We start from the raw sequence: 57671 nt of genomic DNA, 5'->3' as shown, positions 1-57671 counted from the left end.
GCGCAGGGCACCGTCAACTTCCTGACCGCGCTCGCCTGCATCCAGCTCAAGGGCGGCCTCGCACCGAGCCAGGTCGGCCTGGGCGTGCCCGCCTCCACCAGCGCGGCCGGCGGCGGCTACGTCAGCCCGGCGACCGTCAACGCCGCCCTCGACTGCCTCGCCAACGGCACCAACTGCGGCACCTTCAAGCCCGACACCAAGTGGCCCGGCATCGGCGGAGCGATGACCTGGTCCACCAACTGGGACGCGAAGGCCGGCAACGGCATCGCCAACACCGTCGGCTCCCACCTGCACGCCATGCCGTAACACCCGGTCGGGGCACGCCCGGTCACACGCCGTACTCCGGCGGCCGGGCGTGCCCCTGGCGCCGTCCCTGGCGGGCCTCGGGCACCTGGATCAGGCGGCCGTGGTGGCGGCGCCGGAGCTCCGCCGCGATCTCCTCCGCCTCGCCGTCCGGGAGGAGCGGCAGCATCATCGCCACCGCCTGCAGCAGCCCGCCCAGCAGGTACGTGGTGTCGGGCGTCGCCGCCACCAGGTTCCGCACGCCGTCGACGTCCCCCGCCCCGACCGCCTCCAGCAGTCGCGCGGCCCCGGCCATCTCCTCGTCCACCGCGACCGACGCCGTCTCGGCCGGCGCGCGCCGGGCGAGCGCCCGCAGCACCCGGTCGGCGGCCTCCGGGGCGTACGCCTTGCGGACGGCCTCGGCGGCGATCCACACCAGGAGCGTCGTCACCTCGCGTTCCGCGTGCTCGGAGAGGAGCCGATCGAGCTCCTCGTCGAAGGCGAGCTGGTTGCCGTGCCGGAATGCCAGCAGCAGCGTCGCCGCCCGGGCCTTGGCCTCGTGAACCGCCTCGGCCGGCAGTTCCTCGGCCAACTCCCTGGTCACCGCCATGCCGTGCCTCCCGTCAAGTCGTGCCGCTCGAATGGGAACTTCCGCCCACCGTACACAGCAGAACTGCGAACCCGGTGTTGCGCGCGCACGCCGCCGTGGAAATGAATTCGATAAACCGGTGATCCGCACCGCGCTATTGGCCTGCCCGCCCGCCCCACCTCCCCACATGCCGTCCTTTGTACACGTCTACGGGTACCGGGAATGCGCCGAACGAGGGACGCCGGAATTTCCCCGCGCAATTCTTTCCGTCCGGGAACGGCGAAGGGCCGCCGCCCCGTTGCACGGGACGGCGGCCCTGGCGAACCGCTGTCGGATCAGCCCTGCGGCAGCGCCGCGAGCTGGGCGGTGATCCGGACGATGTCGGCCTCGGCGGCCTCCTGGCGGGTGCGGATCTTGGCGACCACGTCGTCCGGCGCCTTGGCGAGGAACGCCTCGTTGCCGAGCTTCGCGGTGGTCTGCGCCTTCTCCTTCTCCGCCGCGGCGAGGTCCTTGGCGAGGCGCTTGCGCTCCGCCGCGACGTCGATCGTGCCGGACAGGTCCAGCGACACCGTCGCGCCGGCGACCGGCAGCGAGGCGGTGGCGGCGAACCCGGCCTCCGGGACGGTCAGGCGCAGCAGCGAGCGGATCGCGTCCTCGTGGACACCGAGCACGGTGCCGGCCAGGTCGAGCTGCGCGGGGACGCGCTGCGCGGGCTGCAGGCCCTGGTCCGAGCGGAAGCGGCGGACCTCGGTGACCACCTGCTGCAGGGTGGCGATCTCGGCCTCGGCCTCGGCGTCGCGGAAGCCGGAGTCCTTCGGCCACTCGGTGACCACCAGCGACTCGGCGCCGGTGAGGGTGGTCCACAGGGTGTCGGTGACGAACGGGACCACCGGGTGCAGCAGGCGCAGGGTGAGGTCCAGGACCTCGCCGAGCACCCGGCGGGCCGCGTCGGCCTGCGCCCCGCCCTTGGCGAGGGTGGTCTTGGAGAGCTCGACGTACCAGTCGAAGACCTCGTCCCACGCGAAGTGGTAGAGCGCGTCCGAGACCTTGGCGAACTCGTAGTCGTCGTACAGCGCGTCGACCTCGGCCACGGTCGCGTTGAGGCGCGAGAGGATCCAGCGGTCGACCGAGGTCAGTTCCTCGGCGGCTGGCAGCGGGCCCTCGACGGTGGCGCCGTTCATCAGCGCGAAGCGGGTGGCGTTCCAGATCTTGTTGCAGAAGTTCCGGGAGCCCTTGACCCAGTCCTCGCCGATCGGCACGTCGGCGCCGGGGTTGGCGCCGCGGGCCAGGGTGAAGCGGACCGCGTCGGCGCCGTAGGCGTCCATCCAGTCCAGCGGGTCGACGGCGGTGCCGGACGACTTCGACATCTTCTTGCCGAACTCGTCGCGGACCAGACCGGTCAGGGCGACCGTCTTGAACGGCGCCTGGCCGTCCATCGCGTACAGGCCGAACATCATCATCCGGGCGACCCAGAAGAAGATGATGTCGTGGCCGGTCAGCAGGACGTCGGTCGGGTAGAACTTCTCCAGGTCGGCGGTCTTCTCCGGCCAGCCCAGCGTGGAGAACGGCCACAGGCCGGAGGAGAACCAGGTGTCCAGGACGTCCGGGTCCTGGTGCCAGCCCTCGCCGGTCGGCGGCTGCTCGTCCGGTCCGACGCAGACGACCTCGCCCTCGGGGCCGTACCAGACCGGGATCCGGTGGCCCCACCAGAGCTGGCGCGAGATGCACCAGTCGTACATGTTGTCGACCCAGTCGAAGTAGCGGCGCTCCAGCTCCTTCGGGTGGATCTCGACCCGGCCGTCGCGGACCGCGTCGCCGGCGGCCTGCGCCAGCGGCTCGACCTTGACCCACCACTGCAGCGAGAGCCGCGGCTCGACGATGGTGTGGCAGCGCGAGCAGTGGCCGACCGAGTGGACGTACGGCCGCTTCTCGGCGACGATCCGGCCCTGCTCGCGCAGCGCCCCGACCACGGCGGAGCGGGCCTCCAGCCGGTCCAGGCCGAGGAACGGGCCGTGCACGGTGATGACACCGCGCTCGTCCATCACGGTCAGGTTGGGCAGGCCGTGGCGCTGGCCGATGGCGAAGTCGTTGGGGTCGTGCGCCGGGGTCACCTTGACGGCGCCGGTGCCGAACTCCGGGTCGACGTGCTCGTCGGCGACGACCGGGATCTCCCGGTCCGTCAGCGGCAGCTTGATGCTGCGGCCGACCAGGTGCTTGTAGCGCTCGTCGTCCGGGTGGACGGCGACCGCGGTGTCGCCCAGCATGGTCTCGGCCCGGGTGGTGGCGACCACGATCGAGTCGTCGCCCTCGCCGTAGCGGATCGAGACCAGCTCGCCGTCGCGGTCCTTGTGCTCGACCTCGATGTCGGAGAGCGCGGTGAGGCAGCGCGGGCACCAGTTGATGATGCGCTCGGCCCGGTAGATCAGGCCGTCGTCGAAGAGCTTCTTGAAGATGGTCTGGACGGCCTGGGACAGGCCCTCGTCCATGGTGAAGCGCTCGCGCGACCAGTCGACGCCGTCGCCGAGGCGGCGCATCTGGCCGAGGATCCGGCCGCCGTAGTTCTCCTTCCACTCCCAGACCTTCTCGACGAAGGCCTCGCGGCCCAGGTCGTGGCGGGAGAGGCCGGACTCGGCGAGCTGCTGCTCCACCTTGTTCTGGGTGGCGATGCCGGCGTGGTCCATGCCGGGCAGCCACAGCGTCTCGAAGCCCTGCATCCGCTTGCGGCGGGTGAGGGCGTCCATCAGCGTGTGCTGGAAGGCGTGGCCGAGGTGCAGCGCACCGGTGACGTTCGGCGGCGGGATGACGATGGTGTACGCCGGCTTGTCGCTCTTCGCGTCCGCCGTGAAGTAACCGCGGTCCACCCAGCGCTCGTACAGCTCGCCCTCTACCTCGGCCGGGGCGTAGGTCGTCGGGAGGGTGGCTGCGTTGTCCCCGGGGCCGTTGGCGTCGGGGCGCTGGTTCGTCGTGTCGGTCACGACGCACAGTTTACGGAACTCCGGAGCGCGGTTACGAACCGCTTTTGCCCGAACCACCCGGGCGGGTCGACGCCACCGTGCGATAGCGTGCCCGAATTACTCGTACGCGACAGGGGCCGCCGATCCACGGCGGCGGGGGAGACGCCAGATGTACGGCCAGGGGCAGGGGCAGCAGTATCCGCCGCAGGGGCAACCGCAGGGTCAGCCGCAGCAGCCGTGGGGGCAGCCTCAGCAGCCGCCCGGCGTGCCCAACTACGGTGCGCCGCAGGCGCCTTACGGCCAGCCGCAGCAGCCCGCCCCGCCGTACGGCGGCCAGCAGCCGCCCGCCTACGGCTACCCCCAGCAGCAGCCCCAGCAGCCGTACCCGCCGCAGCAGCCCTTCCCGCAGCAGCAGCAGGGCCAGCCGGGGTACGGCTACCAGCCGCCGGCCCCGCCGAAGCGCGGCAACGGACTGCTGATCGGCCTGGTCATCGGCGTGCTGGTGCTGGGCGGCGGCGCCGCGGCCTGGGCGCTGAGCGGTGACGACTCCCCCGGCGGCGGCGGTGGCACCACCGCCGGCTCGGGCATCGGCGGCAAGTACAAGGTGGTCGCCGCCGACACCGTGCCGGGCGGCTACACCAAGAAGTCCTCCTCCGACCGGGGCGCGGTCAGCGGCGCCGAGGGCCTGGCGACCCTGGAGGCCTCCACCGGTGCGGTCTACCAGAAGTCCCCGGCCGAGCTGCTGATCCTCGGCGGCAGCTGGGGCACGGTCAAGGACCCGGACGCCCTGATCACGCTCGGCGTCGGGCAGGCCGTCAAGGGCAGCGGCGACGAGAAGCTGACCTGGAAGAAGGAGCCCACCGCGGTCGACGCCAAGGACCCCAAGGACCCGGGCGGCAAGCTCCGGTGCGGGGTGGCCACCAGCGGCAAGGCCGACATCCCGGTCTGCATCTGGGCCAACCACGCCACCTTCGGCACCGTGAGCTTCGTCAACACCCTTCCCACCGGCGGCACTTCGCTGCTCACCCAGGCCCAGGCGGCCGACCGCGCCCGGCAGGTCCGGGACGCCGTCGTGGTCGCCAAGTGAGGTCACGCCGGACGCTCTGGGTGGTGCTCGGCTGCGTGGGCGGCACGCTGCTGGTCACCGTCGGACTGCTCGGCTACTTCGTCTACGACACCGCCGCGTCGACCGGCCGGAACAGGATCGTGCTGCCGCCGAGCTTCCAGGGCCTGCCCGCCGATCCGGACGGCTCGACCGCCAAGGAGCTGGCCGCCCAGCTGCAGTCCGGCTACGCCCGGGGCTCCGGCCGCTGGACCCCGACCGCCCTGGTCAGCGCGGTCTACCGGGACGCGGCGACCGGGCGGACGCTGGTCGCGGCCGGCGCGTACGGCCACGTGCTGCGGCCGTCCGACCAGGTGGACACGGTGTTCGACGGCGCCGCGGCCGCCGGCGACGCGCGGATCGACGGCCGCCGGGACGTCGACCCGGGCCCGCTGGGCGGCCGGATGTCCTGTGCGACCACCGAGAGCCAGGGCCGGCTGGTCGGCTTCTGCGCCTGGGCCGACGGCAGCACCGTGATGACGCTGGTCGACCTCGACGCCGCCGGGAAGGCCGTCGACCTGGACCGGGTCGCCGCCGACGCCCGCGAACTGCGGCGGATCTCCGAGATCCCGAAGTAGCCCGGACAGCGGAACGGCCCCGCACTCACCAGGAGTGCGGGGCCGTTCCGACGACCGGCTCAGGCGGACTTGTCGCGCCGCTCGCGCTGGATCTTGTCGCGCGGGACCAGGGTCGGGATGGCGTGCTTGGAGACCACGTCCCCGGTCACGACCACGCGGGCGACGTCCTGACGCGAGGGCACCTCGTACATCACGGACATCAGCACCTCCTCCATGATCGCGCGCAGACCGCGGGCGCCGGTGCCGCGCAGGATCGCCTGGTCGGCGATGGCCTCCAGCGCGTCCCGGGTGAACTCCAGCTCCACGCCGTCCAGCTCGAAGAGCTTGCGGTACTGCTTGACCAGCGCGTTCTTCGGCTCGGTGAGGATCTGCAGCAGCGCCTCGCGGTCCAGGTTGTGCACGCTGGTGATCACCGGCAGACGGCCGATGAACTCCGGGATCATGCCGAACTTGACCAGGTCCTCCGGCATCACCTGACGGAAGTGGTCGCTCGCGTCCTGCTCCCGCTTGGAGCGGATGGTGGCGCCGAAGCCGATGCCCTTGGCACCCGCGCGGCCCTCGATGATCCGCTCCAGACCGGCGAAGGCACCGCCCACGATGAACAGCACGTTCGTCGTGTCGATCTGGATGAACTCCTGGTGCGGGTGCTTGCGGCCGCCCTGCGGCGGCACCGAGGCGGTGGTGCCCTCCAGGATCTTCAGCAGCGCCTGCTGCACGCCCTCGCCGGAGACGTCACGGGTGATCGACGGGTTCTCGCTCTTGCGGGCGACCTTGTCGATCTCGTCGATGTAGATGATCCCGGTCTCGGCCTTCTTGACGTCGTAGTCCGCCGCCTGGATCAGCTTGAGCAGGATGTTCTCGACGTCCTCGCCGACGTAGCCGGCCTCGGTCAGCGCGGTGGCGTCCGCGATCGCGAACGGCACGTTCAGCATCCGGGCCAGGGTCTGGGCGAGCAGGGTCTTGCCGGAGCCGGTCGGGCCGAGCAGCAGGATGTTGGACTTGGCCAGCTCGATGGCGTCCTCGCGGCCGTTGCCGGCGCGGCCGTTCTCCCCGGCCTGGACGCGCTTGTAGTGGTTGTAGACCGCGACGGACAGCGCCTTCTTCGCGAGGTCCTGGCCGACCACGTACTGGTCGAGGAACTCGTAGATCTCGCGGGGCTTCGGCAGCTCCTCGAAACGGACCTCCGAGGACTCCGCGAGCTCCTCCTCGATGATCTCGTTGCAGAGGTCGATGCACTCGTCGCAGATGTACACGCCTGGCCCGGCGATCAGCTTCTTCACCTGCTTCTGCGACTTGCCGCAGAACGAGCACTTGAGCAGGTCGCCACCGTCTCCGATGCGTGCCACGAGGTGCTTCCCCTTCGCCAGGGGCCCCGCGGGGGTTCCGGGGCCTGGTGCTGTGGACCGGCTGCGCCGTCGGCGGTCGGTCTCGCTATCCGACGGTACTCTGCCGAGCCGGTAATTCCGCCGACTTCGACAGCTCTGCCCTACGCCCTGGGCGAATTGATACCGAACAGATGCCGTCGTACGGGCATGGACCGCCCGCGCTCTCTTTCGATTGTGCCGGGCCGAACCGCCCGACGGAACGGCGCGGGGCGGGGCGTACGTCACTCCTCGGTGTGTACGCCCCGCCCCGGAGCCGCTGGGCTCAGTCGCTCAGCGAGGTCTTGCGGGTGGAGATGATCTGGTCGACCAGGCCGTACTCCAGCGACTCCTCGGCGGTGAGGATCTTGTCGCGCTCGATGTCGTCGCGGACCTTCTCGATCGGCCGGTTGGAGTGCTTGGCCAGCATCTCCTCCAGCTGCGCGCGCATCCGGAAGATCTCGTTGGCCTGGATCTCCAGGTCCGACACCTGGCCGCGGCCGGTCTCGGTGTACGGCTGGTGGATCAGGACGCGGGCGTTCGGCAGCGCCATCCGCTTGCCCGGGGTGCCGGCGGCCAGGATGACCGCGGCGGCCGAGGCGGCCTGGCCCATGCAGACCGTCTGGATGTCGGGCTTGACGAACTGCATGGTGTCGTAGATCGCGGTCAGCGCGGTGAACGAGCCGCCCGGGGAGTTGATGTAGAGCGAGATGTCCCGGTCCGGGTCCATCGACTCCAGGCAGATCAGCTGCGCCATGATGTCGTTCGCCGAGACGTCGTCCACCTGCGAGCCGAGGAAGATGATGCGCTCCTCGAACAGCTTGGCGTACGGGTCGTACTCGCGGATGCCCTGCGAGGTGCGCTCGACGAAGCGCGGCACGATGTAGCGGCCCTCGGCGCGCATGTCCTCCAGGCGCGCCTTGGCACCGGACAGGCTGGGGATGTTCATGTTCTGTGGTCCTCCGAAGCGTGCGGTCTGTGGTCTGCTGCCTGCGTCAGCCCGCGAGGCCGGCGCCGGTGCCGCCGCCGCCGGGGACGTCCGCCGCGCTGTGCATGATGTCGTCGATCAGACCGTAGGCCTTGGCCTCCTCGGGCGTGAACCAGCGGTCACGGTCGGAGTCGGCGGTGATCTGCTCGAAGGACTGGCCGCTGTGCGAGGCGATCAGCTCGGACATCCGCTTCTTGGTGCGGAGCAGCTGCTCGGCCTGGATCTTGATGTCGGTGGCCGAACCGCCGAGGCCGGCGGAGGGCTGGTGCATCAGGATGTTGGCGTTCGGCAGCGAGAAGCGCTTGCCCTTGGCACCCGCGGTCAGCAGGAACTGACCCATCGAGGCGGCCATGCCCATCGCGATGGTGACCACGTCGTTCTTGATGTACTGCATGGTGTCGTAGATCGCCATGCCCGCGGAGATGGAGCCGCCCGGGGAGTTGATGTAGAGGTAGATGTCCTTCTCCGGGTCCGCGGCCAGGAGGAGGAGCTGGGCGGTGATCTTGTTGGCGATGTCGTCGTCGACCTGCTGGCCGAGGAAGATGATGCGCTCGTTGAGCAGCCGGTTGTAGACCTGGTCGCCCAGGCCGCCGAGCACGTCGCCGGCGGCGGCGTGCGGCGCCATCAGGCCAGGCATCTGCATCTGCGGGAACGTCACTTAGCCACCTGCTCAGTCGATCTGCTTGTGTGTCGCTGTCTATGGACCCTAACGCGCAGGCCCGGTCCCGGAATCCCTCACGCAGACCTGTTCGCTGTGAGCGCAGGGTGAGGACCGGACAACACAGCGGGCCCGGACACCAGAAGGTGTCCGGGCCCGCGGCCGGATGTCACGGCGAGGCTCAGGCCTCGGTGGTCTCCTCGGCGGCGGCAGCGTCCTCGGTGGAAGCCTCCACCGCAGTCTCGGTCTCGTCCTCGTCGTCCTCGAAGGTGACGACCTCACCGTTGGTGTCGGTGACCTTGGCGGACTCGACCACGGCGGCCAGCGCCTTGCCACGGGCGACCTCGCCGACCAGCAGCGGAACCTGGCCGCCCTGGACGACCTGCTGCGCGAACTGGTCCGGGGTGAGGCCCGAGCCGGCGGCACGGCGGATGAGGTGCTCGGTGAGCTCCTCCTGGTTCACGCCCAGCTCCAGCTTGGCGACGATCGAGTCCAGGACGAACTGGGTCTTGATGCCCTTCTTCGCCTGCTCCTCGGTCTCCGCCTCGAAGTCCTCGCGGGACTTGTCCTGGGAGGCCAGGTAGGTGTCGAGGTTCAGACCCATCGGCTCCAGCTGGTGGTGCTCCAGGTTGTGCTTGCGGGTCTCGACCTCGTCCTTGAGGAGCTTCTCCGGGTAGTCCATCTCGACCCGGGTCAGCAGCTCGTCGAGGACCTTCTCCTGGGCCTGGGTGGCCTGGTCGAACTCCTTCATGCGCTCGAGGCGCTTGCGGGAGTCGCCACGGAGCTCCTCCAGGGTGTCGAACTCGCTCGCCAGCTGGGCGAACTCGTCGTCGAGCTCGGGGAGCTCCTTCTCCTGGACGGTGGTCACGGTGACGGTGACCTCGGAGCTCTTGCCGGCCTGGGTGCCGCCCTTGAGCTCGGTGGTGAAGGTCGCGGACTCACCGGCGGACAGGCCGACCACGGCCTCGTCGATGCCCTCCAGCAGGCGGCCGGAGCCGATCTCGTAGCTCACGCCGGTGGCGGTGCCGTCCTCCGGCACCTCACCGTCGACCTTGGCCTCCAGGTCGACGACCACGACGTCGCCCTCGGCGGCGGCGCGCTCGACGTCCTTCACGGAGGAGAAGCGCTCGCGGAGCTGCTGCAGCGACTTCTCGACGTCCTCGTCGGAGACCTCGATCGGGTCGACGACGACCGCGATCTCGGAGAACTCCGGCAGGGTGATCTCCGGGCGGACGTCGACCTCGGCGGTGAACTTGAGGTCACCGCCGTCGACCAGGGTCTCGACACCCTCGATGTTGGTGATGTCCGGCTGGCCCAGGACGTCGATCTTGCCCTCGTCGACGGCCTGCGTGTAGAAGCGCGGCAGCGCGTCGTTGACGGCCTCCTCCAGCACGGCACCGCGGCCGAACCGCTGGTCGATCACGCGGTTCGGGATCTTGCCCTTGCGGAAGCCCGGGACGGTGACCTGCTGGTTGATCTTCTGATACGCCGCGTCGAGGCTGGGCTTCAGCTCCTCGAAGGGCACCTCGACGGTGAGTCGAACCCGGGTCGGGTTCAGAGTCTCGACGGCGCTCTTCACGGTGGGGTCTCCTATGGGGCTTGCGGTCAGGGCGATAGGCGGTTGGAGCTGCGATGGGAATTTCGGCTTCCGTACTACCGCCAACGCCCCATCCTACCGGTACCACGAAAGCCGCTGTGTACCCCACGGGCACCAGGAGGACGCATCGGCCCGACGACCGGTACGACAACAGGGCCCCGCCCGCCGGACGAGACCCTGCCGCACTGTCGGGGTGACCGGATTCGAACCGACGGCCTTCCGCTCCCAAAGCGGACGCGCTACCAACCTGCGCCACACCCCGTGGTGCCGAGAGGAAGAGTACACGTCGGCCGTCCCCCGCCCGTGGTCATATCGGCGCCCGCACGAGCGAAAGCGGTGTGCATTCCACCGACCCGACCAGGTACGCTAGCGACGTCCTCGTGACCGCATCGGCGGCCCGGGGGCGAACTGTGCCGCCGTCGGCGGCCATGCGGGTGTAGCTCAATGGTAGAGCCCCAGTCTTCCAAACTGGTCACGCGAGTTCGATTCTCGTCACCCGCTCCGCACAGAACGGCCCCGGCTGCCCCAGGCAGCCGGGGCCGCTGCCGTTCCCGCGGGTCCGGCCGGGTACGCCCACGGCCCCGGGCACCCCTCGCGGGGCGGCCGGGGCCGTGTGGTGACTGCGCCGTCTACCGCAGGGGTCAGACGCTGACGCCGTGCGCCGCCAGGTAGGCGATCGGGTCGATGTCCGAGCCGTAGCTCGGGGTGCTGCGGATCTCGAAGTGCAGGTGCGGGCCGGTCACGTTGCCGGTGGCACCGGAGAGGCCGATCTGCTGACCGGCGGAGACGCTCTGGCCGGCCGAGACCGAGATGGACGACAGGTGGGCGTACTGGGCGTACTTGCCGTCGGCCAGCTTGATGATGACCTCGTTGCCGTAGGCGCCACCGTTGCCGGCGGAGACCACGGTGCCGGCGGCGACGGCCTTCAGGCTGGTGCCGGTGGAGACCGGGAAGTCGATGCCGGTGTGGTAGCCGCTGGACCAGTTGGAGCCGGCCGCGTGCCACGCGGTGGTGTGGTGCACGGAGACCGGGGCGACGTAGCCGGAGGCGTTGGAGGACACCGCGGCGGAGGACGACGAGGTCGACGAGCCGGTGGCGGCCTTCGGGGTGGCCTTCTTCGCGGTCGAGGTGGTGGTCGACTGCTGGGTCTGCTTCGGCGCGGACTGCTGCTTGGGAGCGGTCTGCTGCTTCGGCTGCTCGGCCGGGGCTGCGGCCGGAGCGGCCGCGGCGGCACCGCCGACGGTCAGCGTCTGGCCCGGGTAGATCAGGTTCGGGTTGGAGCCGATGACCGAGCGGTTGTCCTGGTAGAGCTTCTCCCAGCCGCCGTCGACGTTCTGGGCGGAAGCGATCTTGGACAGGGTGTCGCCGGAGACGACCGCGTAGTCGTGCGACGCGGCGGCGGCCGGAGTGGTGTCGGCGACCGGGGTGGCGGCGACGGCCGGGGTCTCGGCGGCAGCGGCGGCCGGGGCGCGGTGGCCCTCGTGGGCGTGGCCGGTACCGTGCGCGCTGGCGGCGGTGACCGGGAGGCCGACCGCGGCACCGGCGACACCGGTGGCGATGGCGATGCGGACGATGGTCTTCAGGCGAGGCTTGCGGTGCTTGCCGTTCGCGGACATGAAGAATTCCTCTCCGACGCCTACGAGGTGAGCTGTCGGGTTCGGACGAGAGTTGCCCGGCCGCGCTAGGCACGGCTTCACCCCGAGCCGTCCCCGGTGTTCCGGGTACGGCGACTTACCTGTGGGTCCCCCGCTCCTGCCGAGAACGGTTATCTGGTCGGCACCGGGCAGCGGCAGGACTAGGCGTTCCACCCGGTGGCCCACCCGGACGATCCGCCCGGGCTGCGGTGAAGCAAAGCCGACGTCGGGCACCCGTGGCAAGCGTCGGCCCCGCCGGGACGGAGGTCCCGACGGGGCTGACGGAGCGACAGGTCACCACCCGCGCACACGGCCCGACCGAGTGCTTACGGGATCATGACCCTACGTACACCAACCATTAACGCAGGGCCATATCAGGCACCGTTCGGACGCGATCACTCACCCCCGGTCACCGCACGGGTGACGCTGCTCACCCCGCGATCGAGGAGATGGCCTTGGCGAGCGAGTTCAGGAAGTCCTGGATCGGCTGCGCCGCGGTGGACTGGCTCACCATGAAGCCGAACAGGGCGGCGACGATGGCATGGCTGGTCTTCAACTGCTTGTTGCGGATGAAGATCACCATGATGATGCCGAACAGGACCAGGGCGGAGACGGAGAAGGCCACGCCGGACTCACTTCCTCGATTCATGGCGGGGGTTCGTGAGGCGGAAACCGGCCCCTACCCCCCGTGTCCCCACCAGTCCATCCGGACTCAGTGTGGTCGCTCGTGCGGACTCCGTAAAGGACTTGCCCGGCAACCGGCCGGAAGATCCTGCCATCTGAGACCGGTTTCCGCCGTCCGCGACGATAGCGGAAGGCATATGACGGGCCGTCGGCGGGCAGGTGTCGTCATCGGGGCGGGGGAGAAAAGGGCAGGCCGACCGCACCGGAGCGGGTACGTCCGAAGCGCCGTCAGGTTTGGCCGAAGATCACCACCCGCTCTTGACACCGGGTCCGGGGTGCCTCCCGAGTGCCTGTCGGCGGGCTACTGGCGCCAGATCAGCAGGACGGCGCGGTCGTCGTTGACGTCCTTGGCGACGGTGTCGATCAGCCGGGTCGCCGCGCCGCCGCGGGCCGACTCGGTCTGGGCGGCCGCCGCGACCAGCCGGTCGGACTCCCCCATCAGCCGGTCCATGCCCTCGGTGAGATCGCGCCCGGGCAGCTCCACCATGCCGTCGGTGCACAGCAGCAGCAGGTCGCCCGGCCCGAGCCGGCCGCGCACGCCCTCGAACTTGGCGCCGTCGTAGACCCCGAGCAGCGGGCCCTCGGCCTCCTTGACCTCCCAGCGGCCCGCCCCGGCCAGCCGGTGCATGCCCGGCAGGTGGCCGGCCGAGAGCAGCTCGTACTCGCCGGTGTCCAGGTCGAGCACCAGGTGGACGGCGGTGGCGAAGCCCTCGTCCCAGTCCTGGCGGAGCAGGTAGCCGTTGGCGGCGGGCAGGAAGTCGTGCGCGGGGAGCGAGCCGAGCAGGCCGCCGAAGGCGCCGGAGAGCAGCAGCGCGCGGGAGCCGGCGTCCATGCCCTTGCCGGAGACGTCGGCGAGCACCGCCTCCAGCACCCGGCGGCCGCTGCCGGTGCGGGTGGCGACCACGAAGTCGCCGGAGAAGGACTGGCCGCCGGCCGGGCGCAGCGCCATGTCGGCGTGCCAGCCCGCGGGCAGGTCGGGGACGCGGCTCTGCACCCGGATCCGCTCGCGCAGGTCGAAGAGCATGGTGGAGCCGCCGCGCCAGGGCACGCCGACCCGGCGGCGGAACTGGGCGACCAGGAGTCCGGCGATGCCGACCGCGCCGACCACCAGGGCGGCGCCGGGGGTGACCCCGTAGACGTACGACTCGGGGCGTTCGCTGGCGACCTTCTCGCCGGTGTGGATCAGCGACTCGGCGATCAGCCCGAACGCGGCGGCCGCGTAGAGCAGCACCAGGGTGCCGGGGCGCAGCAGCAGGGCGCCGGCCAGGACCGGCAGCACCAGGGCGGTGGGCGGGCACCAGTCCGGGAAGAGCACGTTGACCAGGACCAGCAGCGGGACGGCGAGGGCCAGCGCGGTGAAGGCGAGCCAGTCGGCGCCGTCGCCGCGGAAGTAGTCCACGCCGGTTCGGCGCAGGCGGACACGGACCCGGTAGAGCTTCGCGCGCCACCGGGCCGTCACGGGCTCCCGCGCCGCTCTGCCGGCCGGGCCCGTCGCAGTCGTCCGGGGCGTGTCGCCCTGCGTGCTGCCGGCCATGGGGTCCGACCTTATCCACCGGGGCCGGTGCCGTCGACGGGGTGGGCAGGGTCGGCGGCGATGTTCCGGGAGCTGTTCAGCGGGTTTCAGCCGACTGAGGGGGGTTCTGGTGATAGCTGTGGCGTATGACATCTCACCACCCCGACCTGTCCGTGCGCCCGCTCGCCGCCGAGGAGTGGGACGGCTGGTTCCGTGTGCTGGAGCTGGCCTTCGGCGGTTCCGAGGAGGAGCCGCAGCAGCGGGAGCTGTGGCGCGAACTGACCGAGGTCGACCGTGCGCTGGTGGTCTGCGACGGCGACCGGCCGGTCGGCGGCTGCGGCGCGTACAGCTTCCGGATGGCGGTGCCGGGCGGCGCGGTGCTGCCGGTCGCCGGCGTGACCATGGTGGGGGTGCTGCCCACCCACCGCCGGCGCGGGGCGCTGACCGCGCTGATGCGGCGCCAGCTGGACGACGTCCGGGGCCGGGGCGAGGCGCTGGCGGTGCTGACCGCGTCCGAGCCGCCGATCTACGGCCGGTTCGGGTACGGGCACGCCACCACCCGGCTCGGCTTCACCCTGCCGCGCGGCCGGGTGACGGTGCACCAGCCGGCCGGTCCCGAGGTGCGGCTGCGGCTGGCCGACCCGCGCGAGGCGCTGCCCGCGTGCGAGGAGCTGTACGCCGGCCTGGTGCCGCTGCGGCCCGGCATGCTGGAGCGGCGGCCGGGCTGGGAGGCGCTCGCGGTGCTGGACGCGCCGGGCGCGCGCGGCGGCCATTCGCCGCAGATGTGCGTGCTGGCCGAGGACCCGGTGGGCGGCCGGCTGCTGGGGTACGCCCGCTACGCGATCCGCCCGGATTCCGACGACGCCGGTCCGGCCGGGGTGGTCCGGGTGGACGACGTGGAGGCGGCGCACCCGGCGGTGTACGCCCGGCTCTGGGCCTACCTGCTGGACCTGGACCTCACCTCCACGGTGACCATCCGCACCCGGCCGGTGGACGACCCGCTGGTGCACCTGGTCTCCGACCCGCGCCGGATCGTGCCCAAGCAGCGCGACGGCCTGTTCGTGCGGCTGGTGGAGGTGGCGGCGGCGCTGGAGCAGCGCGGCTGGGCGACGCCGCTGGACGTGGTGCTGGAGGTGACCGACGGCTTCTGCCCGTGGAACGCCGGCCGTTGGCGGCTGAGCAGCGCGGGCCCGGGCACCGGGGCGAGCTGCGTGTGGACCGAGTCGGCGGCCGATCTGCGGCTGGACATCCGGGAGTTGGGGGCCGCCTACCTGGGCGGGACCACGCTCGCGGCGCTGGCCCGGGCGGGTCTGGTGGAGGAGGTGCGCGAGGGGGCGCTGGCGGAGGCGTCGCGGGCCTTCGCCTCGGACGTGGCGCCCTGGCTGCCGCACGGGTTCTGAGCCGGGCTCGACTCCCGTGCGGCAGCGGGTGGTTGAAGGGGTGGTGCGGGATCAGCCCTGCGGGTGGTGGGCCGGGATCGGCGGGAGCTCGCCGGTGGTCTCGTACTCGGAGAGCATCTCGATCCGGCGGGTGTGCCGCGGCTCGCCGCTGTACGGGGTGTTGAGGAAGATCTCGACGAACTTGGTGGCCTCCTCGACGGTGTGCATCCGGCCGCCGATCGAGATCACGTTGGCGTTGTTGTGCTCCCGGCCGAGCGAGGCGGTCTGCTCGCTCCACGCCAGGGCGGCACGGACGCCCTTCACCTTGTTCGCCGCGATCGCCTCGCCGTTGCCGGAGCCGCCGATCACGATGCCCAGGGCCTCGGGGTCGGCGGCGGTCCGCTCGGCGGCGCGGAGGCAGAACGGCGGGTAGTCGTCCTCGGCGTCGTAGATGTGCGGGCCGCAGTCGACCGGCTCGTGACCGGCGCCCTTCAGCCACTCGGCGAGGTGGTTCTTCAGTTCGTATCCGGCATGGTCGGAGCCCAGGTAGACGCGCATGCGACGAGTATCGCAGGCGGGAATGCCGACGGGGCCGCGGGAACCGCGCGCGGCGCGACGGTGGGACATCCACCGTGCCACTTCGCGCAGTTCGCCGCGGCCCGGCCGGGTCAGCGCCGCGCGGCGAGCTTCCAGACGCCGGGCAGCAGGGCCGTCGCCAGGACCGTCTTGAGCGCGTCGCCGACCAGGTACGGGTACAGGCCGAGGTCGGCCGCCCTGGCGAGCGGGACGTTCAGGGCGAAGGCCAGGTAGGGGACGCCGACCGCATAGATCGCCAGGTTGCCGAGCACCATCGCGGCGGCCGTCCGCAGCGGGCTGCGGTCCGCACCGCGGCGGGCGAGCGCGCCGGTGAGGCCGGCGGCGAGGACGAAGCCGATCACGTAGCCGAGGCTCGGCATCGCCCAGCCCGAGCTCGCCTCGGCGAACCACGGCAGGCCCGCCAGGCCGGCCAGCAGGTAGAGGCCGAGCGCGGCAACGCCGCGGCGGGCGCCGAGCGCGGTGCCGACCAGCAGCGCCGCGAAGGTCTGGCCGGTGACCGGCACCGGCGAGCCGGGGACCGGCACGGAGAGCTGGGCGGCCAGGCCGGTCAGCGCGGCGCCGCCGACCACCAGGGCCAGTTCGCGGGCCTGGGCGCCGTACCGGGTCGCGGCGCGCGGCAGCAGGTCGGCGAGGACGGGAACGGGTGCGGCGGTGGGCACGGCGGTGGCCATCGGGGCTCCTCCGGTTCGGTGCGGTCGGAAACGATCACCACCGAACCTATGCACCGCCCCGGGCCGGGACCGAGGTCGTCCGTGACAAAACGTCACGCCCCCGGCTTGTCGGATCCGCACTGTGACGAAGAGCTCACGTAGGGAGTCCGTCACGCGGGGTGATCGGACGGTCCGGATGGCGGGCCTTCCTGGCATGTCCACCGGAGCTACCGAATAGTGGACGGGAATCTCCCCTATCCGAACAGTCTGGACCTCCGCATGACGTCCCTCCCCCCGGCACCCACCCGGCAGCCGTCCGGCGCCACCGCGGCCACCGCGGTCGCCCCCGCCGCCGGCACCGACGGCACCGACGGCAAGCTGGCCCACGGCCTCAAGCCGCGTCACCTGTCGATGATCGCGCTCGGCGGCGTGATCGGCGCCGGGCTCTTCGTCGGCTCCGGCGCGGGCATCGCCGCCGCCGGACCGTCCATCGTGCTCGCCTTCGCGCTCTCCGGCGTGCTGGTGATGCTGGTGATGCGGATGCTGGGCGAGATGTCCGCCGCCCGGCCGGCCAGCGGCTCCTTCTCGGTGCACGCCGAGCGCGAGATCGGCCCGTGGGCCGGACTCACCGTGGGCTGGCTGTTCTGGACCCTGCTCTGCGTCGGCGTCGCCGCCGAGGCGATCGGCGCCGCCGGGATCATGGCCGGCTGGCTGCCGGGCGTGCCGTCCTGGGTGTGGGTCGCGATCTTCATGAGCTTCTTCTGCGCCACCAACCTGGCGGCGGTGAAGAACTTCGGCGAGTTCGAGTTCTGGTTCGCCGCGGTCAAGGTCACCGCGATCACCGCGTTCCTGGTGATCGGCGTCCTCGCCGTCACCGGCGTGCTGCCCGGCACCGACTCCCCCGGCACCGCCAACCTCACCGGCGACGGCGGCTTCTTCCCGCACGGCTCCTCCGGCCTGGTCACCGGCCTGCTCGCCTCCGTCTTCGCGTACGGCGGCCTGGAGACCGTCACCATCGCCGCCGCCGAGTCCAAGGACCCGCGCCGCAGCGTCGCCGGTGCCGTGCGCACCGCGATGTGGCGGATCGCCCTCTTCTACGTCGGCTCGATGGCGGTCATCGTCACCCTGGTGCCGTGGAACGACCCGTCGGTCCGCAAGCCCGGCCCGTACGTCGCCGTGCTGGACACCCTCGGCATCCCCGGCGCCGCGCAGGTGATGAACGTGGTGGTGCTGATCGCGCTGCTCTCCGCGATGAACGCCAACATCTACGGCTCCTCGCGGATGGCGTACTCGCTGGTCGCCCGCGGCCAGGGCCCGAAGGCGCTCGGCAAGGTCGGCGGCGGGGTGCCGCGGCGCGCGGTGCTCGCCTCCTCGGCGTTCGGCTTCGCGGCGGTGCTGTTCAGCTACTGGTGGCCGACCACGGTCTTCACCTGGCTGCTCAACATGGTCGGCGCGGCGGTGCTGGTGGTGTGGGCGTTCATCGCGGTGGCGCAGCTGCGGATGCGGCGGCGCCTGGAGCACGAGGCCCCCGAGCAGCTGACCGTCCGGATGTGGGCCTTCCCGTACCTCACCTGGGCCGCGTTGGCCGGCATCGTGGCGGTGCTGGTGCTGATGACCCTCGACGCCGACAACCGGATCCAGCTGTACTTCACCCTCGGCCTGACGGCCCTGCTGGCCCTGGTCGGCAAGCTGCGCCGCTAGCGGACCACGAAAAGGGGCGCGAGGAACCGGAGGTTCCTCGCGCCCCTTCGTGCTTGCGGTGCGCTCGCGGTTACTCGAAGGACGGGCCCTTGGTGCGGGTCCGCTTGATCTCGTAGAAGCCCGGGGTGGACGCGACCAGGACCGTGCCGTCCCAGAGGCGAGCGGCGGCCTCGCCGCGCGGGGTGGGGGTGACGACCGGGCCGAAGAAGGCGACGCGGTCGCCGTCCGGGCCGTCGACGGCGATCACCGGGGTGCCGACGTCCTCGCCGACCAGGGTGATGCCCTCCTTGTGCGAGGCGCGCAGCGCCTCGTCGTAGGCGTCGGTGTCGGCGGCGTCGGCCAGCTCGGCCTCCAGGCCGGCCGCCTCCAGCGCGGCGACGATGGTCTCCCGGTTGTTCGGCAGGCCCTGGTTGTGGAAGCGGGTGCCGAGTTCGGTGTAGAGCGGGCCGAGCACCTTGTCCCCGTGCGTCTGCGCAGCGGCGATCAGCACCCGGACCGGGCCCCAGCCGGCCGCGAGCAGCTCCTTGTACCGCTCCGGCAGGTCCTCGCGGCCCTCGTTGAGCACCGACAGGCTCATCACGTGCCACTTGGTGTCGACCGGGCGCAGCTGCTCGACCTCGAGCATCCAGCGCGAGGTCATCCAGGCCCAGGGGCAGATCGGGTCGAACCAGAAGTCGGCGATCTTGCGGGAGTCTGCAGTCGTCACGGACGGCGTCCTTCGGTCGGTGGTGTCACGGTCGGGGGCGCTCCCCCTCGGGTCTGCAACCGAACGCGCCGCCCGATGATTCCGGACAGTGCAATTACACCGCGGACGGGGCGTGAAAGGATGCCCCCGAAAGAGTTCCAGCAGAGCTCTCAGTACCAGGGGATCCGTACAAAGGAGTACCGCCGTGCCGGGCAAGAACCTGAGCCGAGAGGAAGCCCGCGAGCGGGCCGGGATCATCGGGGTGGAGCGCTACCGCGTCCACCTCGACGTGACGTCGGCGCCCGATCCGGAGAAGTCCACGTTCCTCTCCACCACCGAGATCGCCTTCCGTTCCTCCGCGCCGGGCGGCGCGACCTTCCTCGACCTGCTGGCGCCCTCGGTCCGTTCGGTCACCCTGAACGGCCGCGAGCTGGACCCGGCGCAGGTCTTCGACGGAACGCGCGTCCGGCTGGACGGGCTGGCCGAGCGGAACGAGCTGACCGTGGTGGCGGACTGCGCCTACAGCCGGACCGGCGAGGGCCTGCACCGCTTCGTCGACCCGGTGGACGGCGAGACGTACCTCTACACCCACTACGAGCCGGCCGACGCCCGGCGGGTGTTCGCCAACTTCGAGCAGCCCGACCTGAAGGCCCGTTACGTCTTCACGGTCACCGCGCCGGCCGCCTGGGACGTCTACAACAACGCGGTGCACACCGCCGTCGAGGCCGACGGCTCCGCCCGGACCTGGACGTTCGCCGAGACGCAGCCGATCTCCACCTACCTGACCGCCGTGGTGGCCGGCCCGTACCACGTGGTGCGCGACCACTACAGCCGCGAGCTGCCGGACGGCACGGTGCTGGAGATCCCGCTCGCCGCGACCTGCCGCAGGTCGCTGGCCCCGTACTTCGACGCGGACGAGATCCTCACCGTCACCAAGCAGGGCCTGGACTTCTTCCACGACGAGTTCGACTACCCGTACCCGTTCGGCAAGTACGACCAGTGCTTCGTGCCGGAGTACAACATCGGCGCGATGGAGAACCCGGGCTGCGTCACCTTCCGCGAGGAGTTCGTCTTCCGCTCGAAGGTCACCGACGCGGCGTACGAGGGCCGCGCCAACGTCATCCTGCACGAGATGGCGCACATGTGGTTCGGCGACCTGGTCACCATGAAGTGGTGGGACGACCTGTGGCTGAAGGAGTCGTTCGCCGACTTCATGGGCTCCTTCTCGCAGATCGAGGCCACCCGGTACCGGTCGGCCTGGATCACCTTCGCCAACCAGCGCAAGGCGTGGGCGTACCGGCAGGACCAGTTCCCCACCACCCACCCGATCACCGCGGACATCCGCGACCTCGAGGACGCCAAGCTCAACTTCGACGGCATCACCTACGCCAAGGGCGCCTCGGTGCTCAAGCAACTGGTGGCGTACGTCGGCCGGGACGCCTTCTTCGAGGGCGCCCGCCGCTACTTCAAGAAGCACGCCTTCGGCAACACCGTCCTGGGCGACCTGCTGGACGTCCTGGAGGAGACCAGCGGCCGCGACCTCAAGACCTGGGCCGCCGCCTGGCTGCAGACCTCCGGCGTCAACTCGCTCACCCCGCAGCTGCTGACCGACGGCGAGGGCCGGATCACCGAGCTGGCGATCCTCCAGGACGGCGGCGAGCCGCGCCCGCACCGGGTGGCGATCGGCCTGTACGACCGCACCGCCGACGGCGCGCTGGTCCGCAGCGACCGGATCGAGCTGGACGTCACCGGCGCCCGCACCGTGGTCGCCGAGGCCGCCGGCCGGCCCCGCCCGGCGCTCGTCCTGGTCAACGACGACGACCTGACGTACTGCAAGATCCGCTTCGACGAGGTCTCGCTCGCCACCCTGCGCGAGGGCCTCGGCGACATCACCGATCCCCTCGCCCGGGCGCTCGCCTGGTCCGCGGTGTGGAACCTCACCCGCGACGCGCTGATGCCGGCCCGCGACTACATCGGCCTGGTGCTGCGCTTCGCCGGGCAGGAGTCGGACATCGGCGTCCTGCAGTCGCTGCACCGGCAGGCCAAGGGCGCGCTCGACGTGTACGCCGCGCCCGAGTGGCGCGCCGAGGGCGGCCGGCTGCTCGCCCGGGGCGCGGTCACCGAGCTGCGCGCCGCCGCGCCCGGCAGCGACCACCAGCTCGCCTGGGCCCGCTTCCTCGCCCAGACCGCGCAGGGCGCCGAGCAGCTGCAGCTGCTCCGCGGGCTGCTGGAGGGCACCGCCCGGATCGACGGCCTCGACATCGACCAGGAACTGCGCTGGTCGCTGTGGCTGGCGCTGGCCGCGGCCGGCGACGCGAGCGGCGAGGAGCTCGCCGCCGAGCTGGAGCGGGACAACACCGCGAGCGGGCGGCGCCAGCAGACCCAGTGCCTGGCCGCACTGCCGACGCCGGGCGCGAAGGCCGCGGCCTGGTCCTCGGTGGTCGACTCGGACGAACTGCCCAACGCCCTGGTCGAGGCGCAGATCGCCGGCTTCGCCCAGCCCGACCAGCGGGAGCTGACGGCGGGCTACGCCGCGCCGTACTTCGCGATGCTGGAGGACATCTGGGCGCAGCGGTCGATCGAGATCGCGATGCGGATCGTCGGCGGCTTCTTCCCGCGCTTCCAGACCACGCCGGAGACGCTCGCCGCGACGGACGCCTGGCTGACCGCGCACGAGGGCGCCGCGCCCGCGCTGCGCCGCCTGGTGCTGGAGTGCCGCGACGACCTGGCCCGCGCCCTGGCCGCGCAGGCCGCCGACCGCTAGGAGCACGCACGCCGGGGGCGCGAGGAACGATGTTCCTCGCGCCCCCGGCGTCGTCGTCGGTCGTTCCTACTTCAGGGTGGCGCTGGTCAGGCCCGCCTGGACCTGGCGCTGGAAGGACAGGTAGACCACCAGCACCGGCAGCATCGCGATCGTCATGCCGGCGAACAGCGCCGGGGCGTCGCTCTTGTAGCCGGACTGGAGCGCGAGGTTGACCAGGCCCTGGGCGAGCATCGAGTGGTCGGACTCGCCCGCCGTGGTCGGCTGCATCAGGGTGACCGGCAGGATGTACTGGTTCCACTGGCCGAGGATGTTGAAGATGCCGACGCTGATCAGGCCGGGCTTCGCCATCGGGACCATGATCTGGAAGAACGTCCGGGCGTGCGAGCACCCGTCGAGCATCGCGGCCTCGTGCACCGCGGTCGGCAGCGTCCGGAAGAACGAGTACATGAAGAACACGGTGAACGGCAGCGAGTACGCGACGTACACCAGGATCAGGCCGGCGTAGCTGTTCAGGCCCAGGTACGGCGAGATCTCACCGAGGTTGCGGACCATGAAGAACAGCGGCACGAGCGCCAGGTACACCGGGAACATCGAGCCGGCCACGAACAGGTAGTAGATGACCCTGTTGCCCTTGAACTCGTACCGGGCGAGCACGTAGGCCGCCATCGAGCCGAGCAGCATGGTCAGGGTCACCGAGCCGGCCAGCACGATGAGCGTGTTCGTGAAGAACCCGCCGATGCCCTTCGACCACGCCCGCCCGAAGGCGTCGAAGTGGAAGGCCGCGGGCCAGCTCCAGGCGGAGCCGTTGATCTGGGAGTCGGTCTTGAAGGAGCCGAGCACGACCCAGCCCAGCGGCAGGACGATCAGGATCGCCCAGACGGCCAGGAAGCCGTGCGAGAAGACGTTCAGGACGCCGCCGCCGTCGCCGAAGCGCTGGGTGCGGTCCTGGGCCGGCTTGCTGCCGGAGCCGCGCTGACCGGGAACGTTCGCGGTCTTGTCGATAGTCGCCATCAGCGAGTCCCCGCTCAGTACTCGATCTTGTCGCGCTTGGTGGCCCAGAGCGAGACGACGGTCAGGATCAGGGTGAAGAAGAAGATCACGACACCCATGGCACACGCGTAGCCGGCCTCGCCGTTGCGCAGGAAGGCGCGCATCAGGTAGGTCGAGATCAGCTCGGAGTGGTGGTCGGGGCCGCCGCCGAAGTAGGCGCCGGGGGTGATCGAGGAGACCAGGGCGAAGGCGTCCATGGCGACGATGGCCAGGTAGACCCAGGCGGTCTGGACGGTCTCCCAGAGCAGCGGCAGGGTGATCTTGAAGAAGGTCTGCCCGCGCTTGGCGCCGTCCAGCAGGGCGGCCTCGTAGATGTCCTTCGGGATGCCCTGCATGGCGGCCGAGAAGAGCACCAGGTAGAAGCCGACGCCGGACCAGACCAGCACGGCGAGCACGCACCACATGACCATGTCCGGGTCGGACAGCCACTGCACCGGCTGGTCCACGCTGGCCAGGCCGAGCTTGATCAGGATGCCGTTGGCCAGACCGCTCTGGTCGGTGCGGTAGACCGCGCCCCAGAGCACCGCGAGGATCGCGATGGACAGCACCTGCGGGAAGAAGAAGACGACCTTGTAGAAGCCCGCCCCCTTCACACCCTGGACGCCGCCGGTGCCGCCCTTGCCACCGACGTTCAGCATGAAGGCGAAGAACAGCGCGATCAGGATGGTCACGACCGGCAGCAGGATCAGCAGCAGCAGGTTGTGCCACAGAGCGTTGCCGAAGACCTCGTCATCGAGGAGTCTCGTGTAGTTGTCCAGGCCGACGAAGTTCATCTCCTGGCTCGCCCCTGACCAGTCGGTCAGGGAGTATCCGAAGGTCTGCGCGTAGGGCCACAGCACCAGGCCCACGTACAGCACGATCGGAAGAAAGAGGAACCCCACGATGAAGGGGTACTTGCCGTGACGCATGGTCACCTTCTCCTGTCCGTCAGGCGGACGCCCCGGGGGTGGTTCGGGCCCCCCGGGGCGCTGTGGTGAATCCGACCGGTCAGGCGGTCTTGTTCTTGGTGGCCGACTCCTTGGCGCGCTTGATCCACTCCGCCGGAGTGATGCGCTTGGCCATCAGCTCGCCCGAGGCGTTCTGCAGGTCCTCGTCGAACTTGGAGGCGGTGTTCGGGTACTGGAAGTTGAAGACGTTGGCGCCGGCCGCCTTCAGGGCGACGACGGTCGAGGCGGTGCCCGGCTTCAGCTGGACCTCGGGGCCGACACCGTCCTTGAGGCAGGTGAGGCTGTTGGCGGTCTGGGCGAACTTGCCCGAGGCCTCCTTGGTCAGCATCTTGCGCAGGAACTCCAGGCCGCCGGCCACGTTCTTGGCCTTGGACGGGACGATGAAGGGCTCGCCGGAGCCGGCGCGGATGGCCTCGAAGGGCAGCTTGTCACCGGGCAGCGACGGCATCGGCAGGAACTTCATGTCGAAGTCGGCCGGGGTGGTCGGCAGCTGCTCGTTCTCCAGCCAGGAGCCGGAGGGGATGAAGGCGGCCTTGTACTGGTTCCACGCCGTCTGCGACTCGGTGTGGGTCATGCCGTTGGTGCCGGGGAGCAGGTAGTCCTTGTCGACGATCTGGAAGAAGGCGTCGACGACGGTCTTGACCGCCGGGTCGTCCCACGCGGTGGCGTCGAGGGAGTCGATCCGCTTCATGAGGTCCAGGCCGCCCTGCTTGGCGATCATGTCCATCATGACGACGTTGATGTAGTACGGGTACTTGCCCTGGTGGGCGACCGGGGCGATGCCCTTGGCCTTGATCTGCTCGCACAGGGTGATGAACTCGGCCCAGGTCTTCGGGGCGGTCCAGCCGTTGTCCTTGAAGAGCTTGCCGGAGTACCAGAAGCCCCACACGGTGTAGACGTAGGACAGGTTGTAGACCTTGCCCTTGACCGTGCCGGACTCGATGGTGCCGGGCATCAGGACGTCGCGGATCTTCTTCGACGGGTCGTCGATGTACGGCGCGTCCAGCAGCGGGGCCAGGTCGGTGAGCTGGTTGGACTCGGCGAGGACGTCCAGCTTCATCTGCTTGGCGCCCGAGTCGTCGATGACGTCCGGCGGGGAGCCGGCGTTGAAGCGCGGCTGCAGCTTGCCGGTGACGTCCTTGTCGGCCTGGTGGTTGATCTTCGCACCCGGGAACTGCTTCGAGTACATGGCCTCGAAGGCCTTCGCGTACTCGTTGCCGTAACCGCCGTCGAAGATGAAGACCTCGAGGCCGTCGGCCTCCTTGACGCCGAACGGGTTCTTGGCGTCGGTCAGGTTGAAGCCGCCGGCAGCCTTGGCGCCCTTGTCGGCGCTGCTGCCGGTGCCACCGGCACAGGCGGCGAGCAGCGAGCCGCCGCCGGCCGCGAGCACGGCCACGCCGGCCGCCCGCTTGAAGATGTCACGACGGTTGTACTCGGTTGCAGAGCCCATGAGTGCCCTAACCCCTCGGTTTCCAGAAGATGCAGACCAGGGCTGACGGATCGTCAAGTCCTGTTGGCCATACGATGCCCAGCGGCGAAGCTGCCGGTCAGAGGCGGTTTTTGTGATGCGCAAAGGTATAGTCCACTGTTCATCTGGCGGCAATAGTCCACCCGCCCGATCACGGTGGTGACGGTCAAAGCGTTGTCGGCGGTGCAGCATGTGCAATGCACAGGGACCCTGCATATTGCGCTCCTGCGATCACCGATGTCCGAGAAGATAGCGCGAAGCTGCGCGTTTGAACATAGAAATGCGCAGCTTCGCGCACGACGACACTCAAATCGTGATACGCGAAGCTGCGCGAGGTCCTACCCGGGCCCTGCGGCTACCGCAGGCCCTTGTCCAACGCCGTTACCAGCGAGCCCTGGCTGTCGTCGTTGTCGAGCGCCCACACCATCACGCCGCCGAGCCCCTGGCAACGGGTGTACTCGGCCTTCCTGGTGAGCAGCTCGGGGGTGTCGTACGACCAGAACTCGGTGCCGTCGTACTTCCAGGTCGCGCCGTGCGCCCGGTCGTAGTGGACGGTGCCCGGCAGGTCCTTGATCTGGTTGTACGGCAGGTTGCCGCCCCGGGCGAGGCCGGTCGCGGCCTGGTACAGGCCGAACTTGTCGCCCGCCTGCACACCGGTCCAGCCGTAGCCGTAGAACGGCACGCCCAGCACCGCCTTCTTCGGCGGCAGGCCCTTGTCCAGGTAGTGCCGGACCACCCGGTCGGCGCTGAGCCGGCCGTTGCTGGTCGCCATGTCGGCCGGGTCGGTGTAGAGGTTGGCCTGGTGGTTGGTCGGGCCCAGCGACTCCCACGGACCGTGCAGGTCGTAGGTCATCAGGTTGAGCCAGTCCACCGACTTGGCGACCTTGGGGATCTCCAACTGGTCGGCCTTGGCCTCGCCGGCCGGCACCGCGGCGGTCAGCAGGTAGTGCGGGCCCCTGCGGCCGCTCAGCGCGTCCAGCTGGCGGCGGAACTCCTGCATCAGCAGGGTGTAGTTCCGGCCGTCCTCGGGGCGCACCACGTTGCCCGCGTCACCGCCGCCGCCCGGGTACTCCCAGTCGATGTCGATGCCGTCGAACACCCCGGCGCCGGCGCCCTGGCCGCCCTCGGCGGAGCCGAGCTGCGGCAGGTTGCCCTTGAGGTAGAGGTCGATGCAGGAGGCGACGAACTTCTTCCGCGAGGCGTCGGTGGCGGCGGCGTCCGAGAAGTACTTGGACCAGCTCCACCCGCCGAGCGAGATCACCGCCTTGAGCTGCGGGTTCTTCGCCTTGAGCTTGCGCAGCTGGTTGAAGTTGCCCTTCAGCGGCTGCTCCGCGGTGTCGGCCACGCCGTCCACCGACTCCTCGGCGCCGACCGGCCGCTGGTAGTCGGCCCAGGCGTCGCCGACCCCGGCGGCGTTGGCCTCGAAGCAGGTGCCCTCGGCGGAGACGTTGCCGAAGGCGTAGTTGATGACGGTGAGCTTCCCGGCCTGCCCGGAGTCCTGCACCTTCTTGGCGGAGAAGCCGCTGTAGATGCCCCACTGGGTGAAGTAGCCGACCCGCTGGCCCTTGAGGCCCTGGTGGGCGTCCGCGGTCGCGGGAGAGGCGATCAGCGCGCCCAGGGTGGCGATCGCCAGTACTGCCGATGTGCGTCTGGTCATTCCGTGAATCTCTCCGATTCAGCGTCAATTGGTCTGGACCATGTGCTGATTGAGAGGTTTAGTCCATTCACGGGGAACGCACAAGAGGCCGGACCGCATTGCGGTCCGGCCTCTCGGTCTACTGCAGGTCTCAGCCGATCAGGCTGCGCAGCACGTACTGCAGGATGCCGCCGTTGCGGTAGTAGTCCGCCTCACCGGGGGTGTCGATGCGCACGACCGCGTCGAAGGAGACGTCGCCCGCGGTGACCTTGACGGTCTTCGGGGTGCGACCCTCGTTCAGCTCGGTGACGCCCTCGAAGGAGAAGGTCTCCTCGCCGGTCAGGCCCAGCGAGTCGGCGGTCTGGCCGGCCGGGAACTGCAGCGGCAGGACGCCCATGCCGATCAGGTTCGAGCGGTGGATGCGCTCGTAGGACTCGGCGATGACGGCCTTGACGCCGAGCAGCGCGGTGCCCTTGGCCGCCCAGTCGCGGGACGAGCCGGAGCCGTACTCCTTGCCCGCCAGGACGACCAGCGGGGTGCCGGCGGCCTGGTAGTTCTGCGAGGCGTCGTAGATGAACGACACCGGGCCGTCGGCCTGGGTGAAGTCGCGGGTGTAGCCGCCCTCGGTGCCCGGCGCGATCTGGTTGCGCAGGCGGATGTTGGCGAAGGTGCCGCGGATCATCACCTCGTGGTTGCCACGACGCGAACCGTAGGAGTTGAAGTCGCGCTTCTCCACACCGTTCTCGGTGAGGTACTGCGCGGCCGGGGTGCCCGGCTTGATGTTGCCGGCCGGGGAGATGTGGTCGGTGGTGACCGAGTCGCCCAGCTTGGCCAGGACGCGGGCACCGGCGATGTCGGTCACCGGGCTCGGGGTCTTGGCCATGCCCTCGAAGTACGGGGGCTTGCGGACGTAGGTGGACTCGGCGTCCCACTCGAAGGTGTTGCCGGTCGGGACCGGGAGCGACTGCCAGCGGTGGTCGCCGGCGAAGACGTCCTGGTAGCCCTTGTCGAACATGTCCTGGTCGATGGAGCCGGCGACGGTGTCGGCGACCTCCTGCTCGGACGGCCAGATGTCGGCGAGGAAGACGTCGTTGCCGTCCGCGTCCTTGCCCAGGGCGTCACGGGTGATGTCGACGTTCATGTTGCCGGCGAGGGCGTAGGCGACCACCAGCGGCGGGGAGGCCAGGTAGTTCATCTTGACGTCGGGGTTGATCCGGCCCTCGAAGTTGCGGTTGCCGGAGAGCACCGAGACGACCGCCAGGTCGGCCTCGTTCACCGCGGCCGAGACCTCCTCGGGCAGCGGGCCCGAGTTGCCGATGCAGGTGACGCAGCCGTAGCCGACCAGGTTGAAGCCCAGCTTCTCCATGTACGGGAGCAGGCCGGCCTTCTCGTAGTAGTCCATGACGACCTTGGAGCCGGGCGCCAGGGTGGTCTTGACCCACGGCTTGACCGTGAGGCCCTTCTCCACGGCCTTCTTCGCCAGCAGGGCGGCGCCCAGCATGACGGAGGGGTTGGAGGTGTTGGTGCAGGAGGTGATCGAGGCGATCACGACCGCGCCGTTGTCGATCTCGTAGGACGAGCCGTCGGGGGCGGTGACGGCGGTCGGCTTCGAGGCCTCGGCGGAGTAGGTCGGCAGCGCCTCGGCGAACTTCGCGGCGGCCTCGGCCAGGACCACGCGGTCCTGCGGGCGCTTCGGGCCGGAGATCGACGGGACGACGGTGGAGACGTCCAGCTCCAGGTACTCGGAGTAGACCGGCTCGACCGACGGGTCGTGCCAGAGGCCCTGCTCCTTGGCGTACGCCTCGACCAGGGCGAGCTGCTGCTCGTCACGGCCGGTGAGCTTGAGGTAGTTGATGGTCTCGGCGTCGATCGGGAAGATCGCACAGGTCGAGCCGAACTCCGGCGACATGTTGCCGATGGTGGCGCGGTTCGCCAGCGGGATGGCGGAGACGCCCTCGCCGTAGAACTCGACGAACTTGCCGACCACACCGTGCTTGCGCAGCATCTCGGTGATGGTGAGCACCAGGTCGGTGGCGGTGGTGCCGGCCGGGAGCTGGCCGTTGAGCTTGAAGCCCACCACGCGCGGGATCAGCATGGAGACCGGCTGGCCGAGCATCGCGGCCTCGGCCTCGATGCCGCCGACGCCCCAGCCCAGCACGCCCAGGCCGTTGACCATGGTGGTGTGCGAGTCGGTGCCGACGCAGGTGTCGGGGTACGCCTGGCCGTTGCGGACCATGACCGTGCGCGCCAGGTGCTCGATGTTGACCTGGTGGACGATGCCGGTGCCCGGCGGGACGACCTTGAACTCGTCGAACGCGGTCTGGCCCCAGCGCAGGAACTGGTAGCGCTCCTTGTTGCGGCCGTACTCGATCTCGACGTTCTGGACGAAGGCGTCCGGAGTGCCGAACTTGTCGGCGATGACCGAGTGGTCGATGACCAGCTCGGCCGGGGCCAGCGGGTTGATCTTCGCCGGGTCGCCGCCCAGCTCCTTCACGGCCTCACGCATGGTGGCGAGGTCGACCACGCACGGCACGCCGGTGAAGTCCTGCATGATCACACGGGCCGGGGTGAACTGGATCTCCTCCGACGGCTCCGCCGTCGCGTCCCAGTTGCCCAGGGCGCGGATGTGGTCGGCGGTGATGTTGGCGCCGTCCTCGGTGCGCAGCAGGTTCTCCAGCAGGACCTTGAGGCTGTACGGCAGCCGCTCGGAACCCTCGACGGCGGAGAGCTTGAAGATCTCGTACGACTCGTCGCCCACCTGCAGCGGGCTGCGGGCGTCGAAGCTGTTCGCGGACACGACTGACTCCTTCTAGGTCCACCCGGTGGTAAGGTAAGCCTTAGCTAATCTGCTTCCGCCGGCCTATATCTTGACGTCAAGATAAATCGTAGCGACTAGTTATCTCGATGTCGAGATAAACCATAGTGCATGGCTGCGTCCAAACTTCACCCCCGCATGCCGTAACGCAACCGCGCGTCTCGGGCGTCTACCTGCCGGACACGGGCACGGCGGAGGGGACGACCGGCGATGAGGAACGAACGGCAGGCTCAGAACCTGCGGGAGTTCGAGGAGTTCGCGCACAGCAGGGGCACCGCACTGTTCCGCACCGCACTCCTGCTGTGCGGCGACTGGCATCTGGCCGAAGACCTCACCCAGGCGACCCTCGCCAAGGTCTACGCCTCCTGGAACCGGGTCCGGAGCGCCGACAGCCCGGAGGCCTACGCCCGCCGGATCCTGCTGCGCAGCCACCTCTCGCACCGCCGGCTGCGGCGCTCCACCGAGCGGCCCGCCCTGGAGCAGCTGCCGGAGCAGGTCTCCACCGAGCAGGACCCCGCCCTGCGGTTGACCCTGCTGCAGGCGCTCGGCAGGCTGCCGCCCCGCGACCGGGCCGTGCTGGTGCTGCGCTACTGGGAGGACCGCAGCGTCGAGGAGACCGCCGCCGAACTCGGCCTCACCACCGGCGTGGTGCGCACCCGCAGCCTCCGCGCCCTGACCCGGCTGCGCGCCCTGCTCGGCGACCAGCTGGCGGGACTGGCCGCGTAGCCGGCCATGGACGCCGACGGCACGGCCGAGGACGCGACCGTACGACCGCGCGCCCGGGCCGCACAGGACGGCCCCGCACGACCGCACAGACACACAGACCCGGAGGGGAGAACGGACATGCACGATTCCGAGCAGGTCGGACGCGAGGTGAGCGCGGTCTTCGAGCAGGCCGTCGGCGACGCGGAGCCCCCGCTGACCCGGCTGGTCGCCGGCGCAACCTCGGACGGGAGGAGGATCCGGCGGAGCCGGCGGATCCGCGTGGCGGGCGCCGCCGCGGCCGTGGCCGTGCTCGCGGCGGGGGGCCCACTGCTACTGGCCCACTCCGGTGCGACGGCCGGGCAGACATCCGCGGCCGCCTCCGGCCCGGCCGTGACGGCGGGCCCGAGCGGGACGGCAGGCCCGAGCGGGACGACGGCGACGGCGCCCTCGGGCGAGGCCTCCCCCACCGCAGCAACTGTGCCGCTGACCGGTGCGGCGGCGGTGCGGACCCTGGTCTCCCTGATCCCGTCCGGCTCACCGATCGGGCAGTACAGCGGACGGGACGGTCTGCCGGCCGGCGGGCGCGACTCGGACGTGCGCGGGCGGGTCGTCTACGACGCCGGACACGGGAGCGCGGCGATCCAGGTGTCGGTCGAACCGCACTTCGTGCCGGACCCCAAGGACGGCCACGGCGACCTCTTCTCCTGCGCATCGCGCGGCGCCCAGAAGAGCTGCCACGTCGCCGACCTGCCGGACGGCGGCAAGCTGCTGACCTGGGAGGGCCTGGTCTTCGACGAGGTGCAGCGCGGCGCCGACCTCCTGCGGGCCGACGGCGTCCGGGTAGCCGTCTCCACCGGCAGCCTGATGGACGCCAAGCACGAGCAGGTGATCCGGCAGGAACCGCCGCTCACGCTGGACCAGTTGGAGAACATGGCGCTCAGCCCGGCCTGGCACGCCCGGATCGGCGCCCAGGAGGCGGCCGAAGCCGCCGCCCAGGTCACGCCCTATCAGGACCAGCGCTCCGCATCGGCGACGCCCAAGCCCTGACGGCCGGGAGCGACACCGCCGCGGGCCGGGGCGACACCGCCGCGGGCCGGGACGGCACCGCCGCGGGCCGGGACGACACCGCCGCGGGCCGGGGCGGCACCGCCGCAGGCCCGGCCGTTCCCCGTCGGACCGGCGGGGCTACGGTGTGCGGGACCGACCGTGCCGCTCTGGGGGAATGTTCCGTGATCGTCGTCGATGCATCCGCGCTGGTCCTGGCCCTCTCCGACGAGGGCGAGCGGGGTGCGGCGGCCCGCGCCGAGCTGACGGCCGACCGGGACTGGGCGGCCCCGGAGCACGTGGTGATCGAGGTGATGCAGTCGCTGCGCGGGCTGTACCTGGCCAAGGAGCTGACGGCGGCCCGAGTGGCCGAGCTCGTGGCGGAGCTCCCGGGCCTGACGATCCGCAAGATCGAGGTCGCACCGCTGCTCGGCCGGATCTGGGAGCTCAAGGACAACCTGACCCCCGACGACGCGGCGTACGTCGCGGTCGCGGAGTCGCTGGGCGCCCCGCTGGTCACCGCCGACCTGCGGCTGATGCGGGCCAGCGGGCCCCGCTGCGAGATCCGCGGCATCACCCGGGCGTCCGGCTGAGACCCCTCGGACGGGCCTCGGGCCGGCCCGTGCCTCTCTTTCGGGTGACTTCCCGGCATTGCGCGGGGTCGGGGCGCGGCGGCCGCGCCACGGTGGGCGGTGTCCGCCGGGTGTCCGCCGCCCGGCCCGTCGGAAGGCCCCGTGATGCCCGTCCCGTCCGCCGCGTTCCTGCTTCCCCTCGCGCTGGCGCCGGTCCTGGCGCCGACCACCGTGGTGGACGCCCGCTTCGACCGGGCGGACGGCTTCGTCCCGGCCCGGGCGATCACCCACGCGCCGGACCTGGTCCCGTACGGGGCGCCGGTCCGGGTGACGGTGACCCGGGCGCCGGGCGGGACGACCGTCGCGCTGGAGGTCTCCGGGCTGGCGCCGGACCACGAGTTCCCGGCGCACGTCCACACCGGGCACTGCGGCGCCGACCCGGCCGCCTCCGGACCGCACTACCAGGACGCCACCGACCCGGTGCAGCCCTCCACCGACCCGGCGTACGCCAACGCCGGCAACGAGCTGCGGCTCACCCTGCGCACCGACGCCGAGGGCGCCGGCCGTGCCGAGTCCACGGTCGGCTGGCGGTTCCGGCCGGACGAGGCGCACTCCCTGGTGCTGCACGCGGGCGGCCCGGCCGGCCCGCACCGGGCGGGCGACCGGGCCGCCTGCGTCGACGTGGACTTCTGACCGCTCGTCCGACCGCTCGCCCGACCCCTCGTCGGGCGTGAACCGCCCCGGAGCCGGGTCGGGAGCCGGGTCAGGATCCCGGTCAGGAACCGAGGGTCGCGACCAGCACCGCCTTGATGGTGTGCAGGCGGTTCTCGGCCTGGTCGAAGACGACCGAGTGCGCCGACTCGAACAGCTCGTCGGTGCACTCCAGCTCGGACATGCCGGTCAGCTCGAACATCTGCCGCCCGATCTCCGTCCCGAGGTCGTGGTACGCCGGGAGGCAGTGCAGGAACTTGACCGCCGGGTTGCCGGTGGCGCGGACCGTGTCCATCGAGACCTGGTACGGCTTGAGCAGGGCGATCCGCTCGGCCCAGACCTCCTTGGGCTCGCCCATCGAGACCCAGACGTCGGTGTAGAGGAAGTCGGCCCCGGCGACACCGGCCGCGATGTCCTCGGTGAGCGTCACCCGGGCACCGCTGGTGGCGGCCAGCTCGCGGGCGGCCTTCTGGACGTCCTCGGCGGGCCACAGCTCGGCCGGCGCGACGATCCGGATGTCCATGCCGAGCAGGGCGCCGGTGACCAGCAGCGAGTTGCCCATGTTGGAGCGGGCGTCACCGAGGTAGACCAGGGTGGTCTCGGCCAGCGGCTTGGCGGAGTGCTCCTGGACGGTCAGGACGTCGGCCAGCATCTGGGTGGGGTGCCACTCGTCGGTCAGGCCGTTCCACACCGGCACGCCCGCGTGCTGCGCCAGCTCCTCCACGATCTCCTGGCCGTCACCCCGGTACTGGATGCCGTCGAACATCCGCCCGAGCACCCGCGCGGTGTCCTTGATCGACTCCTTGTGGCCCATCTGCGAGCCGGCCGGGTCGAGGTAGGTGGTGGTGGCGCCCTGGTCGTGCGCCGCGACCTCGAACGCGCAGCGGGTGCGCGTCGAGGTCTTGGCGAAGATCAGCGCGATGTTCTTGCCGCGCAGGCGCGGCTGCTCGGTGCCCGCATACTTCGCGGCCTTGAGCTGGGCGGAGAGCTCGACCAGGTGGCGGAACTCCTGGGGAGTGAAATCGAGCTCCTTGAGGAAGTGCCTGTTCCGGAGGTTGAACGCCATGCCGGTCTCCTGGTCGAATCCGTGGACTGAGACAGGAAGTGTATACATAGAGCGGCATGTCTATGCATGCACTTCCCGTCACTCGGTCCCTCCGTCTCAGAGCCTGGGATCAACCGGCTCCGACTCCAGCGCGAGCACCGCGAACACCGGCTCGTGCACCCGCCACAGCGGCTCGTTCCCGGCCAGCCGGTCCAGCGCCTCCAGGCCGAGCGCGTACTCGCGCAGCGCGAGCGAGCGCTTGTGGCCGAGGAACCGCTGGCGCAGCTGGTCCAGGTACTGCGTGTAGTCGGGGCCGTAGATGATCCGCAGGTACTCCCGCCCGCGCACCTTCACCCCGGGCTGGATCACCTGGCCGTTCTGCCCGCGGGCCAGCGAGGCCAGCGGCTTGACCACCATGCCCTCGCCGCCGGCCGCGGTCAGCTCCTCCCACCAGGCGATGCCGGCCGCGACCGAGGCCTCGTCCTCGGTGTCGACCAGCAGCCGCCCGGTGTGCCGCAGGATCGGCGCGGCCGGGTCGTCGGCGGCGACCATCCGGTCGATCCAGGCGAGGTGCCGGTCGTGCGGCTGGACGGCCAGGTTGGCACCCTCCGCGGCGAGAACCTGGAAGGGCGCGAGCCGGATCCCGGACAGGCCCTCGGTGGGCCAGCAGTACCGGCGGTACGCCTCGGTGAAGGCCTCCGCGTCGGCGGCGCGCTGCCGCTGGCGGGCGGTCAGCTCGGCCACGTCCAGGCCGCGCCCGCCGGCCTGCTCCAGGGCGGCGAGCACCTCGGGCAGGGCGGCACCGGCGGCCGCGCCGACCGCCGCGTACTGGCGGCGCAGCAGCTCGGCGGCCTTCAGCGACCACGGCATCAGCTCGGCGTCCAGCAGCAGCCAGCCGGTGGCCAGTTCCTCGAACAGACCGGCCCGCTCGGCGGCGGCACGGACCCGGTCGAGGACGGCGGCGGTCAGCTCCTCGTCGTTGAGGAAGGCACGCCCGGTCCTGGTCCAGATCGCGCCGGGACCGCTCAGGCCGAACCGTTTGTCGAGCGCGCTGCCGTCCCGGGCGACCAGCACGACCGCCCGCGAACCCATGTGCTTCTCCTCGCAGACCACCTGCCGGACGCCGTCGTGCCGGTAGGCGTGGAAGGCCTCCTCGGGGTGCTCCAGGTAGCCGTCCCGCCGGGAGGTGGCGGACGGCGCCATGGTCGGCGGCAGGTACGCGAGCAGCCGCGGGTCGAGCGCGAAGCGGCTCATCACCTCCAGTGCGGCGGCCGCGTTCTCCTCCCGGATCGAGACCCGGCCGTGGTGGGCGGTCTCCACGATCCGCCGGCCGGCCACGTCGCCCAGGTCGAGCGGCCGGCCCTCCCGGGCGCCCGGGGCGTCGGTGTGCATCGGGCGCACCGGCGCGTACCACTCGCGCTCGGCCGGGACGGAGACGACCTCCCGCTCGGGGTAGCGCAGCGCGGTCATGCTGCCGCCGAAGACGCAGCCGGTGTCCAGGCAGATGGTGTTGTTGACGAAGCTGGCGGTCGGCACCGGGGTGTGGCCGTAGACGACCAGGGCCTTGCCCCGGTACTCCTCCGCCCACGGGTAGCGGACCGGCAGGCCGTACTCGTCGGTCTCACCGGTGGTGTCGCCGTACAGCGCGTGCGAGCGGACCCGGCCGGAGTTGCGGCCGTGGTACTTCTCCGGCAGACCGGCGTGGCAGACCACCAGCGCGCCGCCGTCCAGCAGGTAGTGGCTGACCAGGCCGCGCATGAACTCGCGGACCCGGGCGCGGAACTCCTCCGGCTCGGCGGCCAGCTGGTCGATCGACTCCTGCAGGCCGTACGCGACGGTGACCTTGCGGCCGTCCATCCAGCGGCCGAGCTTGTTCTCGTGGTTTCCGGGGACGCAGATCGCGTGGCCGGCCTCGACCATGCCCATCACCAGGCGCAGCACGCCCGGCGTGTCCGGGCCGCGGTCGACCAGGTCGCCGACGAACACGGCCGTCCGGCCCTCGGGGTGCACGGCGTCGACCGGGCGGCCCTCGGCGTCCCGGGTGAGCGTCCAGCCGAGCCGGACGAGCAGGGTCTCCAGCTCGGCGCGGCAGCCGTGGATGTCACCGACGATGTCGAACGGGCCGGTCAGGTGGCGCAGGTCGTTGTACCGCTTCTCCGGCACGATCTCGGCGGACTCCACCGCGGCGACGCCGTGCAGCACGTGCACCTTGCGGAAGCCCTCGCGCTCCAGGCCGCGCAGCGAGCGGCGCAGCTCGCGCTGCTGACGCGGGATGACGTGCTTGGGCAGCTGCCGGTCGGGGCGGGTGCGGTTGCGCTCGGCGCAGACCTCGGCGGGCACGTCGAGCACGATCGCGATCGGCAGCACGTGGTGCTCCCGGGCCAGGGCGATCAGCTGCTTGCGGGCCTCCGGCTGGACGTTGGTGGCGTCCACGACGGTGAGCCGGCCGGCGGCCAGCCGCTTGCCGACGATGTAGTGCAGCACGTCGAAGGCGTCGGCGGAGGCCGACTGGTCGTTCTCGTCGTCGGCGACCAGGCCGCGGCAGAAGTCGGAGGAGACCACCTCGGTCGGCTTGAAGTGCCGTCGGGCGAAGGTCGACTTGCCGGAGCCGCTGGTGCCGATCAGCACGACCAGGGAGAGGTCGGTGACGGGGAGCCGACGGGCGGTGGGCTGTGCGTCGGTGGTCATCGGGTCGCGCTCCCTTCCGAGGCGGGGATGTCGAGGCGGAACAGGGCCAGCTGGGTCGGGGCGCCGACCTCGGCGTCGTGCGGTCCGACCGGGCGGACAGTGACGGTGTACCCGTACTTTCCGGCGACCTGCTCCGCCCAACCGGTGAACTCGGCCCGGGTCCACTCGAAGCGGTGGTCCGAGTGGCGGACGTGCCCGGCCGGGAGGGTCTCCCAGCGGACGTTGTACTCGACGTTCGGGGTGGTGACCACGACCGCCGTCGGCCGCGCGGAGCCGAACACAGCGAACTCCAGGGCCGGCAGCCGGGGCAGGTCGAGGTGCTCGATCACCTCGGACAGCACGGCGGCGTCGTAGCCCTTGAGCCGGGCGTCGGTGTAGGTGAGCGCGCCCTGAACCAGCCGGACCCGGGACGCCTGACGCTCCGACATCCGGTCCAGCCGCAGCTTGCGGGCGGCGGCGGACAGCGCCCGGGAGGACACGTCCAGCCCCAGCACCTCGGTCACCCGGGCGTCCTTCAGCAGGGCGCCGACCAGCTCGCCCTGGCCGCAGCCCAGGTCGAGCACCCGGGCCGCCCCGGTCTCGGCGAGCGCGGCCAGGATCGCCTCCCGCCGCTGCACCGCCAGCGGCTGCGGCTTCTCCGCCGCCGCTGTCGCTGTCTCGGCCTGGACCGACTCGACCGCCTGGACCGTCTCGACTGCCGAAGCCGTCTCCGTCTCCGTCTCCGTCTCCGGGACGTCGTCGACCGCGTTGTCCAGCTCCTCGGCCTCCCGGTCGTCGCTCTCGGCGAGCCGGGCCAGCGCCAGCCGCTCCATCGCCAGCCGGGTCAGCGACCAACGGCGGGACAGGTAGCGCCGAGTGATCAGGTCGAGCTCCGGGTGGTCCGCGAGCCAGCCCTGGCCGGCCGCGAGCAGCTTGTCCACCTCGTCCGGCGCGACCCAGTAGTGCTTGGCGCCGTCCAGCACCGGAAGCAGCACGTACAGCTGCTGCAGCGCGTCGGCGAGCCGCAGGGTGCCGGTGAGCGACACCTTCGCGTAGCGGGAGTCGCCCCACGCCGGGAAGGCGGTGTCCAACGGGACCGCGACGGCGTCGACGCTCCAGCCGAGCGGCTCGAAGAGCCGGCCGACCATGGCGGTGGCGCCGCCCTCCGCCCCGCCGACCGGTACTGCGGGCAGCTCGATCCGCAGCGGCAGCGGCTGCTCGGCCAGGCCCGGCCGCTGCTCGCAGACGCCCTTCATCGCCGACCGGTAGACCGTCCGCAGCGCCACCGCGAGCAGCGAGGACGCGGCGTACGGCCGGTCGTTGACGTACTGGGCGAGCGCGAGGTCGGGCGAGCCGCCGCGGCCCTTGCCCCGGCCTTGGCGGACCAGCGCCAGCGGGTCGACCTCCAGCAGGAGGGCGGCCGTGCAGGCGGTGTCGGTGGCCTCGGGATAGAAGACGTGCGCGACGCCGTGTGCGGTGGAGAACCGCTGCACCTTGGCGGGGTGCTTGTGCAGCAGGAATCCCAGGTCGGTGGCAGGCCGCTCGGCCGTGCCCGTGGTGGAGATCGAAATGAACACCCGTCCGAGTATTGCCCAGTCCAACGCCTCTGAGCACCGGCTTTTGTCCGCACGGTGAGCGCGTTGGTCACCCACTGCCGTGATTGGTTAACGTGCAGGATGTGACTGCTGAATCCTCCTCCACCCTCGCGAGCGGCGCTGTCGCCGCCGGTCTGGCGACCATCGCCGCCGACGGCACCGTCCTCGACACCTGGTTCCCCGCCCCCGAGCTCGCCGCGGCCCCCGGCCCGGCCGGCACCGTCCGGCTGAGCGCCGAGGAGGCCGAGCAGGCCCTCGGCGCCGGCGCCGCCGAGGCGCTGCGCCCCGACGCCCGCCGCGGCGTCGAGGTGGTCGCCGTGCGCACCGTGATCTCCTCGCTGGACGAGAAGCCGCTGGACGCGCACGACGCCTACCTGCGCCTGCACCTGCTCTCGCACCGCCTGGTGAAGCCGCACGGCCAGAACCTGGACGGCATCTTCGGCCTGCTCGCCAACGTCGCCTGGACCTCCATCGGCCCGGTGCCGGTGGCGGGCGTCGAGCAGGCCCGGCTCGCGGTGCGTGCGCAGGGCGGCCAGCTCGCCGTGTACGGCATCGACAAGTTCCCGCGGATGACCGACTACGTCGCCCCGACCGGCGTGCGGATCGCCCACGCGGACCGGGTGCGCCTGGGTGCGCACCTGGCCGAGGGCACCACCGTGATGCACGAGGGCTTCGTCAACTTCAACGCCGGCACCCTCGGCACCTCGATGGTCGAGGGCCGGATCAGCGCGGGCGTCGTGGTCGGCGACCACAGCGACATCGGCGGCGGCGCCTCGATCATGGGCACCCTGTCGGGCGGCGGCAAGCAGGTCGTCTCGGTCGGCGAGCGCTGCCTGCTCGGCGCCAACGCGGGCATCGGCATCTCGCTCGGCAGCGACTGCGTGGTGGAGGCCGGCCTGTACGTCACCGCCGGCACCCGGGTCACCACCCCGGACGGCAAGGTCGCCAAGGCCGTCGAGCTGTCCGGCCAGGACAACCTGCTGTTCCGCCGCAACTCGCAGAGCGGCGCGGTCGAGGTGATCGCCCGCTCCGGCTCGTGGGGCGGTCTGAACGCGGATCTGCACGCGCACAACTGACCTCCGGTCATCTGGTCCCCCGGGCCCCGGCGCCGTCCTCCGACGGCGCCGGGGCCCTGTGCTGTTCCGGACGGCGGCCCTAGCCGAGCCCGGCCGACTCCGGCAAACCGCCCTCACCCGTGCGGCTGACGGAACACGGGGGTTGGCCCTCAACGGGTGGTCCCCGGTGACCGGTCGGCCCGGGACCTCGTTGGACCGGCGGCGCCGACACCCGTCGCCTCACGTCGCACCACCGAGCTGAAGGGGCCCCCTGATGTCCGAGCCCTGGACCGAGCCGCCCACCACCGCCGGCACCCCCGCAGGCAGCCCCACCGGGGCGCCGACCCCGCCGACGAGCCTGCTGGAGCAGATGCAGGAGCTGCTCGCCTCGATCAACACCGACCTGGCGGGGCTCGACTCCGACCTGCGCTCCTCCGCGGCGCGCACCGGCGACCGCAGCGGATCCGGCGAGCACACCTCCCGGGCCTGAGCCGGGACCAGATCCGGAACCAGATCCGGGGCCCGATCGCCGGCGTCCCCGACCGGCGGGCCCAGCGGGACGACCAGCGTCGCCCGCTCCGCCCGCCGGGCCGAACCACCGCTGACACCACCGGCGCCGCAGCACCCTCCGCAGCCGGCGCCACCGTCGCCGTCCCCACCACCGCAGCACCCTGCGCCGCCGCGGCCCTCGCCGTCGGCCGGCGGCCCCCCGGGCGGACCGGCGGCCCGACCGTCCGCCCCCGCGCCCTCGTCCTCGTCCTCGTCCGGCGGTTCGACGCCCGCCGCCCGGCGCACCGCCCGCAGCAGCTCGGCGACCAGGTCCTTGCACTCCCCGGTGGCGTCCACCCCGTCGATGCAGCACCAGTACAGGCTCTCCGTGTCGGCCCCGCAGGCGAGCACCACCAGCGTCTCGGACGCCTCGTTCAGCAGCACCGCCAGCTCGGCCAGGACGGGCTCCAGCTCGCCCAGCTCACCGAGCCGTTCGACCCGCCCGCCCCCGGACCAGTCCCCGCCGAGCCCGTCCGGGTCGGCCTCCGGCGGCTGGTCCAGGCAGCTCGCCGCGTGCCCGCCGGCGTCGCACAGCAGCTGCCCGAGCGTGCCGTACTCCTCGCCGTCGCCGCCCTCCCGTTCGGCGATCCGGGCGCCGAGCGCCTCGGTCAGCAGGCCGGTCTGCCACGCCTCGTGCAGCGCGTCCGGCACCGACCGGGCCTCGGCCAGCGCGTGCCGGGCGGTCTTGATCAGTCGCAGCGCGTCCATGTCCGCCGCTCCCCTCGTCCACAAGGCCGCCGTCACCGGCGGCGGGTCTGGACGCACAGCGTGCCGACCCGCCGGACGCCCGCCCAGCACCCGCCGGAAAGCTGTGGAGAAACCGCGCCTGTGGAAAACCGGTGTCCCTCGCCGGAGGGAATTCCGGTGGATCTCTCACTCCACCGGGAACCGCACCTCGTTGCGTTCGATCTTGGCCGCCAGCGCCGCCAGCGGGTCCACATCCAGCACCGAGCAGAACTGCAGCAGGTACGCCAGGACGTCCGCGACCTCGTCCCGGACCCGGTGCGCCCGGTCGGGATCGTCCATCACCGCGGCGGCCTGCTCGGGTGTCAGCCACTGGAAGATCTCCAGCAGTTCGCCGGCCTCCACGCTGAGCGCCGCCGCCAGGTTCTTCGGGGTGTGGAAGGGCTGCCAGTTCCGGGCCGCCGCGAACTCGCCGAGCCGCAGCCGCAGCCCCTCCAGCGTCGGTCCGGCCGCACCGGCGGCTCCGGCGGCTCCGGCGGCTCCGGCAGAAGAGTGATCCTCGGTCATTCCCCTGGTCTACCGCATCCGTGCGCCCCGGCCTGCACCGGAACCCGGTTCTCCTCGGGCCGCAGCAGCACGCTGTGCCCGCTGGCCGGGTCGCGCCGGCACTCGATCAGCCGCACCTCGGGCAGGTCGAGCGCGGCTGCGGGGTCCTGGAGCGCCCCGAGCAGCCGGACGTCTTCCTTGGCGCACACCTCCCGGGCCACCCGCAGCAGCGAGGCGGTCTGCTCCAGCGACAGCCCGGCACCGAGGTCCTCGGCCAGCACGGTCAGCTGCCGGTGCGCGCTCGGTACCTCGGCCGCCGGGTCGACGTCCAGCACCCCGGCGCCGGTGAGCAGCACCGCGGCGAACGCGAGCAGCCGCAGCATCCCGTCGGACGCCTGGTCGGCGCCGGTACGGCCGAGCACGCCCTCGTCGAAGACGGCCAGCAGCCGCTCCTGGCCGCCGGTGCCGCGCCGGGCCACGTCCAGGCCGAGCAGCGGGTGCGGCGCCGCCGCCTGGACGGCGCGCAGCAGCCGGGCGTAGCGGCGGTTGCACTCCGACTTGAGCCTGGCGAGCACGGCCGAGATGTTGGCGGCGGTGCCCAGCAGCCGTGCCTGCGGGTCGGGGCGCGCCCAGCCGCGCATCGCCGCCGGGACGGGGTGCAGCGGGAAGACCTCGCGCAGCGCGGTGAGCAGCTGCTCGGCGGCGGCCAGCACCCGGCGCTCGCCGGGCGAGGAGCCGGCCACCCGCAGCGGCAGCTGAGCGGTGATCAGGGTGGCGCTGGGCAGCGGGGCGCGGATGTCGCCCTGCCGGCTGTCGTTGCGCCAGGTGACGTTGACCCGGCCGCGGGTGACGTCCTGTTCGCCGGTCTCCATCAGGGTCTCGCCGTCGAGGGTCAGCCACTCGCGGGCGATCCGGACCCGCCCGTCGGTGCGGACCACCACCTCCAGCCGGATCGGCCCGGCCGCGGAGCGCACCGTGCAGCCCAGGATGATCGCGTTGCGGCCGTGCGGCACGCAGCCCGCCAGCCCGCCCCGGACCGGCGCGGCGAGCGGCCCGGACAGCCCGCCGAAGCCGTCCAGCGATGGCTGGATCTCCTCGCCGATGGCGAGCCGGGAGAGGACGCTCAGCGCGTCCAGCGCGTTGGACTTGCCGGCGCCCGAGGGGCCGTGGAGCACGGTGAGCGGTGACAGCGGCAGGGTGGTGCGGCGGTACGACTTGAACGAGGTGAGCCGGAGCTCCTCCACGGTCGGCCGCTGGATCGGGCGTTCCGGCGCCGCACGGTCCGTCCCGCCGCGCTCCCGGTCGGCACCGCCCGGGCCGGCACCGCCCGGGCCGGCCCTACCCAGGTCAGGACCGCCCAGGTCAGGACGGTCGTGCCGGGTGCGGTCGGGGTGGGTACGGTCGGGCGCCGCAGGCGCTGCTTCGCTGGTCACCAGAGGACCCTAGCCACGCCCTGAGCTGCAGAAACGTGCCAGCCGAGGCTATTCACCCCAACGTGTGGCCGGCCCGACCGGCGCGCTCACCGGTACGTCGAAAGCCGCACCGAGCCGGTCACCTCGACCGGTTCCGGCAGGGCGTCGAGGGCGTCGGCGAGGCGCTGCGGATCGGTGTGCCACGCGTTCGGGCCCATCGCGACCACCGCCGCCGCGTCCGCCCGGGACAGCCGCAGGGTGAACTCCACCTCGACCTGCCCGGTCCGGGTCAGCCAGGGGCTGAGCTTCTCGTCGATCCGGCGTTCCTTGTCCTCGTCGACCGAGAGCAGGCCGAGGCCCGCGACCAGTTCGCGCAGGTGCCGGGAGGTCGGGGCGACCAGCAGCAGCCGTCCGCCCGGCCGCAGCACCCGGCGGATCTCCGGGCCGTTGCGCGGGGCGAAGACGTTGAGCAGCACGTCGGCGCTGTCGTCGAGCAGCGGCAGCGGGCGCCAGGCGTCGCAGACCACGGCGCCGATCCGCGGGTGCGCCTTGGCGGCGCGGCGCAGCGCGTACTTGGAGATGTCCAGGGCGGCGCCGGGCAGGTCGCCGCCGAGCGCGGTCAGCACGTGGGCCAGGTAGTGCCCGGTGCCCGCGCCGAGGTCCGCCACCAGGCCGTCCGCGCCGGCCGCCGCGTCCGCCAGTGCCTCGGCGATCGGCCGGTAGTGCCCGGCCGCCAGGAAGTCAGCCCGGGCGGAGACCATGTCGGCGGTGTCACCGGTGCCGGTGTGCGCGTCGCCCGCCAGCAGGCTGACGTACCCCTGCTTGGCCTGGTCGAAGCTGTGGCCGCGGGGGCAGCCCAGCGTCCGTCCGGCGAGTGCGAGCGGCTCCGCACAGTGCGGGCACGCCAGGTAGCGCTCGATGTCCTGCAGCAACGGTCGTCCTCGCACAATCCACGGTCAGGGGCACCCACACCCTAACCACAAGGGGAGCCCCTGACGTGACCGTGCTCAGTCCGCCTCGTTGCCGTCGTCGTCCTCGCCGACCTCCTCCTCCTCGGGCTCCTGGACGACCCACATGGCGAGCCGGTCGGCGACCCCGCTGACGCCGATCTTGCCTTCCCGGATCGCCCGGGCGAGGCTGCGCACCTCGCGCGCGGTGGTGGCGACGTTGCACCCGCTGGCCACCAGGTACGCGTACGCGACGGCGGTGGCGAACAGCTCGTTGCTGCGCTCCAGGGCGGGCACCCGGATGAGCTGGTGCATCAGGGCGGCGGCGCGGTCCTGCGGTTCGGGGTAGACCGCGATGTCGAAGATGGCCGCCTGGTGGCGGGTGACCGCGGCGAGGAGCGATCCGTAGTCGATGACCTGCGGATCACCCGGCGTGTACTGCTCTGCGGTCATCAGCAGCCACGAGAGGTCGACCTCAAGGTTCAACGGCGCACGTCCTGGCGGTCGCCGGTCGGTCCGTCGCCGAATTCGGCGAGGAAGGCGAGCTCGTGCTCCTTCATGAACTGGGCGGCGGTGTCGACGAAGTTCCGCCCCGCCTCGCCCATGTCGTGCTGCACGAGTCGTTCGATGTACTGGTTCATGCTGATCCCCTGCTGCTCGGCCCGCTCACGGGCCATCTCGGCGGTGGTCGCATCCACCCGGACGTTGAGCTGCTTCTTGGCCATGAATTCAAGCTAGCGCCGAAGCGCTAGCACAACAAGGGCGCATTCAGGTCGCCCCCCGCTCCCCACAGATGTCCGCTCACGCCCCGTCGGAAACCAGCCACCCACCGGCGACGACCGCAGCACCTTCGCGACACAAAGAACGGGCCCGGGGCGTGGTGCCCCGGGCCCGCTTTGGGCGGTGCGGTGTCAGGAGGCGACCGGCTCCAGGATGGCGACGCACTCGAAGTGGTGGGTCATCGGGAACAGGTCGAAGGCCCGCAGCGAGACGGGACGGTAGCCGCCCTCGCGGAAGAAGGCGAGGTCACGGGCGAGCGCGGCCGGGTCGCAGGCGACGTAGGCGATCCGGCGCGCCTCCAGGCCGGCGAGGTGGGCGACGGTCTCGCGGCCGGCGCCGGCCCGCGGCGGGTCGAGGACGATCAGGTCGGTGGAGGTGATGCCGGTGCGCGGCAGCAGGGTCTCCACCCGGTCGCACTCGATCCGGACGTTGTCCAGGGTGGCCAGGTTGTGCCGGGCGTCGACGACGGCCTGCTTGGCCGACTCGATGCCGAGCACCGCGCCGTCGTCGCCGACCCGCTCGGCGAGCGCGCCCGCGAACAGGCCGACGCCGCAGTACAGGTCGAGGGCGTTCTCGCCCCACTGCGGGTCGAGGCCGTCGAGAACGGCGGTGACCAGGGTGTCGGGCGCCTCGGGGTGGATCTGCCAGAAGCCGCCGTTGGAGACCCGCCAGGTGCGGCCGGCGGCCCGCTCGCGGACGAAGGTCCGGCCGTGGACGCGGTGGAAGAGGTCCTGCTCGTCGACCCGGGAGATGGAGACCGGCTGGTCGAGCTCGACCAGCGGCAGCTGCTCGCCGGGCACCGGCCGCAGCACGATCTGCCGGTCGGAGGAGCCGGAGGAGGCGATCGCCTCGATGGTGGCGACGCCGGTCCAGTCCCGCGCCTCGATGCCGAGCTCGGTGACGCCCTCGGAGGCGATCAGGCAGCGGTCGATCGGCTGGATGTCGTGCGAGCGGTGCTTGCGCAGGCCGACCGAGCCCTCCTCGTCGACCGCGTACTGCACCCGGGTGCGCCAGGCGGGCACCTCGCCGGCCTGGAGCTTGCCGCCGACCGGCTCGACCGAGCCGTCCCAGCCGGCCTCGGCGGGGGTGAGTCCGGCGAGCTTGGCGAGCTGCTCGGTGAGCACCTGCGCCTTGAGCTTGCGCTGTCCGCCGGGGGTGACGTGCTGCCAGTCGCAGCCGCCGCACTTGCCGGGCCCGGCGAACGGGCACGGCGCCGGGATGCGGTCCTTGGCGGCGTCCAGGATCTCCACCGCGTCGGCGCGCAGGAAGCGCGAGGTGGTGGTGCCCTCGGTGACCTGGGCGATCACCCGCTCGCCCGGCAGCGCGTGCCGGACGAACAGCACCCGGCCCTCGTGCCGGGCCACGCAGTGCCCGCCGCCGTGCGCGACCGGGCCGACCTCGACCTCGTACCGCTCGCCGACCAGCGGCTCGCCGCTGGGGGTGCGCATGGCGGGCTGGGCGGTGCGCACCGCCTTCGGCGGGCGCACGGCCTGCTTGCGCGCCGGTTTGCGCCCGGCCGCGCCTGCGCCCGCGCCGGAACCCGCACCAGCCCCCTTCTTGCCGGAGCCACCCGCAGAGCCGCCCTTGCCGGGAGCCGCGCCCTTGCTGGAAGCGGCACCCTTGCCGCCCGGAGCGCCGCCGCCGGCGGCCTTGCCCGGCCCCCCGTCGCGCGAGGGCCGGTCACGCTCCGGCCGGGCGGCGGGGCGGTCCTCGCCCGGTGCCAGCGGCGCGGTCTGGGCGGTCAGCCCCTCGCGGTCGGTGGCCGCGGGGCGGCTGGGCCGGTTGCTCCAGCGCGGGTGCGCCACCTGCCCCGGCTTGGCGCCGGAGGTGCGGCCGGAGCGGCCGGACCGGCCACCGGAGGAGCGGGGCGGGTTGTTGCGGGTCACGGGGCGGGTTCCTTACGCGTGCGGTGCGGTGGTGTCGTTGCCGTTGGAGCCGTCGGCACCCGGGGTGCCGGATGCGGCGGACGCGCCGGCCGTGGGCCGGTGCCTCGGCTCGCCGCGGCGCACGGCGCCCGGCGCGGACCATTCCTTCTGGGACTTGCGCCGCTCCGAGGACTCCAGCTGCCAGGGTACGGAAGTCACCATCACCCCGGGCTTGAACAGCAGGCGTCCCTTGAGTCGCAGCGCGCTCTGGTTGTGCAGCAGGTGCTCGTACCAGTGGCCGACGACGTACTCGGGGATGTACACCGAGACGACGTCGCGCGGGCTGGAGCGGCGCAGGTTCTTCACGTAGTCGAGGACCGGGCCGGTGATCTCGCGGTACGGCGAGTCGAGCACCTTGAGCGGCACCTCGATCCCGCGCTCGTCCCACTCGGCGCGCAGCGCGGCGGTGTCGACGGGGTCGACGTTGACGGTGACGGCTTCCAGCGTGTGGGCGCGGGCCAGCCGGGCGTACGCGAGGGCGCGCAGCGCGGGCTTGTGCAGCTTGGAGACCAGGACGACGGCGTGCACCCGGGTGGGCAGCACCACGTCGTCGGGCTCCTCGGCGGCGACCAGCTCGGCGGAGACCCGGTCGTAGTGGCGGCGGATCGCCTTCATCATCACGAACAGCACGACCATCAGGGCGATGGCGACCCAGGCGTGGGTGATCTTGGTGACCAGGACGACGATCAGCACGGCCATGGTCATCACCAGGCCGAAGGCGTTGATCGCCCGGCTGCGCTGCATGTGGGCGCGCTGCTTCGGGTCGGTCTCGGTCTTCAGGTGCCGGGTCCAGTGCCGGATCATGCCGGACTGGCTCATGTTGAAGGAGACGAAGACGCCGACGATGTACAGCTGGATCAGCCGGGTCGGGTCGGCGTTGAAGGCGACGATGAACAGGATCGCCACGCCGGCCAGCAGGATGATGCCGTTGGAGAAGGCCAGCCGGTCGCCGCGGGTGTGCAGCTGCCGGGGCAGGTAGCGGTCCTGGGCGAGGATCGAGCCGAGCACCGGGAAGCCGTTGAAGGCGGTGTTGGCGGCGAGCACCAGGATCAGGCCGGTCACCGCGGCGATGAAGTAGAAGCCGGGCGTGAAGTTCGAGAACACGGCCTCGCTGATCTGCGCCAGCGCGGTCTTCTGGTGGTAACCGGCGCCGGCGCCGACCAGCTGCTCGGCGGGCTCCTCGGCCATCTGGACGCCGGTCAGGCGGGCCAGCCAGATGATGCCCATGAACATCACCACGGCGATCGAAGCCATCAGCAGCAGCGTGGTGGCGGCGTTCTTCGACTTCGGCTTCCGGAAGGCCGGCACACCGTTGGAGATCGCCTCGACACCGGTGAGCGCCGCACAGCCCGAGGAGAACGCCTTCAGCAGCAGGAAGACCATCGCGAACCCGGCCAGCGAGTCGTTGCCCGGGGTCGCCTCCAGGTGGAAGGCGGAGGACTCGGCGGGCATGTCCTGCCCGAAGGCGTAGTGCCGGATCACGCCGTACCCGACCATGCCGATCACGCCGACCATGAAGGCGTACGTCGGTACCGCGAACGCGCTGCCGGACTCCCGGACGCCGCGCAGGTTCATCCCCATCAGCACCACGACGAGGACCACCGACAGCAGCATCTCGTGCCCGCGCAGCGCCGGTACCGCGGAGACCACGTTGGCCACGCCCGAGGTGGTGGACACCGCCACGGTGAGCACGTAGTCGACCATCAGAGCGCTCGCCACCACCAGGCCCGAGTTGGGGCCGTGGTTGACGGTGGCGACCTCGTAGTCGCCGCCGCCGCTGGGATAGGCGTGCACGTTCTGCCGGTACGAGGCGACCACCGCGAGCATCACGATGGCGACCACGACGCCGATCTGCCACGAGAAGTGGATCGCCGAGGCGCCGGCGATGGACAGGGTGAGCAGGATCTCCTCAGGGGCGTACGCCACGGAGGAGAGCGCGTCGGACGCGAAGACGGGCAGCGCGATGCGCTTGGACAGCAGGGTCTCCCCCAGCTTGTCGCTGCGCAGCGCGCGCCCGATCAGGATCCGTTTCGGAAGGTCGGCAGGCATAGGCACAGAGGAATCGTAGGGGCTGTCACCCCGCGCTCACCCCTCCGGTGCCCCCTCCGTCGCGACTGTGTTCGGTGGACCGGCTAGCGTGTCGGGTGTAAGGCAAGTGGGCAGCACCTGAGTTGCCCCTCGCGTCGGATCGCAGGCGCAGGCCACGACTCGCCCCCGAAAACGGGGGCACGGAAGGATGATGAGCGGTGTTTGCGCAGGTCATGTCCCCAACGGTTCGGGTGAGGTAGTCGCGTGCACATCGTCATCATGGGTTGCGGGCGCGTGGGCTCCGCCCTCGCGAGAGCGCTCGAGAAACAAGGCCACTCGGTCGCCGTGGTCGACCAGGACCCGACCGCGTTCCGCCGTCTGGGTTCCGGCTTCAACGGTGTCCGGGTCACCGGCGTCGGCTTCGACCAGGACACCCTGAAGGAAGCCGGCATCGAGGAGGCGGGCGCCTTCGCCGCCGTCTCCAGCGGTGACAACTCCAACATCATCGCCGCCCGGGTGGCCCGCGAGACCTTCGGCGTCGAGCACGTCGCGGCCCGCATCTACGACCCCCGCCGTGCCGAGGTGTACCAGCGCCTGGGCATCCCGACCGTGGCCACCGTCCGCTGGACCGCCGACCAGATGCTGCGCCGGCTGCTGCCGAGCGGCGCCGAGCCGCTGTGGCAGGACCCGTCCGGCTCCGTGCAGCTCGCCGAGGTCGCCTTCTCGCCCGCGTGGGTCGGGCACAAGACGGCCGCCCTGGAGGAGGCCGCCGGCGTCCGGGTGGCGTTCGTCACCCGCCTGGGCGAGGGCGTCCTGCCCAGCCCCCAGATGGTGGTGCAGGAGGGCGACCTGATCCACGTGATGCTGCGCCGTTCGGAGCTGACCTCGGTCGAGGCCGCCTTCGCCAAGGGCCCCGAGGAGGATGGTCACTGATGCGCGTAGCAATCGCCGGAGCCGGTGCGGTCGGCCGTTCGATCGCGGGTGAGCTGCTGGAGAACGGCCACGAGGTCCTCCTGATCGACAAGAACCCGAACTCCATCTCGGTGGAGCGGGTCCCGCTCGCCGAGTGGCTGCTGGCCGACGCCTGCGAGATCACCTCGCTGGACGAGGCCGCCCTGCAGCGCTGCCACGTGGTGATCGCCGCGACCGGTGACGACAAGGTCAACCTGGTGGTCTCGCTGCTCGCCAAGACGGAGTACGGGGTGCCCCGGGTCGTCGCCCGGGTGAACAACCCGAAGAACGAGTGGCTGTTCAACGAGTCCTGGGGCGTGGACGTCGCCGTCTCCACCCCGCGCCTGATGTCGGCGCTGGTCGAGGAGGCCGTGAGCGTCGGCGACCTGGTCCGCCTGATGCGCTTCAGCCAGGGCAACGCCAACCTGGTCGAGCTGACCCTGGCCGCCGACACCGAGCTGGTCGGCACCCGGGTCGGCGACGTCGACTGGCCGGTGGACACCGCGCTGGTCACCATCATCCGCGAGGGCCGCGTCCTGGTCCCGCGCAAGGACGACACCCTGGAAGGCGGCGACGAGCTGCTGTTCGTCGCCGCCCAGGAGCGCGAGGAGGAGCTGGAGACCCTGCTCTCGGCGGGCTCCGCGGGCTCGGCCGGCTGATCCGGCAGGGAACGACGGAAGAGGGCCGCACCCGACGGGTGCGGCCCTCTTCGTCATTCGTCCTCGTCGTCCAGCTGCGCCTTGATCGGCGGCGGCGCCTTCAGCAGGATCTGCCAGGTCACGTACATCGCCAGCAGCATCGGCGGGATGCCGAGCGCGACCTTCAGCCAGCCCAGCAGGTTGACGTTGTGGGTGAAGTAGAGCGGGAAGAGGATCAGCGGCTTGATGCCCATGATCACCACCCAGGCCCAGGTCGCCTTGGTGTACGCGGCGAGCCGGCCCGGGTTCTGCTTGCGCCAGGTGAACATCTCGCCGGTGACCGGGCCCAGCATCACGCCGATCATCGGCCAGCGGACCAGTGCGGAGACGGCCAGCGCCACGCAGTAGCCGACGTTCCACAGCAGGCCGGGCAGGTAGAAGTTCTCCGCCTTGCCGGTCTTCATGGAGATCCAGGCGCCCAGCGCCACGCCGAACACGCCGCTGAAGGCGTGCTGGATGGTCTCCCGCTTCGCCAGCCGCACCACGACGAAGACGCCGCACAGCGCCAGCGCGGACCACGCGGCGACGGACACCTTGTGGGTGATGTTGAAGGCGACGATGAAGACCAGACCCGGCAGGGTCATGTCGATCATGCCGCGGACACCGCCGAAGGCCTGCAGGATGCTCTGCGCGGCCTCGTGCGAGGCGGCCTTGTCGGCGGCCTCCCGCTCGGCGGCGGTCATCGCGGACCGGTCGGTGCCGGACCGATCGGTGCCGGGCTGGTCGGTGCTGGACTGGTCGGCGGCCCGGTGGGCGGCCTCGGCCTCGTGGGTCACGCTGATTCGCTCCCGTGTCCGACCGGACGCAGCTCGTAGCGGGGGTTGAACAGCACGCGGCGCCCGCGTGCGTGGCTGATCCGGCCGGTGGCGATGAGCCGGCGGCCCGGCTCTATCCCGACGATCTCGCGTCGGCCCAGCCAGACCACGTCCAGCGCGTCCGACCCGTCGAACAGCTCCGCCTCCAGGGCGGGAACGCCGGCCCGCGGGCGCAGCGTGACGGCGCGCAGGGTGCCGGCCACGGTGACCACCTCGCGGTCGCCGCAACGGGCGATCGGGGTGCAGCCCGACTCCGCCGTGTCCTGTCGCAGCTCCTCCGCCTCCAGCTCCTCCGACGAGGTCGTCAGCCGGTCGAGCATGCGGCGGAAGCGGCCCTTCGGCTGCTCGCTGCTGTTGTCACCACTCATGCCGGAAGGGTACCGGTTTCCACGCCGCCGACGGCAGAGCAACTGGTCCCGGCGGCGGTGCCCTCACGGCTCGAAGCGGTAGCCCATGCCCGGCTCGGTGATGAAGTGCCGCGGGTGCGAGGGGTCCGCCTCCAGCTTGCGGCGCAGCTGTGCGAGGTAGACCCGCAGGTAGTTGGTCTCCTTGCGGTACGCGGGGCCCCAGACCTCCTGGAGCAGCTGGGTCTGGCCGACCAGTCGGCCGGCGTTGCGGACCAGCACCTCCAGCAGGTGCCACTCGGTCGGAGTGAGGCGGATGTCCGCGCCGTCCCGGTTGACCTTCTTCGCCGCCAGGTCGACGGTGAAGGTCTCGGTGGCCACCACCGAGCCGTCCTCGCCGGCCACCGGCTCCGCCCGGCGGACCGCCGCCCGCATCCGGGCCAGCAGTTCGTCCATCCCGAACGGCTTGGTGACGTAGTCGTCGGCGCCCGCGTCCAGCGCCTCGACCTTCTCGTCGGAGGCGTGCCGGGCCGACAGCACGATGATCGGCACCCGGGTCCAGCCGCGCAGGCCGCGGATCACGTCCACGCCGTCCATGTCGGGCAGGCCCAGGTCGAGCACCACCACGTCGGGGTGGCGGGCGGCCGCCAGCTCCAGCGCGCTCGCACCGTCGTGGGCGGAGTCCACCTCGTACTTGCGGGCCTTGAGGTTGATCACCAGGGCGCGGACGATCTGCGGTTCGTCGTCCACGACGAGGACCCGGGTCATACGGGATCCGCCTTTCGCTCTCGGTCGATGTCGGAAGGGCCGGCGGGGTCGGAGGGGCCGGCGGAGTCGGCGGGGTCGGCCCGGTCGGAGGGGCCGGCGGCGTCGGGAAGGCCGGCGACCGGCAGCGAGACCACCATGGTCAGGCCGCCGCCCGGGGTGTCCTCGGCGGTCACGGTGCCGTCCATCGCCTCGGCGAAGCCGCGCGCCACCGCCAGGCCCAGCCCCACCCCGGCACCGCGCGGCGCGTCGCCGTACCGCTGGAACGGCGCGAAGATCCGCTCCCGGGCGTCCTCCGGGACACCGGGGCCGCGGTCCACGATCCGCAGCTCCACCCGGACGCCGCCGCCAGGCGTGCGCAGCAGGTCGGCCTTGACCAGCACCGGCGAGCCGGGCGGGCTGTACTTCACCGCGTTCTCCACCAGGTTGCCGAGCGAGCGCTCCAGCAGCCCGGCGTCGGCCAGCACCATCGGCAGGCTCTCCGGCACGTCGACCGTGACCGCCCCGGCGGCCACCCCGCCGAGCGCGTACGGCACCACCTCGTCCAGGTCGGTGGGCCGGATCAGCGGGGTGACCGTACCGGTCTGCAGCCGGCTCATGTCCAGCAGGTTGTTGATCAGGTGGTCGAGGCGGTCGGCGCCGGACTCGATCCCGGCCAGCAGCTCCGCCTCGTCCTCCTCGTCCCACTCCACGTCCACCGCGCGCAGCGAGGTGACGGCGGCCTTGATGCCCGCGAGCGGGGTCCGCAGGTCGTGCGAGACGGCGGCCAGCAGCGCCGTGCGGATCCGGTTGCCCTCGGCCTCGCGTCGGGCCGCGGCCGCCTCGTCGGCCAGCCGCCGGTGCTCGACCAGCACCGCGGCCTGCGCGGCGAACGCCCCGAGCAGCCGCCGGTCCGCGGCCGGCAGCACCCGGCCGGTCAGCACCAGGGCCAGTGTCGACCCGGCCGGGGCCGCCGCCTGCCCGTCGTCCGGGTGCTCCGGCGGGTGCGGGCCGCTCACCGCGAGCGGGTGCCACGGGTCGAACTCGTGCCGCCGCTCCAGCAGCGCCACCGACTCCTCCTGGAAGGTCTCCCGGACCTGGTCCAGCAGCGCGGCCAGCATCCCCTCCCCGTCCGGGGCGCCGCGCAGCACCGTACCGGCCAGCACGCTCAGGGTCTGCGCCTCGGCCTGGCTGCGGGCCGCCTGCTGGCTGCGCCGGGCGGCCGTGTCGACCACCGTGGCGACGGCGATGCCGACCGCGCAGAAGATCGCCACCGCGGCGATGTTCTCCGGCTCGGCGATGGTGAAGGTGTGCAGCGGCGGCGCGAAGAAGTAGTTGAGGGTCGCCGACCCGACCAGCGCCGATCCGATCGCCGGGAACAGTCCGCCGACCAGCGCCGCGCACACCGTCAGCGACAGGAAGAGCAGCATGTCGGTGGGCAGCCCCACCCCGCGGTAGTGGGTGAGCAGCAGCGCCAGCAGCACCGGCCCGGCCACTCCGATCAGCCAGCCCGCCACCGTCCGGGTCCGGCCCAGGTCGGTGACCTTCCGGATCGGGATCCGGCCCAGGCCGCGGGCCGCCTGCTCGTGGGTGACCATGTGGACGTCGATGTCCCCGCAGTCCCGGATCACCGTGTGCCCGACCCCCGGGCCGGACAGGTAGTGCCGCACCTTCCGCCGGCTGGTGCCCAGCACGATCTGCGTCGCGTTCACGCCCCGTGCGAAGTCCAGCAGCCCGGCCGCCGGTTCCTCGCCCAGTACCGTGTGGAACGACCCGCCGAGGCTCTCCACCAGCACCCGCTGCTCGATCAGCGCCTGCGAGGACGACCCGGCCAGCCCGTCCGACCGCGCGATGTGCACCGCCAGCAGCTCACCGCCGGAGGCCCGGGCGGCGATCCGCGCGGCCCGGCGGACCAGCGTCGCGCCCTCCGGCCCGCCGGTCAGGCCCACCACGATCCGCTCCCGCGCCTGCCAGGTCCCCTTGATGCCCTGCTCGGCCCGGTAGCGCTGCAGGTACTCGTCGACCCGGTCCGCTGTCCACAGCAGCGCCAGCTCGCGCAGCGCCGTCAGGTTCCCCGGCCGGAAGTAGTGGGCGAGCGCCGCGTCGACCTTGTCCGGCGCGTACACGTTGCCGTGCGCCAGCCGCCGGCGCAGCGCCTGCGGGTCCATGTCGACCAGCTCGACCTGCTCGGCCCGGCGCACCACCTCGTCCGGCACCGTCTCGCGCTGCCGGATGCCGGTGATCCCCTCGACCACGTCGCCCAGCGACTCCAGGTGCTGGATGTTCACCGTGGAGACCACGTCGATCCCGGCCGCCAGCAGCTCCGCGACGTCCTGCCAGCGCTTGGCGTTCCGGCTGCCCGGCACATTGGTGTGCGCCAGTTCGTCGACCAGCGCCACCGCGGGCCGGCGGGCCAGCACCGCGTCCAGGTCCATCTCGGTGAACTCGGCACCGCGGTGCCGCATCGCCTTGCGCGGCACGGCCTCCAGCCCGTCCAGCAGCCCGGCGGTCAGCGCCCGGTCGTGGTGCTCCACGAAGCCGACCACCACGTCGGCGCCGCGCGAGCGGCGGCGGTGCGCCTCGGAGAGCATCGCGTACGTCTTGCCGACGCCGGGAGCCGCCCCGAGGAAGATGCGCAGCCTGCCGCGCGCCGTGTCCGCCATGCCTCCGAGACTACGGGCAGTTGTCCTCATATCCGCTGATCAGACCGGTCCGCCCGGCTTTTTAGCGCCTTCTTGACGGCCGACGGGGCCGAACGCGTCAGTCCACCGCGGCCGGCGAGTTCGCCTCCGGCACCAGCAGCCTCGGCTCACCGCCGCCGTCCGCCGACACCGCCCAGATGTCGTTCACCCCGTCACTGCGCTGCAGCGCGTACCCCAGCGTGCCGCCGTCCAGCCACGCCGCCTGGTCGTCCACACTGCGCCGCTCGGCCGAGTTGGTCACCCGCATCGACGCCAGGTCCAGCACCGACAGCCGCCACCCCTTCGCCGGGTCGCCGTCCACCGCCTGCTTGAACGCGATCCGCGTCCCGTCCGGGGAGAGCGAGGGGCACTCGACGTTCTCCGCCACCGTGCGCACCGTACGGGCCGCCAGGTCACCCTCCACCAGGTACCGCCGGCCGTCGGTGGACATCGTGGCGTAGAACCGGTTGTCGTCCCGGGCGAAGGTGACGCCCCAGAAGTTCAGGTCCGCCGCCCGGTACGGCCGCCCGTCCCGAACCACGGCGAAGCCCTCCAACGACTCCACCAGCCCACCGGTCCGGGTGTCCAGGATCCCGGTCTGCGTCGCGAATCCCCCGGCCGCGTACGAGTGCCCGCCGACGAACAGCGTCCACGCCACCATCCGGCCGCTCGCCGACACCCGGGTCCGGTTCGGGAACCCCGCCAGCGGGACCGAACGCCGCTCGTGCAACCCCGCGTCCAGCACCACCATCCGGGTCGTCCCGAGCACCCCGACCGGCGTCAGGCACACCACCGTGTCGGCGGCCGCGTACGCCCGGTCGCACTCCAACGCGCCGACGCTCCGCGGCCCGCCCGGGTCGCTGCGCGCGAGCGTGGACAGCCGTCCGTTGCTCAGCACCTGCAGCCGGGCACCGGTCGCCATCTCCCCCACCGGCACCGGCGCGCCCTTCGCACTCTGCGCGCTCCACCGCACGTACCCCACCGCCACCCCGGCCAGCAGCACCGTCGCCACCAGCACGACCAGCACGCGCCCGCGACTGCTCAGAGCGGTCAAGACTCCTCCTCCCCGGCCCACCCGACGTCCCCGGACCGCCAGCTGCCGGACCGCGCGAAGCGGTCCGGCAGCCGGCGGGATGAGTGAGCGTCAGTGGCAGCTGTTGGTGCCGCTGTCGTTGTACGTCTTGCCCGCCTCCGGGACGAACTGCCAGTCGTAGCTGTTGGCGTGCAGGGTGAACTTGAGCACGCCGTAGGTGTCGCTGTTGCGCGCCTCGCTGTTGGGCTGGATCGTGCCGAAGCCGTAGTGGCTTGCACCGCCCATGCCCGCGACGAAGTGCCGGATGCCGCGCGCGCTGTCCGCCGCGCCGCTCGGGTTCATCGGCGCGAAGCGCTCGTACTGGTGGTTGTGGCCGGTGACCACGACGTCCGCGTTGTAGTCGTACAGCGCCTGGACCAGCGGGCCGGTCGAGGTGCTCGGCGCGTGGTTGGCGCCCGAGGTGAACCGCGGGTGGTGCCAGTAGGCCAGGGTGCACGGCTTGGTGCTCGCCGCGAGGTCAGCCCGCAGCCACTGCTCCTGCACGGAGCCGGCCGCCATCGCGATGTTGGAGTTCAGCGCCACCACGTGCCAGTTGCCCAGGTCGTAGGAGTAGTACCCCTTCGACGGGTCGCCCGCGGACGCACCGAAGTACCCGTAGTACCCGGTCGCCCCGGCCGTGTTGTAGTCGTGGTTGCCCGGCGCCGGCTTGGTCCGCGCCTTGTGGCGGCCCCAGGTCGGCTCGTAGTAGGAGTTGAACTCCGCCGTCGTACCGCTGTCGTAGACGTTGTCGCCCGCGGTGAAGACCGTGCCCGGGATGCCGTCCAGCAGCGCGGCCGTCGTCGAGTCGCCCGAACCGGAGTTGGCGATGTCGCCCGCGCCCACCAGCACCGGGTCGCCGCTCGGCGGCGTGGTGCTCGGCGAGGGGCTGGGGCTGGCCGTCGGGCTCGCGGAGGCGGTCGGGCTCGGGCTGGGGCTCGGCGTCGCCCCCGTGGTGATCACCAGCTGCGGGGCCGTCGCGCCGCTCTCCCGCGAGTCGTAGTCCGCCCCGTCCGAGCTGGCCGAGGTGACACCGATGCTGAAGCTGCCGTTGCCAATGACGTACGAGGTCACGTCGATCTCGTACCACTTGTTCCGGACGACCGCGCCCAGCGAACCGAGCGTCGCCCCATCCACGGCGGGCTGCGCGTTCCACGTCACGCCCGTCTCGGACCAGGTGTTGCTCGACACCGCCTTGAACGTGCCGCCGCTCGGGCTGGCCGCACCGGCAACGTCGTCCGTGTGGACCCGCAGCTTCGCCGACACCACGGGCGCGGCCAGGCCGGCCACGTCGAACCGCAGAAACGTCCGCTTCACCGGGCTGTTGTCTACGCCGAGCTGCGACGAGGTACCGAAGTTGGTGGTGGGCGAGCCGTTGTCCACGTACGTGTCCGCGACCGGCGTGAACGTGGCGGAGGTGGCGGCCGCGGCCGTCGGGGAGGCACCCGAGAGCGTGTTCACCACGACGGCGGTCGACGTCAGTGCAGCGACGACGGCCACGGCGACGGCGGTCCTTCTGGTAAGCATGGTTGATCACCCTTCGCGTTCGGACATGAGCGGAGTGGTGCAGCGACGAACGCTAGGGACGCCGTACGGCGACCCGGTGATGAACGGCGCATCAACTCATGGCACGCGGGTGAACGTAAAGAAATAGCAAAGTCCGCCGCCGGGCGAGGCCGGCGGCACCGGGCGGATCAGCCTCCGCCCATCCCGCCCTGGGCCGCCACCATCGTCAGGCCGAGCCCACCGACCGCCTTCGCCAGGCCCGGCGCCCGCTCGCCGATCCGCTCCGTGAACGCGGCGATCCGCTCGGCGTTGGCCTTCCGCTCCTTCCCGGACACCACCAACCGCACCCGGCCGTGGGCGGCCAGCGCCGCCAGCACCGCATCCCCGAACCCCACCCCGTCGACCGGCGACCCCCCGCGCACCACCTCGGCCACCCGCACCTGAAGATCCAGCGCCTCCCGCGGGTCCGCCATCGCCACCGCCCGCTGCGCCACCACCGGCCCGTACGGATCACGGTCCGCCATGGTCACCACGCCGAGCATCGCCAACCGCTGCTCGACCGCCTCCAGCGTCTCGTCCCGCCCACGCCGGATCCACGACTTCCACCGCCGCGACCGGCCGGCCAACTCCGCCAGCACCCCGTCCAACACCCGGTCATCGGTCGCCTCGGCGGACACCACCTCCACGCGTCCCGCCCCGCCCTCGACCACCGCACCCCGCTCCGCAAGCTCCGCCAACACGGCAGCCCGCACCAGGAAGCCGGCCCGAGTGCGGTCCTCCAACGACTGGGCCCGGGTGTCGAAGGCCAGCAAGTACGTGTCCAGATGCAGTCCACGGCTCATGCCATCGACGATACGGCGGACCATTCGCCCCGCAAACGCAAGAAAGCCCCTCCCGGAACCCGGGAGGGGCTTTCTCTGAAAGATTGTTCGGCGGCGTCCTACTCTCCCACAGGGTCCCCCCTGC

48 protein-coding genes, 2 tRNA genes and 1 riboswitch (1 of these 51 running past the window's edge) are annotated in these 57671 nt (G+C 71.7%); of the genes, 14 read left to right on the top strand and 36 right to left on the bottom strand.

All coding sequences use genetic code 11. From position 1 onward, the window contains the following. On the top strand, positions 1-306 hold the 3' portion of the coding sequence (locus tag ACGFX4_RS33150) for a chitinase (protein ID WP_393082429.1). The gene continues 1218 nt to the left of window position 1, outside the view; the window shows 306 of its 1524 coding nt (coding positions 1219-1524); the start codon falls outside the window, past its left edge; the stop codon is at positions 304-306. Between the two features lie 22 nt (positions 307-328). On the opposite strand, the gene ACGFX4_RS33145 is transcribed toward ACGFX4_RS33150, so the two are convergent. Together ACGFX4_RS33145 and ACGFX4_RS33140 are read right to left on the bottom strand one after the other, a co-directional pair. Then, positions 329-892 (bottom strand): hypothetical protein, encoded by a 564-nt coding sequence (locus tag ACGFX4_RS33145; protein ID WP_393082426.1) that lies wholly within the window; start codon positions 890-892, stop codon positions 329-331. Between the two features lie 314 nt (positions 893-1206). Beyond that, the gene (locus ACGFX4_RS33140; protein WP_393082424.1) at positions 1207-3846 is read right to left on the bottom strand and encodes a valine--tRNA ligase; all 2640 of its coding nucleotides are present in this window, start codon (positions 3844-3846) and stop codon (positions 1207-1209) included. Positions 3847-4090: 244 nt separating this feature from the next. Between ACGFX4_RS33140 and ACGFX4_RS33135 the strand changes: the two genes are divergently transcribed. Continuing rightward, positions 4091-4912, top strand: a complete 822-nt coding sequence (locus ACGFX4_RS33135; RefSeq protein WP_393082421.1) for a hypothetical protein — start codon at positions 4091-4093, stop codon at positions 4910-4912. Continuing rightward, on the top strand, positions 4909-5505 hold the full coding sequence (locus tag ACGFX4_RS33130) for a hypothetical protein (protein ID WP_393082418.1): 597 nt from the start codon (positions 4909-4911) through the stop codon (positions 5503-5505). The genes ACGFX4_RS33135 and ACGFX4_RS33130 overlap by 4 nt, the downstream gene beginning before the upstream one ends. A gap of 59 nt (positions 5506-5564) precedes the next feature. Here the strand turns inward: ACGFX4_RS33130 and clpX are convergent, their stop codons facing one another. The 5 genes from clpX to ACGFX4_RS33105 form a co-directional block, all read right to left on the bottom strand. After that, positions 5565-6851 carry an ATP-dependent Clp protease ATP-binding subunit ClpX gene (gene clpX, locus ACGFX4_RS33125; protein ID WP_253798217.1) on the bottom strand — a complete coding sequence of 429 codons (1287 nt, stop codon included), beginning with the start codon at positions 6849-6851 and terminating at the stop codon, positions 5565-5567. A gap of 301 nt (positions 6852-7152) precedes the next feature. After that, positions 7153-7815 (bottom strand): ATP-dependent Clp protease proteolytic subunit, encoded by a 663-nt coding sequence (locus ACGFX4_RS33120; RefSeq protein ID WP_345697059.1) that lies wholly within the window; start codon positions 7813-7815, stop codon positions 7153-7155. A gap of 46 nt (positions 7816-7861) precedes the next feature. Beyond that, the gene (locus ACGFX4_RS33115; protein ID WP_393082453.1) at positions 7862-8491 is read right to left on the bottom strand and encodes an ATP-dependent Clp protease proteolytic subunit; all 630 of its coding nucleotides are present in this window, start codon (positions 8489-8491) and stop codon (positions 7862-7864) included. A 202-nt stretch (positions 8492-8693) separates the two neighbouring features. Further along, positions 8694-10091, bottom strand: coding sequence for a trigger factor (gene tig / locus ACGFX4_RS33110; protein WP_393082415.1), 1398 nt, complete (start codon positions 10089-10091; stop codon positions 8694-8696). Positions 10092-10297: 206 nt separating this feature from the next. Continuing rightward, positions 10298-10371 (bottom strand) — tRNA-Pro (locus ACGFX4_RS33105). 168 nt (positions 10372-10539) lie between these two features. Here ACGFX4_RS33105 and ACGFX4_RS33100 point away from each other — a divergent pair. Continuing rightward, positions 10540-10610, top strand: a tRNA-Gly gene (locus ACGFX4_RS33100). Between the two features lie 140 nt (positions 10611-10750). Here ACGFX4_RS33100 and ACGFX4_RS33095 read toward each other — a convergent pair. From ACGFX4_RS33095 to ACGFX4_RS33085, 3 genes are all read right to left on the bottom strand, one after another. Beyond that, positions 10751-11725, bottom strand: a complete 975-nt coding sequence (locus ACGFX4_RS33095) for a peptidoglycan DD-metalloendopeptidase family protein (RefSeq protein WP_393082412.1) — start codon at positions 11723-11725, stop codon at positions 10751-10753. A gap of 4 nt (positions 11726-11729) precedes the next feature. Further along, positions 11730-11886: riboswitch (cyclic di-AMP (ydaO/yuaA leader) on the bottom strand. 287 nt (positions 11887-12173) lie between these two features. Beyond that, on the bottom strand, positions 12174-12368 hold the full coding sequence (locus tag ACGFX4_RS33090; RefSeq protein ID WP_393082410.1) for a hypothetical protein: 195 nt from the start codon (positions 12366-12368) through the stop codon (positions 12174-12176). Positions 12369-12728: 360 nt separating this feature from the next. Then, positions 12729-13961 carry a PP2C family protein-serine/threonine phosphatase gene (locus ACGFX4_RS33085; protein ID WP_393082407.1) on the bottom strand — a complete coding sequence of 411 codons (1233 nt, stop codon included), beginning with the start codon at positions 13959-13961 and terminating at the stop codon, positions 12729-12731. Between the two features lie 125 nt (positions 13962-14086). Between ACGFX4_RS33085 and ACGFX4_RS33080 the strand changes: the two genes are divergently transcribed. Then, positions 14087-15340, top strand: a complete 1254-nt coding sequence (locus ACGFX4_RS33080) for a GNAT family N-acetyltransferase (protein ID WP_393082405.1) — start codon at positions 14087-14089, stop codon at positions 15338-15340. Between the two features lie 51 nt (positions 15341-15391). Here ACGFX4_RS33080 and ACGFX4_RS33075 read toward each other — a convergent pair whose 3' ends face one another. Together ACGFX4_RS33075 and ACGFX4_RS33070 are read right to left on the bottom strand one after the other, a co-directional pair. After that, a complete protein-coding gene (locus ACGFX4_RS33075; RefSeq protein WP_345697066.1) occupies positions 15392-15877 on the bottom strand; it encodes a ribose-5-phosphate isomerase in 486 nt (161 codons plus the stop codon). A gap of 110 nt (positions 15878-15987) precedes the next feature. Next, positions 15988-16587, bottom strand: a complete 600-nt coding sequence (locus ACGFX4_RS33070; protein ID WP_393082402.1) for a biotin transporter BioY — start codon at positions 16585-16587, stop codon at positions 15988-15990. A gap of 258 nt (positions 16588-16845) precedes the next feature. On the opposite strand from ACGFX4_RS33070, the gene ACGFX4_RS33065 reads away from it, so the two are divergent. Beyond that, positions 16846-18267, top strand: a complete 1422-nt coding sequence (locus ACGFX4_RS33065) for an amino acid permease (RefSeq protein WP_393082399.1) — start codon at positions 16846-16848, stop codon at positions 18265-18267. Positions 18268-18337: 70 nt separating this feature from the next. Here the strand turns inward: ACGFX4_RS33065 and ACGFX4_RS33060 are convergent, their stop codons facing one another. Then, a complete protein-coding gene (locus tag ACGFX4_RS33060; RefSeq protein WP_393082396.1) occupies positions 18338-18973 on the bottom strand; it encodes a DsbA family protein in 636 nt (211 codons plus the stop codon). A 184-nt stretch (positions 18974-19157) separates the two neighbouring features. On the opposite strand from ACGFX4_RS33060, the gene pepN reads away from it, so the two are divergent. Continuing rightward, on the top strand, positions 19158-21716 hold the full coding sequence (gene pepN, locus ACGFX4_RS33055) for an aminopeptidase N (protein WP_393082393.1): 2559 nt from the start codon (positions 19158-19160) through the stop codon (positions 21714-21716). Between the two features lie 66 nt (positions 21717-21782). Here pepN and ACGFX4_RS33050 read toward each other — a convergent pair whose 3' ends face one another. The 5 genes from ACGFX4_RS33050 to acnA all read right to left on the bottom strand — a co-directional run bounded on the left by ACGFX4_RS33050 (position 21783) and on the right by acnA (position 29614). After that, on the bottom strand, positions 21783-22727 hold the full coding sequence (locus ACGFX4_RS33050) for a carbohydrate ABC transporter permease (RefSeq protein WP_393082390.1): 945 nt from the start codon (positions 22725-22727) through the stop codon (positions 21783-21785). A gap of 14 nt (positions 22728-22741) precedes the next feature. Beyond that, complete coding sequence (locus ACGFX4_RS33045; protein ID WP_393082450.1) at positions 22742-23674, bottom strand: carbohydrate ABC transporter permease; 933 nt, start codon at positions 23672-23674, stop codon at positions 22742-22744. A 79-nt stretch (positions 23675-23753) separates the two neighbouring features. Continuing rightward, positions 23754-25163 carry an N-acetylglucosamine/diacetylchitobiose ABC transporter substrate-binding protein gene (ngcE, locus tag ACGFX4_RS33040; RefSeq protein ID WP_393082387.1) on the bottom strand — a complete coding sequence of 470 codons (1410 nt, stop codon included), beginning with the start codon at positions 25161-25163 and terminating at the stop codon, positions 23754-23756. Between the two features lie 373 nt (positions 25164-25536). Beyond that, positions 25537-26838, bottom strand: coding sequence for a glycoside hydrolase family 18 protein (locus tag ACGFX4_RS33035; protein ID WP_393082384.1), 1302 nt, complete (start codon positions 26836-26838; stop codon positions 25537-25539). Between the two features lie 130 nt (positions 26839-26968). Next, the gene (acnA, locus tag ACGFX4_RS33030) at positions 26969-29614 is read right to left on the bottom strand and encodes an aconitate hydratase AcnA (protein WP_393082381.1); all 2646 of its coding nucleotides are present in this window, start codon (positions 29612-29614) and stop codon (positions 26969-26971) included. 228 nt (positions 29615-29842) lie between these two features. On the opposite strand from acnA, the gene ACGFX4_RS33025 reads away from it, so the two are divergent. From ACGFX4_RS33025 to ACGFX4_RS33010, 4 genes are all read left to right on the top strand, one after another. Continuing rightward, on the top strand, positions 29843-30358 hold the full coding sequence (locus ACGFX4_RS33025; RefSeq protein WP_393082378.1) for a SigE family RNA polymerase sigma factor: 516 nt from the start codon (positions 29843-29845) through the stop codon (positions 30356-30358). Between the two features lie 117 nt (positions 30359-30475). After that, the gene (locus ACGFX4_RS33020) at positions 30476-31384 is read left to right on the top strand and encodes a hypothetical protein (RefSeq protein WP_393082375.1); all 909 of its coding nucleotides are present in this window, start codon (positions 30476-30478) and stop codon (positions 31382-31384) included. A 182-nt stretch (positions 31385-31566) separates the two neighbouring features. Next, positions 31567-31974 carry a type II toxin-antitoxin system VapC family toxin gene (locus tag ACGFX4_RS33015; RefSeq protein ID WP_393082372.1) on the top strand — a complete coding sequence of 136 codons (408 nt, stop codon included), beginning with the start codon at positions 31567-31569 and terminating at the stop codon, positions 31972-31974. Positions 31975-32118: 144 nt separating this feature from the next. Then, the gene (locus tag ACGFX4_RS33010) at positions 32119-32646 is read left to right on the top strand and encodes a superoxide dismutase family protein (RefSeq protein ID WP_393082369.1); all 528 of its coding nucleotides are present in this window, start codon (positions 32119-32121) and stop codon (positions 32644-32646) included. A gap of 82 nt (positions 32647-32728) precedes the next feature. On the opposite strand, the gene argF is transcribed toward ACGFX4_RS33010, so the two are convergent. The 3 genes from argF to ACGFX4_RS32995 form a co-directional block, all read right to left on the bottom strand. Beyond that, entirely contained in the window at positions 32729-33730 is a 1002-nt protein-coding gene (gene argF / locus ACGFX4_RS33005) for an ornithine carbamoyltransferase (RefSeq protein ID WP_393082366.1), read from the bottom strand. 96 nt (positions 33731-33826) lie between these two features. Then, complete coding sequence (locus tag ACGFX4_RS33000; RefSeq protein ID WP_393082363.1) at positions 33827-36397, bottom strand: polynucleotide kinase-phosphatase; 2571 nt, start codon at positions 36395-36397, stop codon at positions 33827-33829. Beyond that, positions 36394-37953, bottom strand: coding sequence for a 3' terminal RNA ribose 2'-O-methyltransferase Hen1 (locus tag ACGFX4_RS32995; RefSeq protein ID WP_393082360.1), 1560 nt, complete (start codon positions 37951-37953; stop codon positions 36394-36396). The genes ACGFX4_RS33000 and ACGFX4_RS32995 overlap by 4 nt, the downstream gene beginning before the upstream one ends. A gap of 101 nt (positions 37954-38054) precedes the next feature. On the opposite strand from ACGFX4_RS32995, the gene dapD reads away from it, so the two are divergent. Beyond that, on the top strand, positions 38055-39047 hold the full coding sequence (dapD, locus tag ACGFX4_RS32990) for a 2,3,4,5-tetrahydropyridine-2,6-dicarboxylate N-succinyltransferase (protein ID WP_345697081.1): 993 nt from the start codon (positions 38055-38057) through the stop codon (positions 39045-39047). A 219-nt stretch (positions 39048-39266) separates the two neighbouring features. Here the strand turns inward: dapD and ACGFX4_RS32985 are convergent, their stop codons facing one another. From ACGFX4_RS32985 to ACGFX4_RS32950, 8 genes are all read right to left on the bottom strand, one after another. Beyond that, positions 39267-40283: a DUF6099 family protein gene (locus tag ACGFX4_RS32985; RefSeq protein ID WP_393082357.1), complete on the bottom strand. Its 1017-nt coding sequence runs from the start codon at positions 40281-40283 to the stop codon at positions 39267-39269. 165 nt (positions 40284-40448) lie between these two features. Beyond that, complete coding sequence (locus ACGFX4_RS32980; RefSeq protein ID WP_393082354.1) at positions 40449-40826, bottom strand: nucleotide pyrophosphohydrolase; 378 nt, start codon at positions 40824-40826, stop codon at positions 40449-40451. After that, positions 40823-42238, bottom strand: coding sequence for an AAA family ATPase (locus tag ACGFX4_RS32975; RefSeq protein WP_393082351.1), 1416 nt, complete (start codon positions 42236-42238; stop codon positions 40823-40825). Before ACGFX4_RS32975 ends, ACGFX4_RS32980 begins: the two co-directional genes overlap by 4 nt. Before the next feature lie 86 nt (positions 42239-42324). Then, positions 42325-43149, bottom strand: coding sequence for a putative RNA methyltransferase (locus tag ACGFX4_RS32970; protein WP_393082348.1), 825 nt, complete (start codon positions 43147-43149; stop codon positions 42325-42327). Positions 43150-43224: 75 nt separating this feature from the next. Continuing rightward, positions 43225-43650, bottom strand: a complete 426-nt coding sequence (locus ACGFX4_RS32965; RefSeq protein WP_345697086.1) for a fic family toxin-antitoxin system, toxin component — start codon at positions 43648-43650, stop codon at positions 43225-43227. Next, positions 43647-43889 (bottom strand): toxin-antitoxin system HicB family antitoxin, encoded by a 243-nt coding sequence (locus ACGFX4_RS32960; RefSeq protein WP_345697087.1) that lies wholly within the window; start codon positions 43887-43889, stop codon positions 43647-43649. Before ACGFX4_RS32960 ends, ACGFX4_RS32965 begins: the two co-directional genes overlap by 4 nt. Positions 43890-44075: 186 nt before the next feature. Continuing rightward, on the bottom strand, positions 44076-45392 hold the full coding sequence (locus ACGFX4_RS32955; RefSeq protein WP_393082447.1) for a class I SAM-dependent RNA methyltransferase: 1317 nt from the start codon (positions 45390-45392) through the stop codon (positions 44076-44078). A gap of 450 nt (positions 45393-45842) precedes the next feature. Further along, positions 45843-47924 carry an APC family permease gene (locus tag ACGFX4_RS32950; RefSeq protein WP_393082344.1) on the bottom strand — a complete coding sequence of 694 codons (2082 nt, stop codon included), beginning with the start codon at positions 47922-47924 and terminating at the stop codon, positions 45843-45845. Positions 47925-48161: 237 nt separating this feature from the next. On the opposite strand from ACGFX4_RS32950, the gene ACGFX4_RS32945 reads away from it, so the two are divergent. Together ACGFX4_RS32945 and ACGFX4_RS32940 are read left to right on the top strand one after the other, a co-directional pair. Further along, the gene (locus ACGFX4_RS32945; protein WP_345697088.1) at positions 48162-48830 is read left to right on the top strand and encodes a TrkA family potassium uptake protein; all 669 of its coding nucleotides are present in this window, start codon (positions 48162-48164) and stop codon (positions 48828-48830) included. Next, positions 48830-49507 (top strand): potassium channel family protein, encoded by a 678-nt coding sequence (locus tag ACGFX4_RS32940; RefSeq protein WP_393082340.1) that lies wholly within the window; start codon positions 48830-48832, stop codon positions 49505-49507. The genes ACGFX4_RS32945 and ACGFX4_RS32940 overlap by 1 nt, the downstream gene beginning before the upstream one ends. 53 nt (positions 49508-49560) lie before the next feature. Here ACGFX4_RS32940 and ACGFX4_RS32935 read toward each other — a convergent pair whose 3' ends face one another. From ACGFX4_RS32935 to ACGFX4_RS32905, 7 genes are all read right to left on the bottom strand, one after another. Beyond that, a complete protein-coding gene (locus tag ACGFX4_RS32935; RefSeq protein WP_393082337.1) occupies positions 49561-50322 on the bottom strand; it encodes a DUF3159 domain-containing protein in 762 nt (253 codons plus the stop codon). After that, the gene (locus ACGFX4_RS32930) at positions 50319-50729 is read right to left on the bottom strand and encodes an OB-fold nucleic acid binding domain-containing protein (protein WP_345697091.1); all 411 of its coding nucleotides are present in this window, start codon (positions 50727-50729) and stop codon (positions 50319-50321) included. Before ACGFX4_RS32930 ends, ACGFX4_RS32935 begins: the two co-directional genes overlap by 4 nt. A 63-nt stretch (positions 50730-50792) precedes the next feature. Next, complete coding sequence (locus ACGFX4_RS32925) at positions 50793-51473, bottom strand: response regulator (RefSeq protein WP_393082334.1); 681 nt, start codon at positions 51471-51473, stop codon at positions 50793-50795. Further along, positions 51470-54112 (bottom strand): ATP-binding protein, encoded by a 2643-nt coding sequence (locus tag ACGFX4_RS32920; RefSeq protein WP_393082331.1) that lies wholly within the window; start codon positions 54110-54112, stop codon positions 51470-51472. The genes ACGFX4_RS32925 and ACGFX4_RS32920 overlap by 4 nt, the downstream gene beginning before the upstream one ends. Positions 54113-54209: 97 nt before the next feature. Next, positions 54210-55184 carry a TolB family protein gene (locus ACGFX4_RS32915; RefSeq protein WP_393082328.1) on the bottom strand — a complete coding sequence of 325 codons (975 nt, stop codon included), beginning with the start codon at positions 55182-55184 and terminating at the stop codon, positions 54210-54212. A 90-nt stretch (positions 55185-55274) separates the two neighbouring features. Beyond that, positions 55275-56726 (bottom strand): DNRLRE domain-containing protein, encoded by a 1452-nt coding sequence (locus tag ACGFX4_RS32910; RefSeq protein ID WP_393082325.1) that lies wholly within the window; start codon positions 56724-56726, stop codon positions 55275-55277. A 167-nt stretch (positions 56727-56893) separates the two neighbouring features. Then, positions 56894-57547: a GPP34 family phosphoprotein gene (locus ACGFX4_RS32905; protein WP_393082323.1), complete on the bottom strand. Its 654-nt coding sequence runs from the start codon at positions 57545-57547 to the stop codon at positions 56894-56896. Positions 57548-57671 lie beyond the last annotated feature (124 nt).

The organism is Kitasatospora sp. NPDC048365, assembly GCF_043200835.1.
GTDB lineage: Bacteria > Actinomycetota > Actinomycetes > Streptomycetales > Streptomycetaceae > Kitasatospora > Kitasatospora terrestris.
The sequence above is the reverse complement of the archived record's forward strand: the minus strand, read 5'-3'. Positions and strand labels throughout refer to the sequence as shown.

Bases quoted from the DNA above. Each gene is read 5' to 3' on its own strand.
- ACGFX4_RS33120 (WP_345697059.1), bottom strand. From the start codon at position 7,815: ATGAACATCCCCAGCCTGTCCGGTGCCAAGGCGCGCCTGGAGGACATG.
- ACGFX4_RS33115 (WP_393082453.1), bottom strand. From the start codon at position 8,491: ATGCCTGGCCTGATGGCGCCGCACGCCGCCGCCGGCGACGTGCTCGGC.
- ACGFX4_RS32925 (WP_393082334.1), bottom strand. From the start codon at position 51,473: ATGACCCGGGTCCTCGTCGTGGACGACGAACCGCAGATCGTCCGCGCC.
- ACGFX4_RS33025 (WP_393082378.1), top strand. From the start codon at position 29,843: ATGAGGAACGAACGGCAGGCTCAGAACCTGCGGGAGTTCGAGGAGTTC.
- ACGFX4_RS33045 (WP_393082450.1), bottom strand. From the start codon at position 23,674: ATGCGTCACGGCAAGTACCCCTTCATCGTGGGGTTCCTCTTTCTTCCG.
- ACGFX4_RS32910 (WP_393082325.1), bottom strand. From the start codon at position 56,726: ATGCTTACCAGAAGGACCGCCGTCGCCGTGGCCGTCGTCGCTGCACTG.
- ACGFX4_RS33010 (WP_393082369.1), top strand. From the start codon at position 32,119: ATGCCCGTCCCGTCCGCCGCGTTCCTGCTTCCCCTCGCGCTGGCGCCG.
- ACGFX4_RS33080 (WP_393082405.1), top strand. From the start codon at position 14,087: ATGACATCTCACCACCCCGACCTGTCCGTGCGCCCGCTCGCCGCCGAG.
- argF (WP_393082366.1), bottom strand. From the start codon at position 33,730: ATGGCGTTCAACCTCCGGAACAGGCACTTCCTCAAGGAGCTCGATTTC.
- ACGFX4_RS32930 (WP_345697091.1), bottom strand. From the start codon at position 50,729: ATGAGTGGTGACAACAGCAGCGAGCAGCCGAAGGGCCGCTTCCGCCGC.
- ACGFX4_RS33070 (WP_393082402.1), bottom strand. From the start codon at position 16,587: ATGGCCACCGCCGTGCCCACCGCCGCACCCGTTCCCGTCCTCGCCGAC.
- ACGFX4_RS33085 (WP_393082407.1), bottom strand. From the start codon at position 13,961: ATGGCCGGCAGCACGCAGGGCGACACGCCCCGGACGACTGCGACGGGC.
- ACGFX4_RS32905 (WP_393082323.1), bottom strand. From the start codon at position 57,547: ATGAGCCGTGGACTGCATCTGGACACGTACTTGCTGGCCTTCGACACC.
- ACGFX4_RS32920 (WP_393082331.1), bottom strand. From the start codon at position 54,112: ATGGCGGACACGGCGCGCGGCAGGCTGCGCATCTTCCTCGGGGCGGCT.
- ACGFX4_RS32980 (WP_393082354.1), bottom strand. From the start codon at position 40,826: ATGACCGAGGATCACTCTTCTGCCGGAGCCGCCGGAGCCGCCGGAGCC.
- ACGFX4_RS33095 (WP_393082412.1), bottom strand. From the start codon at position 11,725: ATGTCCGCGAACGGCAAGCACCGCAAGCCTCGCCTGAAGACCATCGTC.
- ACGFX4_RS33075 (WP_345697066.1), bottom strand. From the start codon at position 15,877: ATGCGCGTCTACCTGGGCTCCGACCATGCCGGATACGAACTGAAGAAC.
- ACGFX4_RS33065 (WP_393082399.1), top strand. From the start codon at position 16,846: ATGACGTCCCTCCCCCCGGCACCCACCCGGCAGCCGTCCGGCGCCACC.
- ACGFX4_RS33020 (WP_393082375.1), top strand. From the start codon at position 30,476: ATGCACGATTCCGAGCAGGTCGGACGCGAGGTGAGCGCGGTCTTCGAG.
- ACGFX4_RS33050 (WP_393082390.1), bottom strand. From the start codon at position 22,727: ATGGCGACTATCGACAAGACCGCGAACGTTCCCGGTCAGCGCGGCTCC.
- ngcE (WP_393082387.1), bottom strand. From the start codon at position 25,163: ATGGGCTCTGCAACCGAGTACAACCGTCGTGACATCTTCAAGCGGGCG.
- ACGFX4_RS32960 (WP_345697087.1), bottom strand. From the start codon at position 43,889: ATGGCCAAGAAGCAGCTCAACGTCCGGGTGGATGCGACCACCGCCGAG.
- ACGFX4_RS33000 (WP_393082363.1), bottom strand. From the start codon at position 36,397: ATGACCACCGACGCACAGCCCACCGCCCGTCGGCTCCCCGTCACCGAC.
- ACGFX4_RS32985 (WP_393082357.1), bottom strand. From the start codon at position 40,283: ATGGACGCGCTGCGACTGATCAAGACCGCCCGGCACGCGCTGGCCGAG.
- ACGFX4_RS32955 (WP_393082447.1), bottom strand. From the start codon at position 45,392: ATGCGCACCCCCAGCGGCGAGCCGCTGGTCGGCGAGCGGTACGAGGTC.
- ACGFX4_RS33145 (WP_393082426.1), bottom strand. From the start codon at position 892: ATGGCGGTGACCAGGGAGTTGGCCGAGGAACTGCCGGCCGAGGCGGTT.
- ACGFX4_RS33035 (WP_393082384.1), bottom strand. From the start codon at position 26,838: ATGACCAGACGCACATCGGCAGTACTGGCGATCGCCACCCTGGGCGCG.
- ACGFX4_RS32940 (WP_393082340.1), top strand. From the start codon at position 48,830: ATGCGCGTAGCAATCGCCGGAGCCGGTGCGGTCGGCCGTTCGATCGCG.